Here is a 40,753-nt window from a genome sequence, read left to right on the forward strand (position 1 = left end):
GATGGTGCATTCGGCGCCGGAGCCGGAGCATCTGCGCCAGTTCCACAACCACGTCGTCATGCAGGCCGGCGCCTATCAGAACTCGACCTGGGTGGTCGCCGTCGCCAAGGCCGGCATCGAGGAGGACTGCTCGCTGATCGGCGGCTCCTGCATCATAGCGCCGACCGGCGAGATGGTGGCACTGGCCCGCGGCGTCGACGACGAGCTGATCGTCGCCGATTGCGACCTGGCGCTCTGCAAATACGGCAAGGACACGATCTTCAACTTCGACAAGCATCGGCGGATCGAGCATTACGGCCTGATCTCGAGCCAGACCGGTGTTATCGAGCCGCCGATGTAGCGACCGGCGCTATGGCCTGTGCAGCATCGGCGACCGCCGGGTGAAGCTGCGCCGACCGCGCTTCAGCCCGAACAGCGGCTGCGCCAGCTCGGCCACCGCCATGGCCGGATCGCGGCAATCGAGCACGACGAGATCGGCCGGGTTGCCGACGGCGATGCCGTAATCGTCGAGGTTCATCAGTTTCGCCGGCAGGCGGGTCACCATGTCGAGGCAATCCGCGAGCTCCGCCGGCCGGCCGGCCTGCGCGATATTGGCGTAGAGATTCGCCATGCGGATCAGCGAGCAATCGCCGAACGGGGTGAACGGGTTCATCACGTTGTTGGTCGAGAGCGAGCAGGTGACGCCGTGCGCCAGCAGCTTGTGCGCCGGCGTGACGCCGCGCGGCACGTCGTGATCGTGGCCGCGGCCCATCAGGAAGAGATCGGTCGAGGGCAGCACGGTGACCGCAACCCCGGCATCGGCGAGGCGGCGCGCCTTGGCGGCCAGCGCCTCGGCCGGCAGCGACGACAGCTTGGTGACATGGCCGACGGCGACGCGGCCGCCCCATTTCTGCGCCTCGGCCTGGCGGCAGACCTCGTCGAGGTCCATGCGGGCGGGATCGAGGTCGAAATCGAGGTGGAAGTCGATGTCGAGGTCGAAGCGCCGCGCGATGGCGAAGATGCGGGCGATCTGCTCGTTCGGATCGGTATCCGTATAGGGACAGCCCCCGATCACGTCGGCACCCGCCGCGCAGGCCTCGACCAGCAACTCCTCAGTGCCGGGATCGTTGGTCAGGCCCTCCTGCGGGAAGACGCAGAGCTCGAGATCCACCGCCCAGGCATAGTCGCGCTTGAGGCGCTGCAGCGCGCCGAAGCTGCGCAACCCGATGCGGGGATCAATCTCCACATGGGTGCGGATGCGGGTCGTGCCCTGCAGGATCGCCTTTTCCAGCACGCCGCTCGCCCGGGCATAGACATCCGCCTCGGTGAAGCCGCGCTTCGCCGCCGCCACCTCGGCGATCGCCTCGGCAAGCGTTCCCTCCGTTCGGCAGCGGTCGAGGATGCAAGCCTTGTCCAGGTGGATATGCGTCTCGACGAAGCCCGGCACGACCAGCCGGCCGTCAAGCCGCTCCTCCGGTGCGGTCGCGGCGATGTTCGGTGCGACGGCCGCGATCCGTCCGCCCCGGATGCCGATATCGACGGGCGCGGCATCGCCGCCCGCGATGCGGGCCTGGCGCAGGATCAGATCGAAGGACGTGGTTCCGGTCACCACCCGGCTAAAGCAACTTGCGTGCCGCCAGGTTCTTCATCAGCGCCGCCGTGCCGATGATCCAGGGCTCGACCTTGTCGCAGGTATTGACCCGGTTGGTCAGCGCACCGAGCCGGGGCGAGGCGATGGTGACGATGTCGCCGACCTGGTGGGTGAAGCCGCGGCCCGGCGCGCCGCGATCCTTGGTCGGCGCGAACATGGTGCCGGTATAGAGCATGGCGCCGTCGGGATATTGATGCGTGGCGCAGACGAGCTGGCCGGCGAGATCGGTGATGTCGCGGCTGATCCGGCCGAGCGAGCTCTTGCCCTCGAGCACGAACTGGTCGAGCCCCTCCACCCGCATCAGCACCTCGACCTGGCGCAGGTCGTCGAGCGTGAACTTGTCGTCGATCAGGCGGATGAACGGGCCGATGGCGCTGGAGGCCGCGTTGTCCTTGGCCTTGCCGAGCAGCAGCGCGCTCCGCCCCTCCACATCGCGCAGGTTGACGTCGTTGCCGAGCGTCGCGCCGACGATGCGCCCCTCGGCATTGATCGCCAGCACGACCTCGGGCTCCGGATTGTTCCAGGACGAGGCCGGGTGGATGCCGATCTCGGCGCCGATGCCGACCGAGGACATCGGCTGCGCCTTGGTGAAGATCTCGGCATCCGGCCCGATGCCGACTTCGAGATATTGCGACCAGGCGCCGCGTTCGATCAGCACCTGCTTCAGCCGTGCCGCCTCCGGCGAGCCCGGCTTCAGCGTCGCGAGATCGCCGCCGATGCTGGCCAGGATCGAGGCGCGCACGCTGTCGGCCTGGCTCGCATCGCCCCGCACCTGCTCCTCGATCACCCGCTCCAGCATGCTGGTGACGAAGGTGACGCCGGCCGCCTTCACCGCCTGCAGGTCACAGGGCGCCAGGAACCAGGGCTGCTTCGGGTCGCAGGTGTCGTGCGCGCTGTTGGCCAGGATCGCGGCCACCTCGCCCACCGGCTCGCCGTCGAAGCGGCGCAGCGCCGCAACTGGATCGGGCAGGTTGAGCAGGTCGGCCATGGTGGGCGCGAGGCCGGTGATGTCGAACACGCCGCCGGGACGCACGGCAACGACGGAGGGGCCGATATCGGGGCGCCAGACACGGCCGAGCAAGATCGCGGCGGCGGCATCGATCGGCAGGATGGCACGGATCGAGAGGTCCATGGCCGCAATCTACACGGCCGGAGGACGTTTCGCCTACTGCTCCGCCTCTATTCCGCAGCTTCCGCCAGCGACTTGCGGGCGATGGTGCGGAGCACGTTGGCGACCACGTTCGGACCGACATCGCCCGACGCGGTCATGATCGATTCCGGGTGGAACTGCACCGCCGCCACCGGCTCACTCGCATGCTCGATCGCCATGATCACACCATCGTCCGATCGCGCCGTCACGCGGAAGGCCGCCGGGAGCTTTTCCGGCACGGCATAGAGCGAGTGATAGCGGCCGGCGGTGAAGCGCGCCGGCAGGTCGGTGAAGAGGCGTGTCTCGCCCTCCACCACCTCGATGCCGCTCGGCTTGCCGTGGCGCGGGATGTCGAGCTGGCCGAGCGTACCGCCATAGTGCTCGACCAGGCCCTGCAGCCCGAGGCAGACGCCGAAGATCGGCAGGTTGCGGGCACGGATCTTGGCGATCATCGCCGGGATGGCGAAATCGGTCGGGTTGCCCGGCCCGGGCGACAGCACGACCATCGACCAGTCCTGCTCCAGTGCGGCTTCCGCGTGGTTGTGGCGGATGGTCACGACTTCCGCGCCCTGGCGGCGGAAGCAATCGCCCAGCATGTGGACGAAGCTGTCCTCGTAGTCGATCAGCAGGAGGCGCATGCCGCGCCCGGCCGGCGGCGGCGGCGCGATGCCGGCCGGCGCACGGCCCGACATCGCCTCCTCGGCGCGTTTCAGGGTCTCCAGCAGCGCCGCGATCTTGACGCGGCATTCCTGCTCTTCGGCATCCGGGTCGGAATCGACCAGCAGGGTCGCACCGGCGCGCATCTCGGCGATGCCGTGCGCGAGGCGGATGGTGCGCAAGGTCAGGCCGGTATCACATTCGCCGTCGAAGGTGAGCCGGCCGACCGCGCCGCCATACCAGCGCCGCGTGGTCTTCTCGCGCTGCTCGATGAAGCGCGCGGCCCAGGGCTTCGGCGCACCGGTTACCGTCACCGCCCAGCAATGCGAGAGGAAGGCGTCGATCGAATCTCGCTCCGGCTTCAGCCGGCCCTCGACATGGTCCACCGTGTGGATCAGGTGGCTGTACATCTCGATCTGGCGGCGGCCGATCACCTTCACCGTGCCGGGATCGCAGATGCGCGCCTTGTCGTTGCGGTCGACATCCGTGCACATGGTCAGCTCGCACTCGTCCTTGACCGAGTTGAGCAGCTCCTTGATGCGGTCGGCATCCTCCAGCGCGTCGCGGCCGCGGCGGATGGTGCCGCTGATCGGGCAGGTTTCGACCCGGCGGCCGGTGACCCGCACGAACATCTCGGGCGAGGCACCGATCAGGTGTTCGCCGCCCAGATTGACCAGGAAGCCGAACGGGCTCGGGTTGACGGCGGAGAGCGTGCGGTAGAGCTCGCAGGGCCGCGCCGCCGTCTTGCGATAGGACGAGAAGGACGGCACCACCTCGAACAGCTCGCCCTTGGCGAAGAACGGCATCGCCTCGCGCACGATGGCGGCATAGCCGCCGGGCGGCAGGTCGGCCTCCACCGCCGGCGTCGCCTGCGCGTTCGGGGTGATGGTCGCCGTGCGGCGATCCAACGCCACGGTGGAGCCGGAGGCCGTCTCGAACTCGTAGTCGAAGCGCTGCAGGCGGTCGCTGCCCTTCTCGATCACATAGATGCGGTCGGGCAGGTGCAGCACCACGTCGCGCTGGTCGGAGGGACGCTCCTTGGCCAGCGGGATCGGCTCGAACTGGTGCAGCACGTCATAGCCGAAGGCGCCGTACAGGCCGAGATGGCGGTCCTCGTCGGAGCGGAACAGGTCAAGCACCGAACGGACGACGCTGAACACCGAAGGCTGGCGGCTCCGCTCCTCCTCGGTGAAGCTCTCACTCGACGGAATCACTTGGCCGGTCAGGCATTCGTCGTCCTGGGATTCGACCGCGAGATGCGCATTGCCGCGCAGCGCCGCCGCGACGGCGCCGATCAGCACCTTGCCGCGGCCGTTGAGCGCCAGCACTTCGAAGCGGTAGCCGCGGGCCGAGATCTCGAGCGGCGGATCGACATAGGCGACGGTCCAGCGGGCGTAGCGGCCGGGATAGTCGACGGCGCAGCGGAAGATCGCGCCACGGCGGCCATCCAGGGAATCCGTCAGCGTCAGCAGGCTCGCCTGATCGGTCAGCTCGTAGGCGTGCCGGGTGACGCGGATTCCGCCTTCGGTGAGATATCGGCTAACGGCGGTCATGGAAGATCTCGGTCAGTCGGAGGGGACGGTGCCGCACGGCTCAACGCGCGGCAAGGGTCACGCGCGGCTCAGTTGCCGCGGCGCCATCGCCAAGTCCACCAGAGTGCGACCGGTTTCATAGCCCGGCAGTATGCGGGGGCCGGCGGTGCTGTCAACCTCGGGCCCGGGTAACCATGAGGCTCAGCCGGTAACACCCGGATCCTGCTCGGAATAATCGGGCCGGGCGCGGCGGAAGGCATCCAGCGGAACGCCGCGGGCGATGCGGACCCGCTCGCCGGCGGAGTTGCGGTGCAGCGTGTAAAGCTTCACGCCGCCCGCTTGGCCGACCAGCCGAGCCTGAGGCGGCCGATCGCCATGCTGACCGCGGCCTGGCTCGGCTCCACCACCGGTAGCCCGATTTCGGCCTCCAGCCGGTCGCGATAGCGCGCCATGCCGGCGCAGCCCATCACCAGCACGTCGGCGCCGCGCTCGTCGCGCAGCCGCTTGCCCACATCGACCATGCGACCGAAGGTGCGGCCCTCATCGGCAAGCTCGACCACGCCGAGATCAATCGCCATGTCGCCGGCCAGCCGGTCGTTCAGGCCCATGGCGCCGACATAGCGCAGGTGCCGCTTCACCGAGGCCGACTTGATGGCGATGACGCCGAAGCGCTCGCCCAAGGTCAGCGCCGTCAGGATGCCGCATTCGGCGATGCCGAGGACGGGCTTGCGCGTCACCTCGCGGCAGAGCTGCATGCCGGGATCGCTGAAGCAGGCGATGACGAAGCAGCCGGTATCGTTGTCGCGCGCCTCGACCATCCGGGCCAGCGGCTGCACCACGCTCTCGACATGCGCCTGGGTTTCGACGCCGGGCGGCCCCTCCTTCAGGGTCACGCATTCGATCTCCGGCCCGCCGGAAAAGCGCAAGGGCGCCATCGCCGCGTCGATGCCGCGGGTCACCGCCTCGGTCGAATTCGGGTTGATGACCAGGATGCGGTCGGTCATGCGCGCTCACTCCATTGCCGGCGCCAGCTTGGGCAGCTCGCGACATCGTTGCAAGCGGCAGTGGATACCCGCGCAAATCGCTTGGATGCCGCCCGCGTTTGAACCACACTAGCAGTAGTGGAGAAATCGGAGTCCTGAAGCCGATGCCGACCGACGTCACCGCGTTCTTCGACCCGGCGACCAGCACCCTCACCTATCTTGTCGCCGATCCGGCCACCGGCGCCAGCGCAGTGATCGATTCCGTGCGCGACTTCGACCAGAAGTCCGGCCGCACCGGCACCGCTTCCGCCGACAAGGTCGTCGCCGCCATTCGCGACCGCGGCCTGCACCTCGAGTGGATCCTGGAGACGCATGTGCATGCCGACCACCTGTCGGCGGCGCCCTATCTGAAGCAGCAGCTTGGCGGCCGCACCGGCATCGGCGCGCGGGTCACCGAGGTGCAGTCGGTGTTCCGCGAGCTGTTCGAGATGGGCGCGATCTGTGCCGCGGATGGCCGCGAGTTCGACCATCTGTTCGCCGACGGCGAAACGTTCCGGATCGGCGGCCTCGACGGCCGGGTCATTGCATCGCCGGGCCACACGCCGGCCTGCGTCGCCTATCTGATCGGCGATGCGCTGTTCGTCGGCGACACCCTGTTCATGCCGGATTACGGCACCGCGCGCTGCGACTTCCCGGGCGGCGACGCACGCCAGCTCTATCGCTCGATCCGCCGCCTGCTGAACCTGCCGCCGGCGACGCGCGTCTTCACCGGCCACGACTACCAGCCGAACGGCCGCCCGCTCGCCTTCGAGGCCAGCGTGGCCGAGCAGCGGGCGAAGAATATCCATATCCGCGACGGCATCGGCGAGGACGAGTTCGCCGGCATGCGCGAGACGCGCGACCGCACGCTATCGCTGCCCAACCTGATCCTGCCCTCGGTGCAGGTGAATATCCGCGCCGGCGAACTGCCGCCGGCGGAGCCTGGCGGCCACCGCTATCTCAAGATCCCGCTGGACGCGATGTAACGGCTGACGCGACGCGCTCACTCGGAGCGCAGCAGCTTCCACGCGCCATTGGACCCGCGACAGGCCGACGCCAGAGCCTCCAGCGCCTTGCCGGCCACGGTCGCGCTGGCGAGATATTCGCGGCAGTAGAGGCCGTTCGGATTCTGGAAGGTACGGACCGGGACGATCGCATAGGCGAGGTTTTTCACCTCGTTCTTCCAGCGGACGCTGTGGCGATCCGGCGCATATTCAAGCGTACGGCCGATGCAGTGATGATCCACCTCGTCCATCATGCGGCCGATGCGCGGACCCACCAGCGGCCCCGATGCCGCACCCGCCACCGCATAGGGCGCCTTGCTCGGACCGGCGGCGGCAACCGCCTCGCCGCCCAGGCCGCCGCCGGCAAGACCGACCACGCCGCCGAAGGCGTCGCTGGCAAGGCGAAGCCGGTCGCACACGCCGCGTTCGATACCGTACGGCACCAGGAAAATGTCGCTTGGGCCGGCATCGGCGCGGCTCGCCCGCTCGGCACGCGGATCGATCAACGGCTCGCTGCGCATAACGGACGAGGGTTCCACTCCCCCATCGGCCGGCACCGGCGCCGGTGTCAGCATGGCGGAATCGGCGCTCGCCGGTGTCAACCGGACCGTCGCGAGCACGGCCAGTGCGACCAGCCCTAATAGGGCCGGCAGATGAGGTTGCGTGACAGAAAGCACTGGCATCGGTTTATCCGTGGCGTTTCCCGGCGCGCCTCCCGCGCGTTCCGAAATGTCGCCCGGCCGGGCCACGGGGAGGAGCTATCGTGGCCCGGCCGGGGCCGTCGCTACGCCGGGAAGGGCGCAGCCGTCCGACAAATCCCGAGTATCATCATGCCCCCTTCGTCCCACCTTGCCCGTTGCCTCAGCCACAACGCCGCCACGCTCTCGCCAGCCAGTCTCCGGCCATCCGCCGGGATGCGCCGACTCGCATCTTCTTGCCGCAGCGAGGCCTTCTCTCGTATAGCCACGCAACGGTCGCGTCGAGATCGTCGGCACCGGGCTTTCGCCGCGCCGAATGTGAGGGCCCTCCAGGAACTTGGCCAAGCCTTCATCGACGCCCATTACACCGCATTGGTTTGGAGAATTGTCAGCAGAACCGCAAGAGACACCACAGTGATATTCTGAATTCTCATGAATCATCACCTGTATATCACAGAAATATCACAACAATTATTAGCTTAAGTTTCCAGAATTAAGAAATGATTCAGAGCAAAAACAGCGAAAGACAGATAATCGCCATTGACCTGCGCGACACGCTGTTCTCAAGGAGCGGAGCTTGGTAAGAAATGATGACGGATCGCGCACGGGACGGATTGCATGTATTGCCTGACCCCGCACCAGCGGCTCCGCGCCGCAATTGCGCTGATGACTCTGTTGCTCGCCGCCGCCTGCAGCGAGATCCGATTTGATGACCAGTCCGACGACCGGACGCTTGTCGTGCCGCTGGCCGATCCGCCGCCCGACCCCGCCAGTTCCTCGCCGCTTGCCGAATTGTCGGTAACGCCGCCGCCCGGTCCGCTGGTCAAGCCGCCGCCGCCGCCCGGACCGGCAGCGCCCCAGATGGCCGCGGTCGACCCGGCCCCGCCGCCGGCATTGCCGCCGCCCCGGGCTCTGGCCGGGCTCTCCATGTCGGAGACCGAATCGGAACTGGGCCGGCCGGCGGCGGAAGCCGATCGGGCGCCGGCCAAGGTCTGGCAATATCGGGCCGGCGAATGCTCGGTCGATGTTTATTTCTATCTCGACATGGCCCGGAACGGCTTCTACGCGTTACATCACGAGGCCCGACGCGGGGCCATTTTGGACGAAACCTGCATTCGCACCATTCAGGAGGCCGGCCGTGTCCGATAACTTGGAAACCGCCCTTCCGGTCATCGTGGTCGACGACGATCCGCTTCTGGTTCGCACGCTGGCCGGCAATCTCGAAGATGCCGGCATCCGCACCCGCACCTTCACCGAGGGCAGCGCCGCCGTGGACTGGTTCAATCACGGCGGCCGGGCCGCCGCGGTGATGCTGGACTGGCACATGCCGGCACTGGACGGCATGGCCGTGCTGCGCCGGCTGCGCACCGCGGGGATCGAATCTCCAATCCTGTTCCTGACCGGCCATAGCCAGCCGATCTATGAAGAGGCCGCCCTGGGTGGCGGCGCGGTCGACTTCATCGACAAGTCGAAGAGCTTCTCCATCATCCTGCAGCGCCTGCGCCTGGCCTTGGGCCGCGGCGGTGCCGCGGCAATCACTGTGATGTCGGAGCCGGCCCCGGTCGGCGACCAGGCCTTGACGCTCGACGTCGCCAGTGCCCGCGCCTTCTGGTGCGGCCGCCAGGTCGACCTGACGATCGGCGAGTTCCGTGTCGTACGCTTGCTGGCCGAGCGCGCCGGACGGGACGTCTCCTATCGCGAGATCTATGATTCGGTGCGCGGCGAAGGGTTCCTTGCCGGCAGCGGCGAGGAAGGCTACCGCGCCAACGTGCGGGCGATGGTGAAGCGCATTCGGCAGAAATTCCGCGGGGTGGATGAGAAGTTTGACGCACTCGCCAACTATCCCGGCTTCGGCTACCGCTGGCTGGAGAATGCCGACGGCTGAGCCGTCGGTCCGGCTGGCGCGGCTCAGGGCGGCCTTCGCATGGCGGCGCTCGCTGCTGGTACGACTCATCGTGCTGGCGGCGATCTTCATCGCCGTGCCGGTCGCGCTGTACCGCGAGTTCGAGAGCGCCGATGCTGCCCGGCGTGAGCTGCTGCTCGCCTCGATCCGCGCCCAGGGCACGGCGCTGGCGCAGGCGCTGAAGCCGACCCTCGCGCGCGCCGACTTCATTCCCTATTTCCGCCTGAACGAAGAACTCGCCGCCATGCGCACCGGCGATACGGCGCTGAAGCTGCTGTTCCGCCCTGCGAGCCCCGGCGACCGCGGTTTCTTCTACGTCGCCGCCGCGCCGGCGGTCGAGGTCGAGGCTCTGGAAGAGGAGCGCTGGCGGCTCGCCGATGCCGGCGTGCTCGACCGGTTGACGCAATCCTGCGACGGCGACATGCCGGTCGCGATCCGGATCGACCGGCCCCAGGGCGGCATCGATCTGCTGACCTCGATCGTGCCGGTGAAGACCAGCGGCGGCTGCTGGGTGCTGGTCGTCGCGAGCGACCTGAAGGACGAGGCAATTGGCGCGCTGGGCCGGCCCTACTGGCGCTCGCCCGAAGTGGTGCTGGCCGGGCTGATCTACCTTGCGCTGGCCGCTTTCGTCCTGGTGCTGCTGTTTGATCTGTGGCGCGGCCTGGCGGGCTTCGGCCGGCTGGCCCGCGAAGTACGGGCCGGTGCCGAGGAAGGCCGGTTCGCCGATCGCAACGCGATCCCCGAATTGGCCCCGGTGGCGGACGAACTCGACCGGCTGGTGGAATCGCTGAAAGGCGCGGCGGACAGCATGCGCCACGCGGCGGAAGAGAACGTGCACGCTTTCAAGACGCCGCTCGCGACCATCCGCCAGGCGCTGGAACCGCTGCGCCGGCGGATCGATCCGAGCGATGCGCGCGCCTACCAGGCGGCGGAGGCGATCGAGATGGCGCTGCAGCGGCTGGACGGGATGATCGTCGCGGCGCGCGACCTGGATCGTGCCACCGCCGACACGCTCGACCCGCCGCGCGAACCGGTGGCGCTCGACCGGCTGCTGACCGGTATTGCCGAGGGCTTCCGCCGTTCGCTGCCGGCCGACGGCCCGCATCTGACCGCCGAGATCGCGCGGGGCATCACGGTCCAGGGCAGCGAGGAGATCATCGAAACGGCGGTCGAAAACCTGGTCGAGAACGCGATCAGCTTCTCGCCGCCGCGAGGCGAGATCCGCTTGCGGCTGGTCGCCCGGCGGGGACGCGCGCTGCTCGAGGTCGAGGACCAGGGGCCCGGCGTGCCGCCGGACCGGTTGGAGCGCATCTTCGAGCGCTACTACTCCGACCGGCCGAAGATCGATGCCGAGCCGCATTTCGGCCTCGGCCTGTGGCTGGTGCGCCGCAATGTCGAGGCGCTCGGCGGTCGCGTCACCGCGGAGAACCGCCGCGGCGGCGGCTTCAAGGTGACGATCGACCTGCCGATTGCCTGACTGTCCTTGCCTCAGTAGCCGTAGGCGGTCGTCCGCACGACCACGTGGTTGTGCACGCTACGCACGCCGGGCAGCCCCTCGGCGGCGACCTGCAACGCCTTGCGCTGCTCGTCCGAGCTGACGCAGCCGCCAAGCTCGACGACGCCGCCATCGACGCTGACATTCAGCAATGCCGTGTCCACCCAGGGTTCATGCGCCAGCACGCCGTCGAGACGGCGCCGGATCTCCACGTCCGACAGCGCATGGACCGGCTGTGCTGCGGCCTGCAGATAGGCCTTGACCAGATCGGCGCGGCTGACGATTCCAACCAGCCGGCCGTCGCGCACGATCGGCACGCGCTTGACCCGATGACGGTCCATCAGCGCCGCGATCTGCCCGAGCTCGGTATCCTCGCCGGCGCTGATCACGCGCTTGGTCATCACATCGCCGACCTTGCGCGCATGGCTCTGCACGTAGTCGCGCGCCAGCTCCTCGGCACCGGCGAGCGCCTCGAGCCACCACGAGCGCCGCCGCTCGGTGCCGGTCTCCGCCCGGTGGATCAGGTCGCCCTCGCTGACGATGCCCGTCACCCGGCCCTCCGCGTCCACCACCGGCAGGCCGCTCACGCGGTGATCGACCATCATGCGGGCCGCTTCGCGCACCGGGGTGGTCGCGCTGACGGCGACGACATCCCGAACCATCACATCCTTTGCCTTCATGGCCGGCTCCTGGGCATTGCCCGGCACGATCCGCCGGGATGCCGGCACTCTCGCGCCGCCCCGGCCGGCCGGCATTGACGCCGATCAATCAGCGCCGGATGCGCTTCAGGACGACCGTGAGCAGCCAGATCGGCAGGACGACGACGGCACCGAGCGCCACGTATTTCCAGGCCCATTCGGCGGCATCGACCCCGACCTGCCAGATATTGCGCACCGTGCGCCAGAAATTGGTCAGCAGGTCCTTTGGCGTGATGTCGAAAAAGGTCAACAGCAGGCCGACCACGAGGCAGATCACGGCCAGCTTGATGATGGTCGGCAGAAGGCGGGCAGGCATGCGCGGTCCGGCTTGGTCCATGACCTAGAATAGCCTGTCGCGGCCGGATCGGAATACGGCCCGGAGATTGCAAGACTGAACGCCGCGACCCGCCATGGAATCAGTCCGCTACCGCAACGTGAAACTCGACGCCGTGCCGCTTGCCGTAATCGACCTCGTGGGTCAGCGCCGGCAGGCTGCCGTCCCGCGCCTGGCGCTCGATCTCGGCCTGGGTCGCCGCCCCGGTCAGCAGCACGACGTCGACATGCGGCGCGCCGATCGGGAACCGGCGCAGCGCGTGCCAGGTGCCGCGCCACAGCACGACGCCCTGCCCGCCATCCATACGGAAGGCACGCAGGCTCTCCGGCCGCGGCGCCGCATCGCCCTCCGTGCCCTCGGTGGGTGGGGCCACGACCATGGCGCAGGCAATGCCGCCGAGCGGCAGGAAGGCCTGGGTGACGGCCAGATGCCGCTCCAGGCTGGTGAACACCATCGGCTGACGCAAATAGCGGCAGACCGTCATCTCCATTGGGCCGTCGACCTCGAACGGCGCCTTCCAGGTCTGCATGGTGTCGAAGCTCACCGCAGGCGGCGCATCCAGCGCGCCGACCACGGCGCCGAACGGCGCGAAGGCGGCCTCGGTCAAGGGTTCCAGGGGTATCTCGACGACGCGCATCGCGCGATGATAGCGCCGGGTTGAGGAAAGCAGGAGGGGATCATGGAAATCGAGTGGCGCAAGCTCAGGGCCGATCAGCTGCGCGACAAGGCGCGCCAGGGGGCCATGGTGATCTGCCCGTTCGGCTCGGTCGAGCAGCACGGGCCGCACCTGCCGGTCGAGGTCGACAGCCAGCTGGGCGAGGCGGTGGCGCTGCGCACCGCGCGGCTGGTGGCGCAGAAGGAGCCGGTCCTGGTGCTGCCGATGTTCTGGGCCGGCATCGCCGAGCACCACATGTCGTTCGGCGGCACTGTCACGCTCGATTTCGCCACCTATCTCGCGGTGGCGCGCTGCCTCTGCGAGAGCATCGTGCGGCACGGCTTCAAGCGCATCGTCCTGCTCAACGGCCATGGCGGCAACGACAACGCACTCCGCGTCATCGCCGACGAGCTGACGCCGAAACTGAAAGTGCCGATCCTGCAGATGACCTACTGGTACGCCGCGGCTACGGCCGTGGCAAAGAACCTCGATACCCAGAAGGAGCTGCTGCATGCCTGCGAGGCGGAGACTTCGATGATGATGGCGCTGCGGCCCGATCTCGTGGCGCGCGACCGCATCGCGCTGGCCCGCGCCAACACCACGCCGCAGGTGAAGGATCTGGTCGGCCCCGGCATCTACAGCTGGCGGGCGCTCGGCGCCTCCTCCGCCTCCGGCGTGTGGGGCAATCCGGAGGCCGCCTCGCCCGAGAAGGGCGAGCGGCTGCTCAACGCCATCGCCGAGGAGATCGCCGGCAAGCTGACCAACAAGGAGCTGTGGTCGCTGCCGATCCTGGCCGACAAGGTGGAGCCCTGAGCCATGGCGATTCCGAACAGCCCCTCGATCGACGGCCAACGCCTGATCGCCGATCTCAAGCGGATCGCCGAGTTCGGCCGCTACAAGACCGGCGTGCACCGGCCCTGCCTGTCGCCGCAGGACATGCAATCGCGGCATTGGCTGATGGAGCGCATGAAGGACGCCGGCCTCGAGCCGGTCATCGACGGCATCGGCAACGTGATCGGCCGCTCCAGCGCGCCGGGCCCGAAGCTCCTGCTCGGCTCCCATACCGACACCCAGCCTCAGGGCGGCTGGCTCGACGGCGTGATGGGCGTGATCTACGGCCTGGAAGTCGCGCGGGCGCTGAAGGAGGCCGGCGTGCCGTTCGGCGTCGACGTCGCCTCCTGGGCCGACGAGGAAGGCCATTTCGGCGCCTTCACCGGCAGCCGCTCCTTCGTCGGCGAGCTGAGCGATGCCGAGATCGCCGCGGCGAAGCACCGCGAGGACGGCACGCCGCTGACCGAGGCGCTGCAGCAGGCCGGCCTCGCCGGCAAGCCCCGCCTCGCCATCGAGCCGGAGCGCTACCGGGGCTATGTCGAAGCGCATATCGAGCAGGGTGGCTATCTGGAGCAGGAGAAGAAACGGATCGGCGTGGTCACGGCGATCGTCGGCATCTTCCAGTACCGCATCAGCTTCGCGGGCCAGCAGAACCACGCCGGCACCACGCCGATGCACCTGCGCAAGGATGCGGCGCAGGCGCTGTTCCGCTTGTGCACGGCGATCAACGACGCCTTCCCTGCTGTCGCCGGGCCGCGCTCGGTCTGGACCGTCGGCCGTGTGCAGATTCACCCCGGCGCGCCGGCCATCGTGCCCGGCGCGGCCGAGATGATCCTGCAGTTCCGCGACGAGCAGCGCGAGGTGATGGAGCGGATGGAGGCGGCGCTGATGCATCTCGTCGCCGCGGCGCAGGCCGACGGCCCGTGCGGCATCGAGATCGAGACGCTGTCGCGCACCTTCCCGACCGTGATGGACGGCGCCTTCCAGGACGCGATCGAGGCGGCCGCGCGCCTGCGCGCGCCGGATACCTGGATGCGCATGCCCTCGGCGGCCGGACACGATGCCCAGATCATCGCCCACAAATTGCCGGCGGCGATGCTGTTCGTGCCGTCGATCGGCGGTATCAGCCACCATTACAGCGAGGACACGTCGGAGGCCGATATCTTGCTCGGCTGCCAGGTGCTGGCCGATGCGGTGGCGGCGATCCTGAAGGGCTAGATCATGATCCCGACCACCGCCGCCGACATGCAGGTGGCGAGCGTGCCGGACACGATCGTCTTCAGGCCGAGCGACACGATCTCCGGCCGGCGCTCCGGCACCATCGCGGTCAGGCCGCCGATCATGATGCCGAGGCTGGCGAAGTTGGCGAAGCCGCAGAGCCCGTACAGCATGATCAGGCGCGAGCGCGGGCTGAGCGCCTCCGGCGGCAGCCTGGACAGCTCCAGATAGGCGATGAACTCGTTCAGCACCGTCTTGGTGCCCATCAGGGCGCCGGCGGTGGTGGCCTCCGCCCAGGGTATGCCCATCAGCCAGCAGATCGGCGCCATGACCAGGCCGAGGATGCGCTGCAAGGTGATCGGCGCGCCGGCGACATCCGGCAGCAGGCCGAGGATCGCATTGGCGAGCCAGACCAGCGCCACCAGCACGATCAGCATGGCGATGATGTTGAGGAACAGTTCGAGGCCGGCGAGGGTGCCCTTGGTGACCGCGTCCATGGCGCTGAACGACGGCGGCTCCGGCGATTGCAGCTCGGCGCCGGTCGGCGGCGCCTCGTCCGGCACCATCAGCAGCGCGACCACGATCGCCGCCGGCGCGGTCAGCACCGAGCAGAGCAGGATGTGGCCGATGGCATCGGGAATCGTCGCCGCCATGAAATTGGCATAGATCACCATCACGGTGCCGGCGACGCCCGCCATGCCGCCGGTCATGATGACGAACAGCTCGCTGCGGCTCACCTGCTTGAGATACGGCCGGATGAAGACCGGCGCCTCGACCATGCCGACGAAGATGTTGGCGGCGGTGGAGAGGCCGACCGCGCCGCCGACCCCCATGGTGCGCTCCAGCGCCCAGGCGGCGCCTTTTACGATCAGCGGCAGAATGCGCCAGTAGAACAGCAGGCTGGACAGGGCGCTGATCACCAGCACCAGCGGCAGGGCCTGGAAGGCCAGCACGAAGCTCGCGCCCGGGAAGCTCTCCTGGAACGGCAGCGGCCCGCCGCCGAGATAGCCGAACACGAAGCCGGTGCCGGCCCGCGTTGCCTCCGACAGCCCGTTGACGGCGCGGTTGAGCGAGGCAAGTCCCGCCTGCAGCACCGGCACGTTGAGGAACAGAGCCGCCAGCGCGAGCTGCAGCCCAAGGCCGACGCCGACGGCCCGCCAATGAACGCGGCTGCGCCGCTCGCTCATTGCCCAGGCGAGCGCCGTCAGGACGAGGAGCCCGAACAGACTTTGCAGCACGTTCTGCCCCCTTCCCCCTCCTGCCTCGCGGAAGGGGTAGCACGTTTCATGCCGCTTTGTTCGCCTTCGCCCCCTCGATCGCGCGCCAGATGGCGGCCGGGGTCGCCGGCATGTCGATATGCTTGATGCCATAGGCACGGTACAGCGCATCGACGATGGCGTTGATCACCGCCGGCGGCGCGCCGATCGCGCCGGCCTCGCCCGCACCCTTGATGCCGAGCGGATTGGTCGGGCAGGGCTGGTTCCGCATGTCGAACTCGATCAGCGGCACGTCGTCGGCGCGCGGCAGGGTGTAGTCCATGAACGAGCCGGACAGAAGCTGGCCGCTCTCGGCATCGTAGACGGTGCGCTCCGTCATCGCCTGGCCGACGCCCTGGCCGATGCCGCCATGCACCTGGCCCATCAGCAAGAGCGGGTTGATCGCCTTGCCGAAATCGTCGACCACCGTGTAGCGGGCGATCTCGGTGACACCGGTATCGGGATCGATCTCCAGCTCGCAGATATGGCAGCCGTTCGGGAAGGTCTGCTGCTCCGGCGTGCGAGTGTACTCGTCATCGAGCGTCGCCGCCTCCCCCGCCGGCGCGAACTTGGCGTCCTTCGCCTTCTTCGCCACCTCGAAGAGGCCGAGGCTGCGATCGGTGCCGGCGACGCGGAAGCTTCCATCGGCATATTCGATATCGGCGACCGCCGCCTCCAGCGCCGCCGCCGCGACCTTCCGGCCCTTGTCGATGATCTTGTCGGCGGCGCCGACCACCGCCGCGCCGCCGACCGGCGCCGCACGCGAGCCGCCGGTCAGGCCCGCCGGCACCAGGTCGCTGTCGCCCTGGATGATGCGGATCTTGTCGCCGTCGATGCCGAGCTTGGCCGAGAAGATCTGGGTGTAGAGCGTCTCGTGGCCCTGGCCATTGGTCTGGTTGCCGATGATGACGTTGACCGTGTCGTCGTCGTTGAACTTGACCACCGCCGTCTCCGGATTGCCGCCGGAACAACGCTCGACATAGGTGGCGAGCCCGCGGCCGCGCAGCTTCCCCTTGCGCTTGCTTTCGGCTTCGCGCCCGCCGAAGCCGGCCCAATCCGCCTTTTGCATGCAGGTCCGCATCAGGTTGGCGAAGTCGCCGGAATCGTAGATATCGTCGAGCGCTGTCTTGTAGGGAATCGCCTCCGGCGGGATCAGGTTGCGCGCGCGGATCTCGTCCGGCGTCAGACCGACTTCGCGCGCCACATGGTCGACCAGTCGCTCGACCAGGTATGACGCCTCCGGCCGCCCGGCGCCGCGATAGGCGTCGGTCGGCACCGTGTTGGTCATCACACCGTAGACGTTCACGTAGATCGCCGGCGTGGTGTAGAGGCCGTTCAGCATGGTGCTGCCGGCCAAGGTCGGGATGAACGGCGCGAAGTTGGAAAGATAGCCGCCGAGCGCTGCGTAGGTGGTGACGCGGAGGCCCAGGAACTTGCTGTCCTTGTCGAGCGCCATCTCGGCGATCGAGACATGGTCGCGGCCCTGCAGGTCGCTGACGAAGCCTTCCTGCCGGTCGGCGGTCCAGGCGACGGGACGCTTGATCTTGCGGCTCGCCCAGGTCACCAGGCACTGCTCCGGATAGAGAAAGATCTTCATGCCGAAGCCGCCGCCGACATCGCCGCTGACCACCCGCAGCTTCGGCCCGCCGATCTTCAGGATCATGTCGGCGATCTGCGGATGCACGATGTGCACGCCCTGGGTCGGCGTGTAGAGCGTTGAGCGGTCGGTCTTCGCATCGTAGTCGGCGATGGCGGCGCGCGGCTCCATCGAATTGACCACGATGCGGTTGTTGACGATCTCGAGCTTGACCGTCTTCGCCGCCTTGGCGAAGGCGGCGTCTACGCCGGCCTTGTCGCCGAGCTCCCAGTCGAAACAGATGTTGCTCTTGATGTTGTCCCAAATCAGCGGTGCGCCCGGCTTGATCGCGTCCATCGAGTTGACCACGGCCTTGAGCGGCTCGTAGTCGATCTCGATCAACTCCGCGGCATCCTTGGCCTGCTCCAGCGTCTCGGCGACGATCAGCGCTACCGGATCGCCGACATGGCGCACCTTGCCGTTGGCCAGGATCGGCCTCGCGGTGTCGCCCCGGTCGCTGCCGTCGCGGTTCTGCAGCGGCACCATGCAGGGCATGTCACCGAGACCGTCGGCCTTCACATCGGCATAGGTCAGGACGGTCAGCACGCCCGGCGCCTTGCTCGCCGCGCCGATGTCGATCTTGCGGATCACGGCATGCGCATGCGGGGAGCGCAGCACGTAAGCGCGCGTTGGCCTGGCGGAGAGCTTGACGTCGTCGGCATAGCGGCCGCCGCCGGTGAGCAGGCGCGGATCCTCGACGCGGGCATAGGGCTGGCCAAGCGCGAACTTCATCTGGCTTTCTCCCGGGTTCGACACATCGACGTTACCGCCCGGGCAGGCCGCGCGACAAGCACCGCCACGGCTCTATGATGGGAGATCATGCGGAGGTTTCGATGACGGTGGTGCTGACGGAAACCGACGAGACCGAGGTCGCCGCGACCGGCGGGCTGTGGCTGACGGCAGCCGAGGCGGAGCGGGCCACGGGCTGGACCCTCAAGCCGGAAGGCATGTGCCGCGGCGAGGTCTGCGTGCCCCTTCCTGCCGGCATGGCGAAGGGCGGACGGATTGATCTCGCCGCCTTCTGGCGCCATATGGGCCACCCCGTGGTGTCGGACGATGCCGGCGAGACATGGGTGCTCGGTACCGGCGCGGCGACGCGGAGCGAGATGCTGGCCGGCCTCGAAGCACCTGACTTCACCTTGCCCGACCTCGATGGCAAGCCGCACCGGCTCTCCGATCTCCGTGGCCGTAAAGTCTTTCTCACCACTTGGGCCAGTTGGTGAGGCTGCCGTTTCGACCTGCCCGTGTGGCAGGTGCTCTACCAGGACCTTGAGCAGCTGGGCTTCATGGTGGTGGCGGTCGCCGAGGAGAGCCGCGGGCCTGACAGCGCGCGGCCGTGGATCGAGCAGGCCAAGCCGGATTATTGGTCGCTGATCGATCCGGATCACTTGGTGGCGCGGCTCTACGGCATGACCAACGTGCCGCAAAGCGTCTGGATCGACGAGCAGGGCCGCGTCGTGCGCCCCGCCGAAACGGCGGGCTCGACCGATCACTTCCGCCGCATGGACCTGAAGACCCGCACTATGGCGCCGGAGGACCAGGCGGCCCGGCAGGCGGCGCGTGACGCCTATTTCGCCGCCGTGCGCGAATGGGCGCGGACCGGCGAGCATGCGCTGCCCGCCGACGCCGCGCGCGCGAAGCAGCCGAAGGTCACGCCTGAGATCGCAGCGGCGCATGCGCATTTCCGCCTCGGCACCTGGCTCCGCGCGCATGGCAGGCAGGCAGAAGGCGACCGGCATCTGAAAGAGGCGAGCCGCCTGCATCCGGATTCCTGGAACATCTGGCGCCAGGCGGCCGATCTCGACGAGGTCGGCAAGGCGAGCGGGCCGGAATTCTGGGCGCGGGTGCAGGCGCTCGGCGACCGGCCCTACTATCCGCCGCCCGACCTGCCCGGCTTTCCCCGTTAGGCGACCTGCTCGTTCGCGTTGAGCCGGATCAGCCAGGCGCAAGCCGCGTCCAGGCCGGCCCGCGCCGCCCGGCAATACGACATGGCACGCAGGTAGCCGTGGATCAGCCCGGCGCCGCGCTCCAAGGTGACCGGCACACCGGCAGCGCTGAGCGCCTCGGCATAGGCAAGGCCGTCGTCGCGCAGCGGATCATGCTCCGCCACGGCAATGAAGGCCGGCGGCAGGCCGGCATGGTCCGGCGCCAGGAGCGGCGCGACCAGGGGCGTGCGAAGTTGGGCGGGATCCGGGCAATAGGCGGCCATCGTCGCGGCCATGTTCGCCGTCTTGATGATCGGCCCGTCGGCATTCTCCCGGAACGAGGGTCGGCTGTGCGACACGTCGACCGCGGGATAGAACAGCACCTGGCCCTTCAACCGCACGGGCGAGCCGCGGAACAGCAGGGTCAGCGCCGCGGCAAGGTTGCCGCCGGCGCTGTCGCCGCCGACGCTGATCGCATCCGCGCGGATGCCGAGCCGCGCCGCCTCGGCATGCGCCCAGGCCACCACCGCCTCGCATTGGCGGAGCGCGATCGGGAATGGATGCTCCGGCGCCAGCGCGTAGTCGACGCTGATGACGGTGTGCCGGGTCTGCCGCGCGATCTCGACCGTCGCATCCTCATGCGTCTCGGGGCTGCCCTGCATCCAGGCGCCGCCATGCAGGTAGATCAGGCAAGGCGCGACCCCGGCGCCTTTGTAGCGATGGATGCGAACCCGCACCGGCATGTCGCGCCAGGGCACGTGCTCGGTCGCGTCGTCGATCTCGGGCGGCATCGGCGGGCGCAGCTCGGCCGCCAGCTTCTCGATCAGCGCGCGGCGCTGCGGCGGCGTCGCGTTCGGCGGCAGAACCGACCATGCCTTGTCCCACATGGCGAGGAAGGGCAGCAATTCCGGATCGATCATGCGGCGGGTTCTCCCTGTCTCAATGGCTCGCCGCTTCGTTCGGCGACTTCGTGCTCGAGGAGATCGAGCAATCGCTCGATCCAACTGCGCGGAATACCCCTGGTGATGAAGACGAGCCGCGACCGGCGGTCGGCCGAAGGCCAGCGGTCGAGCCAGGCGGGCGGATGGAAAACGTGCTGCACGCCGTGGATCACTGCCGGGCGCTCCGGGCTCTCGACGATGTTGAGGATACCCTTCACCCGCAGCAGATCGGCGCCGGCATGCTCCGCCAGCGTCTCCAGGAACAGCGCCAGCGCCACGGCGTGGATCGGCGCCTCGCGGTACACGCAGAAGCTGACGATGTCTTCGTGATGGTCATGCGCAGCGTGGCCATGCCCATGCGCCTCCGCCGCCAGCCAGCGGGCGACATCGGGTGCCTTCGAGCCGGCATCGTAGAGACCGCTGTCGAGGATCAATTCCGGCGCCGCGGCGCCGTGGACCACCGGCACGAGTGGCGCGGCAGGATTGAGCCGGCACAGTTCCGCCTTCAGCTCGGCCGGCTCCCCTTCCACGAGGTCGCCCTTGGTGAGCACCAGGCGGTCCGCCATGGCGACCTGCTTCACCGCCGCCGGATGCCGCGCCAGCGTGTCGAAGGCATGAAAAGCGTCGACGGTGGTCACGACGCCCGCCAGGGCGAGGCGATCGGACAGCACAGGATCGGTCATCAGCGCATGCAGGATCGGCGCCGGGTCGGCCAGGCCGGTCGTCTCGATCACCACGCGCTCGAACGGCGCGATGCTGCCTGCGTCGCGCCGGGACAGCAGCTCGCCCAGGGTCCGCACCAAGTCGCCGCGCACTGTGCAGCAGAGGCAGCCCGTCGTCAGCTCGACGAAGCTCTCGTCGCTGGTCTCGATCAGGTCGTGGTCGAGGCCGATCTCGCCGAACTCGTTGATGATGACGGCGGTGCGTGCGAGGGCCGGATGGCGCAGCAGGTGCGCGAGCAGCGTGGTCTTGCCGCTGCCGAGGAAACCGGTCAGCACCGATACCGGGATCATGGCGGAAGGACGCCCCGCGGCGCCAGCCGCAGCCGAACGCCGCCATGCTCGGGGTCGAGCGCATTGCGCACGGTCCGAAGCAGGGCCGCAACCGAAGCCACGCCGCGACTCTTCTCCGCCGTCCGCACCAGCCAGGGGAACAGGACATCGCCCGGTGCCGCGACGATGTGCAGCCGGCGACCGGCTGCAGCGACCTCGATCTCCTGCGCGTCTAGGCGCACTTCACCTTCAAGGTGCCAGACAGCCAGCGTCTCGCGCAGCAGCGCCCCGAGCTCTTCCATCGAGGCGGCGGCCATCGCCGGCGGCTACAAGGCCGGCCCGGCGATGATCTCCGGCGCCACCTTGCGCTTGAGATAGCGTCCGTCGGCCGGCGAGCCGAGGAACTTGCCGTCCTCCACCACGACCTTGCCGCGCAGGATGGTCATCGCCGGCCAGGCATGGATCTCGTGGCCTTCCCAGGGGCTGTAATCGGTCTCGTGCAGATCCTCCTTCATGAGCTTGCGCGCAGGCCCCCGCGCCAGGATGGCGATATCGGCATCGCTGCCCGGCGCGATGGCGCCCTTCTTCGGATAGAGCCCCATGATTCTGGCTGCGTTGGTCGAGACCAGATCTGCATATTTGCTGAGCGAGTAGCCGCGCTTCGCCACCATCTCGGTGAACATCACGCCGAGCCTCGGCTCCGCGCCGGCATTGCCGCCGGTCACGTCGTCGATCCGGCTGCCCACCGTCTTCACCTTCAAGGTGCAGCATATCTCGTCGGTCGCGACCGTGTTGATCGCGCCCGTCAGCGTGCCGTCCCACAGCGCCTTCTGGTCGGCCGGCGTCTTCAGCGAGGGATAGGTGTGATAGATCTGGCCGTTCGGCCTTTTGTAATCCTCGGCGTTGTAAAGCATGTACTGATGCAGGGTCTCGCCGTAGATCGGCAGGCCCTTGGCGCGTGCCTCGGCAATGGCGGCGACGCCGGTGCCGGCGCTGACATGCATCATGTAGAGCGCGGTGCCGGGCACGCTTTCAGCGAGCCGCAGCACGCGGCGGAACGACAGATCCTCGGACAGCTGGTTATGCACCTCCGCCATGTTGTGGAAGATGGTGCGGTCCTCGCGGATCAGCTTGTCGTACATGTGCATGACGATGTCGTTGTCCTCGGCATGGATGACACCGAGCCCGCCCTGCTTCGCCAGCACCTTGAACACTTCCCAGATATCGCCGAAATCGACCATGCGGCCGCGGCGCGACGGCGTGATGTCGGTCGTGAAGATCTTGACCGTGGGATAGCCCGCCTGGATCGCCTCGGCGAGCTCGCCCAGCAGTCCCGGCGGCAGGTCGCCGCGCAGCATGATGTGGTAGGACCAGTCGCAGCAGCAATTGCCGACCCAGTCCTTGTCGCGCGCCTCGATCGTCTTCTGCACGTTGGTGTCGTGCGTCCAGGCGGCGAAGTCGATCATCGTGGTGGTGCCGCCATGCAGCGCGGCGCGGCTGACCTGCGCCGGCCCGTCGGTCAGCATCGCCGTGCCGTCGGGCAGCGGCAGGTGCCACAGGCAATGCACATGCGGGTCGATGCCGCCCGGCATCACGATGCGGCCCTTGGCATCGATCACCCGCCTGGCGCTGCCGGCCGCGAAAGTGCCCGGCGCCGCCACCGCCGCGATCGTCTCGCCCGCGATCGCCACGTCGCAGATTGCCGTGCCTTGGGGCGTCACCACTTCGCCGCCCGCGATGATCAGATCGAACATGCCGCGCTCCCGTGCAACCCGCCGCATCTTGGCGCCGTAAGCGACACTGCAGCAATAGGCCCGACTCGGCTTAGCATCCCCGCCATGGCCAGCCCCGAGCGAACCGCGCTACCCGAAACCGCCCTATACGCGCCGGTGAAGGCCTTCCTCGCCGCCCAGGGCTATGAGGTGAAGGGCGAAATCAAGGGCTGTGATCTAGTCGCCGTGCGTGGCCTGGAACCGCCGGTGGTGGTGGAGCTGAAGCGCAGCTTCGGTCTTGGCCTGGTGCTGCAGGGTATCGACCGGCTGGCGATGACGGACGCGGTCTATCTCGCGGTCGGTGCCTGGCCGAACCGGCCCGGCGAGGTGAAGAAGCTGTGCCGCCGGATCGGCCTCGGCCTGATGGTCGTGGCGCAGGGCCGGGTCGAAGTGCTGCTCGATCCCCTGCCCTATCAGCCGCGCAAGAGCCGCCGCCGCATCGGCCGCCTGCTGGGCGAGCATGCCCGCCGGGTCGGCGATCCCAACAATGGCGGCTCGACCCGCCAGCCGATCATGACCGCCTATCGGCAGGAGGCTCTGCGCTGTGCGGCCCTGCTGGCGGCGCAGGGACCGCTCCAGGTAAAGACGCTGCGCGCGGCCGGCGATGCGCCCAATGCGGCCGGGATCCTGCAACGCAATGTCTACGGCTGGTTCGAGCGCGTCGAGCGCGGCACCTACGCGCTGACCCCGCAGGGCCATCGGGGTCTGGCCCGCTTCGGCTGGTCGAGCGAAGGCGTCGCCGCACCGGACCGGTAGAGCTGCCGCCGAAGCGGAACCACAAGGTCGCGTCGCCGTTTCCAACCGAAACGGGGTCACCAATGGCAGCCAGGCAGAATTCCCGTCGATGGTCGGGCCGGGTCACGCGCGAGAGCGATGCCCTCGACCTGGAGAAGGACATCTTCAAGGCACGCAGCGCGGAGAAGATCGCGCAATCGCTGATGCGGTCCGCAGAGCGGAGCCGGCGGCGCAAATCCGACCCCTACCGCTCCGCCATGTCGATGCTGACCTTCTACATCAACCGCGCCGGCAAGAACCTGTCGCCGAGCCGGCGCAAGGTGCTGAACAACGCGAAGAACAAGCTGCGCGTGGCTTTCGGGCGCGAGCCGGCCTGAGCGCGCCATCTCGCCGCGGCGGAACGATTGCGCGCAACATCCGTTGTCCCGTGAGGCGAATAGTCAGGAAGGCTCCCCGATGGCGGGCGTTGGACGTGCTGTGCTGATGACACTGGCGATCGCTTGCGTGGCGGGCTGCGGGCCGGCCGAGGGCCAGCGGGCCGGCGACGCGGGGCTCCCCGGCCGCCGGGACGCGCCGGCGACCTCCCCGCTTGCCGCCAACGAATATCTGCGTCGGGCCGCCGCCATCGATCAGTTCGAAATCCAATCCGGCCGAATGGCCCTGCAGAAGTCGGATCGCGAGGACATCCGGGCGCTGGGCCGCCTGCTGATCGACGACCACATCCGCGCCACCGCGAGGCTGCGCGAGGCCACCGACATGACCGCCGAGGCAGCGCCGGCGCCGCTGGACAGCGCACAGCAGGCCAGGCTGCGGGAGCTGCAGACAACTCAAACGCCGGAATTCAACCGTCTCTTCCTCGACATCCAGCGCGCGGCGCACGAACAGGCGCTGGCCTTGCATCGCGGCTATGCGAGTGGCGGGGATGACGTTGCGCTCAGGATCGCGGCGGGGGAGTTCGCCGCCCTGGTGCAGAAGCATCTCGAAGAGCTGGAGCGGATCCGTGGCACGCGCAGCGCACCGCCGCCACGGGGATGAGATCGCCGCCCCGGCGCGGCCCTCGTCCCGGCAGGTTGACGCGCTGGCTGCAAAGGCAAAGGGATGCACGCGGTGCCCGCTCTATCGCAATGCCACACAGACGGTGTTCGGCGAGGGGCCCACGGGCGCCACGCTGATGCTGGTCGGCGAGCAGCCGGGCGACCAGGAAGACCGCGCCGGCCGTCCCTTCGTGGGTCCGGCTGGAAAGCTGCTTGACCGTGCCCTCGTCGCGGCGGGCATCGATCGCTTAGACGTGTACGTCACCAATGTGGTGAAGCACTTCAAGCATGAGCGTCGCGGCAAGCGCCGCCTGCACAAGCGGCCCAATCGCGAAGAGATCGACATCTGCCGGTGGTGGCTCGACCTGGAACTGCAGACGGTCCGGCCGCGCCTCGTCATCGCCTTGGGCGTGACGGCGGCGAGCGCGCTGGCCGGACGCGCCATCGTGCTCTCCCGAGTGCGTCGCAAGACGATGGATTTCACCGGGCTGAAAGGCATGGCGATTCAGCACCCTTCGGCGCTGCTTCGCATCCCCGATTCGGAAGCCAGACACCGGGCCTTCGACACGTTCGTCGCCGATCTCCAATACGCCGCCGCATCCGTCAGCTGACGCCGCGGTCGAGCGTATAGAGGTGCTGCGGCGCCGCGACGCCGCGGAGCGCATATCGCCCGGCGGAAACCAGCCGCGCCCGATCGGCGGCGCGCGCCGCCGCCGCGAAGGCGGACGACATCAGGATGTCGGCTTCGGCAGAGCGGCACATGGCGGCAATCCGGCTGACTTCGTTGACCGCCGGCCCGACCACGGTGAAATCGAGCCGGTCGCGGCTGCCGACATTGCCGTAGAACACGGCGCCGATATGCAGACCTAGATAAACCTCGGTAATCGGCATGTTTTCCGCCGCGCGGCGTGCATTCAGCGCATCGATGCGCTGCCGCGCCAGCGCCTCGGCGGCAAGCGCCGCATGGCAAGCCTCGCCGGGATCGGCAGCGGCAAAGATGGCGAGCGTGCCGTCGCCGATCAGCTTCAGAACGTCGCCGCCATGTTCGTGGACGGACGAGATGATCGCCTCCGCGTAGTCGTTCAGCAGCGGGATGACCTGTTCCGGCGGCGCCGCGTCCGTGATGCGGGTGAAGCCGCGCAGGTCGCTGTACCAGAGCACGGCCTCGATACGGTCGGCGACGCCGCGGGCGATGCGGCCGCTCAGCACGCGCCGGCCGGCATCGCGGCCGAGATAGGTCTCGACCAGGGTCTCGGCGATCCGGCCGAGCGACGTGCACTTGATGGCGAGGGCGAGGGCCGGCACCAATTCGGCAAGCACGGCGATGTGCCGCTCGTCGAATCCGTCCTGATGCTCGGTCGTCCACGACGAATAGACGCAATCCATTTCGCCGATCGCGCCCTCCGACGCGAAACGCTGGATCATCGCCACGTAGTCGGTCTGCCGCTCGGCACGGAACTCCCCCAGGACCGGAAAGTCGTCCACGCGGTCGCGCAGCAGGTGCCGTCGGAGCATCGCGTCGCCGGTCTGCAGCAGATGATAGAACGGGCTGCGCCGCCAGCTGTCCGCCATCGCGGCATCGTCCTCGGTCCGGCCGTATTCGTGCACCAGCCGGGCTTCGAGCTGGTCGTGCCGCCAGCGGAATACGCGGCCCTCATAAACCGGGTGCAGGGTGTCGATGATCACCGCGGCGCGGGACAGCGGCAGGCCGGCCACGGCGAGGCGATCGCAGAATCCCTTGAGCAGATCCGGCTCGCCGGCGCCGGCGAGCCCCGCCTCGATCACCCAGCTCCGAACGGCGGCAATTCCTGCAAGATCCATGGCGGCCGCATTTGAGCGCCCGCCACCGCGGACCACAAGTGCGATCGCGGCGACCTATCCCCGCAGGTGGCAGGCCACCCAATGGCCGTCGGTCGCCTGCTTCAGCTCCGGCCGCTCGGTGCTGCAGAGCGGCAGCTGGCGGATCGGACAGCGGGTGTGGAAATGGCAGCCCGAGGGCGGCCGGATCGGGCTCGGCACGTCGCCCTGCAGCATGATGCGCTGGCGCTTCACCTCCGGGTCGGGGATCGGCACCGCGGAGAGTAGCGCCTCCGTATAGGGGTGTAGCGGATTGGTGTAGAGGTCGCGCGACGAGGCGATCTCGACGATGCGGCCGAGATACATCACGGCGACGCGGTTGGAGATGTGCTCCACCACCGAGAGATCGTGGGCGATGAAGATGTAGGTCAGGCTGAACTTGGCCTGCAGGTCCTCCAGCAGGTTGATCACCTGTGCCTGGATCGACACGTCGAGCGCCGAGACCGGCTCGTCGCAGACGATCAGCTTGGGCGAGACGGCGAGCGCGCGGGCGATGCCGATGCGCTGGCGCTGGCCGCCGGAGAATTCGTGCGGGAAGCGGCGCATGTGATCGGCGTGCAGCCCGACCGTCTCCAGCAGCTCGACGATGCGGTCTTCGAACTCGCGCCGCGACTTGGTCAGCTTATGGATGGTCAGCGCCTCGCCGATGATGGCGCCGACCGTCATGCGCGGGTTCAGCGAGGCGTACGGGTCCTGGAAGATGATCTGCATGTCGCGCGCGAGCGCGCGCAGCTCGTTCGAGCCCAGGCCGGTGACATTCTTGCCTTCGAACCACACCTCGCCGGCGGTCGGCTCGATCAGGCGCAGGATGCAGCGGCCGGTGGTCGACTTGCCGCAACCGGATTCGCCGACGAGGCCCATCGTCTCACCGGCGGCAAGGTCGAAGCTGACGCCGTCGACGGCATGCACCTTGTCGACCTCGCGCGCCAGCAGGCCGCCCCTGACCGAGAAGTTCTTGACCAGATTGTTGACGCGCAGCAGCGGCTCGTTCATCGGTCGGTTCCTCAGGCGAGCACGCAGGCGACTTTGTGGCCGGGCGCGACTTCGCGCAGCTCCGGCGTCGCCTCGCTGCAGATTCCCTTGGCGAACCGGCAGCGGGCGGCGAAGCGGCAGCCCGGCGCCGGGTCGATCAGGCGCGGCACCACGCCGCCGATCGCTTCCAGCCGGGTCTTCTTCACCGCCGCCAGATCGATGCGGGGGATCGAGCGGATCAAGCCCTGGGTATAGGGGTGCCGCGGATTGCGGAACAGCTCGCGCACCGGCGCCTCCTCCACCACCTTGCCGGCATACATCACCACGACGCGCTGGCAGGTCTCCGCCACCACGCCCATGGCATGGGTGATCAGCATCACCGCCATGCCGAGCTTCGACTTCATCTCGGCCAGCAGCTCCAGGATCTGGGCCTGGATGGTGACGTCGAGCGCGGTCGTCGGCTCGTCGGCGATCAGCAGCTTGGGATTGCAGCTGAGCGCCATGGCGATCATGACGCGCTGGCGCATGCCGCCGGAGAACTGGTGCGGATAGTCGTTCACCCGCCGCTCCGGGTTGGGGATATGCACCAGGCGCAGCATCTCGATGGTGCGGTCCAGCGTCTGCTTCTTGTTCAGCCCCTCGTGCTGGCGGATCACTTCGCCAATCTGATCGCCCACGGTGTAGACCGGGTTCAGCGACGTCATCGGCTCCTGGAAGACGATGGCGATCTCCTTGGCGCGGATCGAGCGCATCTCGTCCGACGTCAACGGCACGATGTCGCGGCCGCGCCACAGGATCTGGCCGGCGACGATCCTGCCCGGCGGCATCGGGATCAGCTTGAGCGTCGACATGGCGGTAATGGTCTTGCCGCAGCCGCTCTCGCCGACCACGCCGAGCGTCTCGCCGGCATCGAGCGCGATGTCGACACCGTCGACCGCATGGACCCAGCCATCATCGGTCTTGAAATGCGTCTTCAGGCCCCTGATGTCGAGCAGGCGCTCCCCCGTCCCCGTTGCGCTCATAGGACCTTCCGGGGATCGAGGGCGTCGCGCAATCCGTCGCCGATGAAGTTGATGGTCAGCACGGCCAGAAAGATCGCCGCGCCCGGAATCAGGGCCCAGTGCGGCGCGAAATCGAGATAGTCCTTGGCGTCGAACAAGAGCCGGCCCCAGGTCGGGATATCGGGCGGAAAGCCGAGGCCGAGGAAGGACAGCGTCGATTCGGCGATGATGGCGGCGGCGACGTCGATCGTGCCGGCGACGATCACCGGCCCCAGCGAGTTCGGCAGGATGTGGCGCACCACCTGGCGCGAGGTCGAGGCGCCGAGCGCCCGCGCCGCCTCTACGAACTCCTTCTCCCGAAGCGAGAAGAACTGCGCACGCACCAGGCGGGCCACCGGCATCCAGCGGAAGCCGGCGATGACGACGACGATCAGGATGAAGACGCCCATTTCGGGACCGACCAGCTCCTTCAGCGAATCGCGGAACAGGTAGATGATCAGCAGCAGCAGCGGCAGCTGCGGCAGGGCCAGGAACAGGTCGGTCAGCCACATCAGGCCCGCATCGACGCTGCCGCGCGAAATGCCGGCGATCGCGCCGATGACCACGCCGACGAAGATGGCGGCCGCCATGGCAGCCAGGCCCACCGCGAGCGAGATGCGCCCGCCATAGAGCATGCGGGCGAGCAGGTCCTGGCCGAGATCGTCGGTGCCGAGCGGATGGGCGAGCGAGGGGCCGGCGAGCCGGGCGGTGAAGTCGATCTCGTTGATCGGCACCTGCCAGACCAACGGCCCGACCGCGACCGCCAGGATCATGAAGCCCAGGATGAAGACGCTGGCCACGGCCAGCCGGTGCCGGCGGAAGCGGCGCCAGGCCTCCAGGCCGGGCGAGATCCGCTTGGCCCGGACAACGGTCGCCGCGCCGGCGCTAACGGTAGGAGATGCGAGGGTCGAGCCAGCCATAGAGCACGTCGGCTATCAGGTTGAACAGGATGACGAGAATGGCGAAGACGAAGGTGACGCCCATGATCACCGGCGTGTCGTTGGCCAGGATGGCGCTGATCAGGAGCGAGCCGATGCCCGGAACGCGGAAGATCTGCTCGGTAACGATGGCGCCGCCGAACACGGCCGGCATCTGCAGCGCGACCAGCGTCACCACCGGGATCAGCGAGTTGCGCACCACATGCTTGACGATAACCACGCGCTCGCGCAGCCCCTTCGAGCGCGCCGTCGTCACGTAGTCGAGCCGGATCACGTCGAGCGTGGCCGAGCGCACATAGCGCGTCATCGAGGCGCCCTGGAACAGGCCGAGCACGAGGACAGGCATGATCGCCTGCTTGATGTGCTCCCACAGCCAGGGCCAGCCGCTGCCCGGCACGTCGGCGCGGTACACGAAGGGGAGCCAGTCGAGATAGATGCTGAACACCAGGATCAGCAGCAGGCCGGTGAAGAAAGTCGGCAGCGAGAAGCCGATGAAGGCCAGCGTGTTGGCGATCTGGTCGAAGATCGAATAGGGCCGGGTCGCGGCGATCACGCCGACCGGCAGCGCCACCAGCAGGGCCAGAAGCTGCGAGGAGCCGATCACGATCAGCGTCGTCGGCACGCGCCCGAGGATCAGCTCGTCGACATCGACACGGCTGGCGAAGGAGAAGCCCCAATCCCCCTGCAGCATGGCGGTGAGCCAGCGGAAGTACCGGGTCCAGACCGGATCATCGAGGCCGAACTTGACGCGCAGAGCCTCGCGCACTTCCGGCGGAATGGCCGGATTGGTCGCCAGCTCCTCGAAGGGATCGCCTGGCGCCAGGGCCAGGATCGTGAACAGGACGACGCTGATCCCGAGCAGGCTCGGGAGCGCGATCAGCAATCGCCTCAGCAGATATTGGCTCACGGTGTGACGACCCGGAATGGCTGCCCCGGCTGCCGGCCTGCAAGATCAGGACCGGCAGCCGGGGCAATGCCTCTTACGCTTCGCGGTACCAGTCCCTCAGGCTCCAGAAGTCGTTGTCCCAGCCGCTGAGCGGCGCCTGGAGCTTCAGCGATGCCGCGGCCACGCGCGGCCGGTAGACCACCGGGATCACGACCTGATTGTTCACCACGAGGTCGTTCATCTTGATGAAGAGCGCCGCCCGCTTGACCGGGTCGAGCTCGCCCTGGGCCGCCTGGAAGGCCTTGTCATACTCATCGCTCTTCCACCGCGTGATGTTGCGGCCCTGCCACTTGTTCTCCTTGGTCGCGACCTCCCACGACGTAAACTGGTTCATGAACAGCTCCGGATCGGGCTGCGTCATGGTCGTGGTGTACATCTGAATGTCGCAATAGAACTTCGTGTAGGTGTCCGGGTTCGCCACGTCCGAAGAGAAGAAGACCGAGGCCGTCACCGACTTCAGCTCGATCTCGATGCCGGCCTTCTGCGCCGCCTGCTTCACGATCGCCTGATTCTTCTGGCGCGGCTGGTTGATCGAGGTCTGATAGACCAGCTTCAGCTTCTTGCCGTCCTTGGCGCGGACGCCATCGGAGCCCTTCTTCCAGCCGGCCGCCTCGAGGACCTGGTTCGCCTTCTCGACGTTGAACTCGAACTTGGTGTTCTTCGACGTGAAGCGCGGCGGGTTGTTGAGGAAGTTCGCCGTTGCGATGCCGGTGCGGCCGTAGATGTGGTCCTGCACCGACTTCCGGTCGACCAGCAGCGCCAGCGCCTGACGCACGGCGGGATCGCTGAGCAGCGGATGCTTGGTCTTGGCGCTCGACCGCTCGCCGTCGACCTCGGTCCAGGGATCGGTGCTGTTCAGCTGGATGTGTTCGATATTGGCGCCGGGCGTGATGATCGCCTTGCCCTTCCCGCCCTTCTCCAGCCGCAGCAGGATCTCGTCCTCGACCTGCATGTTCCAGGCGTAATCGTATTCGCCGGTCTGGATCACGGCACGCGCCGCCGAAATGGCGTCGCCGCCGCCCTTCATCTCGATGGTGTCGAAATAGGGGCGGTTCGGCATGTGGTAGTCCGGATTGAGCTCGCCGCGGACCATGTCGCCCGGCTTGAAATCGACGAACTTGTACGGGCCGGTGCCCACCGGCTTCAGGTTGTTCGGCGCGTCGCGCGACTTGTCGCCCTTGTACTCGGCGAACAGGTGCTTGGGGATCAGCATGCCGCGGGTGCCAACGAAGGCATCGGCCCAGAACGGCGTCGGCTTCTCGAACATGACCCGGACCGAGAGATCGTCGACCTTCTCGACCTTGACATCCTTGTAGCTGGCGATGGTGACCGAGGCGGTCGCCGGATCGCGGGCGTATTCCCAGTTGAAGATCAGGTCGTCGGCGGTGACGGGCTTACCGTCGTGCCACTTCACACCCTTCTTCAGCTTCCAGACCACCGACTTGCCGTCCTTGGCCAGCGTGCCGTTCTCCACGTTGGGGATCTCGGCGGCGAGCATCGGCACCAGGTTGCCTTCGGCGTCCCAGCCGGCCATCGGCTCGTAGAAGATGCGGCTGCCTTCCTGATCCTTGGTGCCGACCGCGAAATGCGGATTCAGCAGGGTGGCGCCCTGCCACCACAGAACCTTCAGCGCGCCGCCGCCGCCCCGCTTGGTCGGCTTGTAGGCGAACTTGGTCTGCGCCTGCGCCGACACGCCGCCGAGCGCCAGGATTTGCGTCGCCATCGGCGCGGTCAGACCGACCGCCGCGACGCGGCGCACGAAGGCGCGGCGGGACATTGCCCCATCCTTCACCCGGGCGATGAGATTCTTGAGCTCACGATGATCCATTGCCTGTCTCCCCATAGGCCTGTCGGGCACCGGCACTGCAGCCTCCGTGCCAAGCGCCCTGCTCCCAGTTGCCGCATGTTAGCCCAGGCTTGTCGGGAGAATCACGTGCCTTTTTGTTGGGCATCGGCCGGCTCTTTCGCCTCCCCTAAAGACCCTCCGCAGCCCGAAGGCCGCCGGAACCCGCGCTTCGCCTCGCCGACCTCACCCCCTACGACTGAAGCCCTCGCGAGCGGCTCGCGCCGAAGTGAACCCGCCGGTCAGCTGGCTCTGGTCGGCATCCGCAAAACTGGCGACGTGGTGCAGCGCGTTGGCAGTAGCGTTTATCGCTTCCTTCATTAGCCGCACGGTCACCGCGGGCATCGGCTCCACCCTGCGGGCCATGGCGAGCGCGGCTTCGACGGTCTGACCATCCTCCGCGATCTCGTCGACCAGGCCCCAATCGCAGGCGGTCGCCGCATCCATCTTCTCGCACATCAGCGTGATGCGCTTCGCCTTGGCCGGCCCGACCAGCGTGATGAGGCGGGGCAGCGCGCCCCATTGCAGGTTCAGGCCGATCTTCACCTCCGGCACGTAGAGATAGGCGGAGCGGCCGAGCACCCGCCAGTCGCAGGCGAGCGCGATGGCGATGCCGGCCCCGACGGCGAGACGCTCCATCGCCGCGATGGTGATCTGCGGCATCTCCTCCCAGGCCTTGCACAACCGGACGCCGCCATAAAAGCGCTGTCTGCGCTCGAGATCCGTTCTGTCGTCAAGCTTCCAGGAAGCGCTGTCCTTGAGATCGGCACCGGCGGAGAAGGCGCTCGCGGCCCCCGCCAGCACCACGTAGTGCACCTCGAGATCGTCGTGGAAGCTGCGCGCCACCTCCGTCAACTCGGTCACGAGCTGACGGTTGAACGCGTTCAGGCTGCCCCGCCGATCGAAGCGGACCACTGCGAAAGGCGGACTGCGCTCTATCGTCACATATTCCCACGCCATCGTTTCCCATCCCTTGTCGATTGTCATTGTCCTGCGGCCAGCCTGCCAGCCGTTCCGGGCGCTGGCGAGGCGACACCACCGCGCAGCCGGCAACGCCGCTTTCCGCCGCAATCTCGCCGCGAAATGCGGTAATATGGTGCATTCCTCCAAGACACGCTCACATTCGCCGCGATGACATTGCCAGCCGCCGCCCCCTTTCCCCCGCGCCGCAGCCGCGCCGAGCTGATCGCCGACGATTCCGTCCATGTGATAGGCCTGATTGCCGGCACCTCTGCTGCCCTGGCCTTGCTGATAATCGTCACCATGCGGGGCCGTCCGATCGAGATCACGGCCACGGCCGTCTATGCGGCGGGGCTACTTGCGATGCTGGGCTGTTCCGCCGCCTACAACATGGCGCGCAACAGCCGCTGGCGCGGCTGGCTGCGGCGCTTCGACCACGCCGCGATCTTCGCCATGATCGCGGGCACCTACACGCCCTTCACCCTGCTCAGGCTCGACACCGCCTGGGCGACCGGGCTGATGACGACGGTATGGTCGGTCGCCGGCATCGGCATTCTCGGCAAGCTCGTCAAGCCGGCCTGGCTCGAACGGCTGTCGATCCCGCTCTATCTGGCGCTCGGCTGGACGGTGGTGGTTGCCATCGAGCCGCTGCGGGCCGCGCTCGGCCCGGTCACGCTCGCGCTGCTCGCCGGCGGCGGAATTCTCTACACCGTCGGCGTGGCGTTCCATGTCTGGGAGCGGCTGCCGTTCCAGAACGCGCTGTGGCACGGGTTCGTGCTGGCCGCCGCCGGCACGCACTACGCCGCGGTGATCACCGGGGTGATCCTGTCGCCGGCCGCGTGAGACGGCGGTTTCCCGACACCTACCGGTCCAGGCCGCACAGAAATTCCAGCAGCAGCGTCGCTACAGCTTCGGGCTGCTCCTGCTGCACCCAGTGCCCGGCGCCCGGCACGAGATGGCAGCCGCGCAAATCGGTGCAGGCGGCCGCCTGCATGCGCTCGAACGCGCCCGGCGCCTGGTAGATGCCCCAGTCGCTGGCCCCGGCGATGTAGAGCGAGGGAACATCGATGGCTCGCCCGGCGAAGAGCTGCAGCTCGGCGATGAACCGCTCACCGGTCATGCAGCGGTACCATTGCAGCCCGCCCTGGAAGCCCGTTCGGCCGAACTCCGTGCTGTAGACGGCGAGCTCGTCCTCCGTCAGCCAGCGGCAGGCGGCGATCTCCGTCGGCGACGGCATCTCGGATGCGACGGTCGCCGCCATGCCCAGGTCGAGATCCATGACGTAGTAGGTCGGCAGCCGGGCCAGCTCCTCGGCGCTCCAGCCGGCCAGCCGAAAGGGCTTGTTCTCCGCCCGGTCCGCACTCTTCACGTGGTAGTAGGCACGCAAGAAGGCGTGGATGCCCTGCGGGCACCGGCACATATCGGCATCGGCCTCGCGGCCCGAATAATACCACTGGTAATGCTTGCGCGGCCGCTGCAGCGCGGCCAGAGCCTGGTGAATTGAAGCGGCGGCCTTGCCGCCGCTCTGCGGCAGCGGCGGCGGGCCGCCGAACGGTGCGCTCATCAGCGCCGCGGCCCGGAACACATCGGGCCGCACCAGCGCGCACCACGCCGCGACCGGAGAGCCGAAATCGTGGCCGATCACCGCCGTCACGCTGCGATAGCCCAGGGCGGCGACGAGGCCGAAGGCATCACGGGCCAGGTTCAGCATGCGGTACGAGGCGAGATCGCCATCGTAATCGCCGTCCCAGCCGGTGGTGCGGCCATAGCCGCGCTGGTCGGGCGCGACAACGTGGTAGCCGGCCGCGGCGAGCGGCAGCATCACCTTGCGCCAGCTAAAGGCAAGCTCCGGGAAGCCATGCAGCAGCAGCAGGCAGGGCCGGCCCGGCGTCTCGAACCCTGCCTCGAGGATGTGCATATCCAGTCCGTTGATGTCCGGCAGGAATCGCGCGCGGATGCCATCCGGCAGAGTTGCAGTGGCCAATGGAGCAATCGGCGGCATTCGCGAATGATCCCCCTGTGAACGGCCCGGCTGGAACAAAACCGCACCGGATGGCTTAGCACAGCATATCCATCGCCAAGTCGGAGAGGAGGCAGCATGTTCGGCCGCCGCATTGCCGTGGGAACCCTGCTGGGCTTCGAGATCCGGTTCGACTTGACCTGGCTGATCCTGGTCGCCCTGATCGTCTGGACCTTGAGCGTGGGCTATTTCCCCGGCGCACTGCAGGACCTCTCGACGTGGACCTATATCTGGATGGGCCTGCTCGGCGCGTTCGGCCTGTTCGCCTCCATCATCCTGCACGAGCTCGCCCATTCCGTGGTCGGCCGGCGTCTCGGCATGGACCTGAAGGGCATCACCCTGTTCGCTTTCGGCGGCGCCGCGGAAATGGCGGAGGAGCCGCGCACACCACGGACCGAGTTCCTGATGACGATTGCCGGGCCAGCAACCAGCGCCGTTCTGGCCGCACTTCTATACCTTGCCAGTATGGGCCTATGGGCAGCGGGCGCGCCGCTACCGGCCGTCGCGGTGACCAGCTATCTCGCGGCCGCCAACCTCATCATTGCCATCTTCAACCTGATCCCGGCCTTCCCGCTCGACGGCGGGCGCATCCTGCGCGCCGGGCTGTGGGCCTGGCGCGGCGACCTGACCTGGGCAACCAGGATCGCAACTGCTGTCGGCGGCGGCCTCGGCCTGCTCCTCATCGTGCTCGGCGTTATCAACGCCTTCTATGGCAACCTCATCGGCGGCATGTGGTGGTTCCTGATCGGCCTGTTCATCCGCGCCGCCGCCAGCGCCTCCTACCAGCGCGTGCTCACCCAGGGCCTGCTGGAAGGCGTTCCGGTGCACCGGCTGATGCGATCGGACCCCGTCAGCGTGTCGCCGCAGCTGCCGATATCGCAGCTGATAGAGGACTATCTGCTCGGTCGCGGCCTGGACGAGATCCCGGTCGTCGCCGACGATCGTCTCATCGGCAGCGTCGGTGTCGGCCAGGTGAAGAGCATCGCGCCTGCGGATCGCGAAAGCCGCATCGTCGGCGAGATCGCGGTGCCGGCGGGCGAGATCAGCGTGAGCCCCGACGCGCCCGCGGCGGAAGCGCTCGAGCAGATGCAGCGCGCCGGGCGCGACAGGCTGCTCGTCGTTCAGCACGGCGAGCTGATCGGCCTGATTGCCCTGCGCGACCTGCTGGGCTATCTGAGCGCCCGCTCTGCGCTGCGACCCGAACGCGCGACGAAGGCGCCCAGCCAGGAGCTCGGCAGTCCCGCCTGAGAGCGCTACAGCGCCCGCGCCCGCTCTCGCAGCGTGTATTTCTGCACCTTGCCGGTGGCCGTGGTCGGCAGCGGGCCGATCACCACGGTGCGCGGCACGCAGTAGCGCGGCAGGTTGGCGCGGGCATGCTGGATCAGCTCCGCCTCGCTCGCCTCTTCGCCGGGGCGCAGCTGCACGAAGGCGCAGACCGTCTCGCCCCATTTCTCGTCCGGCCGGGCGACGCAGGCGGCGAGCGCCACCGCGGGATGCTTCGACAGCGCGATTTCGACTTCGATGGACGAGATGTTTTCCCCGCCGGAGATGATGATGTCCTTGGCCCGGTCCTTGATCTCGATATAGCCGTCGGGATGCTCGACCGCGAGATCGCCGGTATGCATCCAGCCGCCGCGGAAGGCCTCGCGCGTCGCCTTCGGGTTCTTCAGGTAGCCGAGCATCACCGTGTTGCCCTGGATCAGCACCTCGCCGATCGTGCGGCCGTCGCGCTTGACCGGCTTGCAAGTCTTCGGGTCGCCGACCCGCTGCGCCGCCACCACCGGATAGCGCACGCCCTGATGGGCGTGCCGCGCCGCCGCCTCGTCCGGGGCCAGGCTCGCCCAATCGTCCTGCGCCTCGCATAGGGTCGATGGCCCCTGCAGTTCGGTCATGCCATAGATATGCGTGACCTGGAAGCCGAGCTCGGTCATGGCGCGGATCACCTTGGCCGGCGGCGAGGCGCCGCCGGTCTGGATCGCGACCTTGTGCGGCCAGCTGCGCTTCTGCTCCGCCGGCGCGTTGATCAGCATGCCGAGCACGGTCGGCGCGCCGCACATATGCGTGACGCCCTCCTCCGCGATCAGCTTGAAGATCAGCGCCGGATCGACCCGGCGCAGGCAGACATGCGTGCCGCCCATCGCCGTCACCGACCAGGGAAAGCACCAGCCGTTGCAGTGGAACAGCGGCAGGGTCCAGAGATAGACCGGCCTCGGCGGCAGCGGCCAGGCCATGATGTTGCCGACCGATTCCAGGAAGCAGCCGCGATGGTGATAGACCACGCCCTTCGGGTTGCCGGTCGTGCCCGAAGTGTAGTTGAGCGCGATCGGCCGGTCCTCGCGGTCGAGCGGCGCGGGCTCGAATTCCGGATCGCCCTTGGCAATGAAGCTCTCGTATTCGAGCTTGCCGAGCCGCTCGCCCGGTCCGTCATAAAGGGGATCGTCGACGTCGATCACGACGGGACGCTGCTTCAGCGACGCCAGCGCCGGCCCGACCTGGCTGGCGAACTCGCGGTCGGTAATCAGCACCCTGGCCTCGCCGTGGCCGAGGATGTAGCCGACGGTGCGCGCATCCAGCCGCGTGTTGATGGTGTTGAGCACCGCGCCCAGCATCGGCACGGCGAAATGCGCCTCCAGCATCGCCGGCACGTTGGGCAGCATGGCGGCGACCACGTCGCCGCGCTTTACGCCCAACCCCTTCAGCGCCGAGGCCAGCCGCCGCGTGCGGGCCAGGAACTCGGCATAGCTGAAGCGCGTTGAGCCATGAACCACGGCGGTACGCCGCGGATGGATCGCGGCCGTACGCCACAGGAAATCCAGCGGCGATAGCGGCGCATGGTTGGGCTTGCCGAAGCCGAGATCCGCAAAAAGGCCGCCGGCCTGCCGGGTCGGGGGGCGTACCGCGCGCCGCGGCGTCCGTTGCTTGCCGCGGAGCGTCGCCCGCTTGCCTGTGGTCGCTCTGGCCATATGTCCGCCTCCCCTCCGGCCGCTTGTCGCCTGGCCTTGACGGGCAGACTAGGCATGGCGGCCAGGGGCAGCAACCGCGCGGAAAGCGCGATGCAACGGATCGCCTCGGCCATTCGTTCTAAGACTATGGCTAACGGATCCTCAATCTCCGTGGCCTAGAGAAGAGGCACATTCATTCGAGCCCTGTTGGATCATGACTGATTCCGCCACCCTCGAACTCATCCGCGCCGCCGCATCGGCGCCCGCGGCCACCCCGCTGATCGCGCGGCTGCAGACCATGCTGCTGGACCTGCTGCCCCTGCACGAGCAGGCGCAATCGGCGAGCGCCGGCACGACCGCATCCGAAGACAGCGCCTACGAGCCGAGCCGGGAAGAGATCAACGCCTTCCGCGACGCGGTCGACACGGCGCAGCGCTACGGTTACGGCCAAGACGACATCCGCTGCATCGCCGAGGGGCTAAAGGCGGTCCGCAAGCTGCAGGCATAGCCTGGCGCGGCAGCTCGGGCATCTGAGGCGCGCATGCGCAGCGCTCGAACAGCCCAAAGCCGGCCTCAAGCAAACAGCCGGTTCAGCAGTTCATCGCGCGAGATTTCAAGATGGGACGCCACCTCGGCCAGAATAGCGGCGAGGGTGCCCACCCTTAGGCTTTGATGTGCGGGAATAGTCACGTGATGCTGTTCAAGCACGGCGTTCGTCAGCCGGATATGGCTACCGGTCTGGCGCGTGACACGATATCCGACCCGAGAAAGCGCGTGCGCCAAGTCAGTGCCACTGACGTCGCGCGGGAGCTTCATGCTGTCAGGACTTCGTCTCGTACGAAATGCAGCCGGATCAGCTGTGGCCCGTCCGTGTCAAAATGACACCCAACAGCCTCGCGTACGGCCGCCCGTAGCTCTGCGAGACTGTCGGCCTCCGTAAAAATCGCGGCGCCGACGGCACGGGCAGTAAACCCGCCCTCAGGAGCCTCCTCGACGACAAATATGATCTCACGCATCGCTGCGTCCTTACCGAAGCAGGATGGTGCCCAGGGGCGGAATCGAACCACCGACACGGGGATTTTCAGTCCCCTGCTCTACCAACTGAGCTACCTGGGCAGGCGCCGGGTCAGGCGAGGGCGGCCTTATACGAAAGGCATCCTGCCCTGTCCAGCCATCGCGGCAGGACCGGAACAGGGGGTTCCGGCGCCCTATTTCCGCACAGCCACCATGAACAGCCGGCGGAACGGGAAGAAGTTGGTGCCATCCGCGCGCTTCGGATAGGCCGCCGCCATCCGGGCCCGATACTCGGCCAGGAACTGGCCCAGTTCCGGCTCCGCCAGCGCGTCGATGACCGGTCGCAGGCTGGTCGACCGGGTCCATTGGACCACCGGGTCGTCGCCCTGCACCACCTGCCCGTAGATGGTCTCCCAGATGTCGATGCTGGCGGCCTGCGGCGCCAGCAGGTCGTAATAGACTTCGGGCGCCGCCACCGGGCTCGGGCGCAGCACCGGCCCGAGCTTGGCCGCCCAGGGACCGTTCGCGGCGATGGCGTTCATCTCGGCATGCGACGGCGCCGCGTGATTGCGCGGCATCTGCACGGCCAGGATGCCGCCCGGCCGCACCGCCTGGAGCAGGCGCGGGAACAGCGCCTCGTGGCCGTCGAGCCATTGCAGCGCCGCGTTGGAATAGAGGATGTCGACCGGCCGCGCCGGCGCAAAGGCACCGATATCGCCTTCGCGCCAGGTCACGGTCGACGGCGTCTCCGCCGCCTTGGCCAGCATCGCAGCCGAAGAATCGATGCCGATCACCTCGGCATGCGGGAACTTGCGTGCAATCAGGCGGGTGACGTTGCCGGGGCCGCAGCCGAGATCGACCACCGTGCCGGCGCCTTCGAGCTCGACCCGCGCCAGCAGGTCGAGCGCCGGCCGCAGCCTCAGATCGGCGAAGCGGAGATATTGTCCCGGGTCCCAGCTCATGCCGGAACCCGGCGGCAGTTCAGCGCGCGGTCGGCTGGGGCTCGGTGGTGGCGACCAGCGGCGCGACCGTCACCGGCTTGACCGGCGCGGGCGGCGGCGCGGCGGCGGTCGGGGCCGGCTCCTCGGCCTGCGCCGGCGGCG

Annotated in this window: 42 protein-coding genes and 1 tRNA gene (1 of these 43 only partly in view); 15 read left to right on the forward strand and 28 right to left on the reverse strand. The window is 68.1% G+C overall.

The features are described from left to right. Positions 1-340, forward strand: the end of a protein-coding gene (locus tag DT074_RS11635) for an N-carbamoyl-D-amino-acid hydrolase (protein WP_119420018.1). 623 nt of this gene lie to the left of the window's left edge; only the last 340 of its 963 coding nucleotides appear in the window; its start codon lies beyond the left edge, outside the window; it ends in the stop codon at positions 338-340. A gap of 9 nt (positions 341-349) precedes the next feature. On the opposite strand, the gene DT074_RS11640 is transcribed toward DT074_RS11635, so the two are convergent. The 5 genes from DT074_RS11640 to DT074_RS11655 all read right to left on the reverse strand — a co-directional run bounded on the left by DT074_RS11640 (position 350) and on the right by DT074_RS11655 (position 5,973). Next, positions 350-1,588: an amidohydrolase family protein gene (locus DT074_RS11640; RefSeq protein WP_119420063.1), complete on the reverse strand. Its 1,239-nt coding sequence runs from the start codon at positions 1,586-1,588 to the stop codon at positions 350-352. 7 nt (positions 1,589-1,595) lie between these two features. Then, complete coding sequence (locus tag DT074_RS11645) at positions 1,596-2,762, reverse strand: fumarylacetoacetate hydrolase family protein (protein ID WP_119420019.1); 1,167 nt, start codon at positions 2,760-2,762, stop codon at positions 1,596-1,598. A gap of 47 nt (positions 2,763-2,809) precedes the next feature. Then, positions 2,810-4,990, reverse strand: coding sequence for an anthranilate synthase component I (locus DT074_RS11650; protein ID WP_119420020.1), 2,181 nt, complete (start codon positions 4,988-4,990; stop codon positions 2,810-2,812). A gap of 180 nt (positions 4,991-5,170) precedes the next feature. Then, positions 5,171-5,299, reverse strand: a complete 129-nt coding sequence (locus DT074_RS28495; RefSeq protein WP_368744617.1) for a hypothetical protein — start codon at positions 5,297-5,299, stop codon at positions 5,171-5,173. Next, positions 5,296-5,973 (reverse strand): aspartate/glutamate racemase family protein, encoded by a 678-nt coding sequence (locus tag DT074_RS11655; RefSeq protein WP_119420021.1) that lies wholly within the window; start codon positions 5,971-5,973, stop codon positions 5,296-5,298. The genes DT074_RS28495 and DT074_RS11655 overlap by 4 nt, the downstream gene beginning before the upstream one ends. Positions 5,974-6,116: 143 nt before the next feature. Between DT074_RS11655 and DT074_RS11660 the strand changes: the two genes are divergently transcribed. Further along, positions 6,117-6,977 carry an MBL fold metallo-hydrolase gene (locus tag DT074_RS11660; protein ID WP_119420022.1) on the forward strand — a complete coding sequence of 287 codons (861 nt, stop codon included), beginning with the start codon at positions 6,117-6,119 and terminating at the stop codon, positions 6,975-6,977. A gap of 17 nt (positions 6,978-6,994) precedes the next feature. Here the strand turns inward: DT074_RS11660 and DT074_RS11665 are convergent, their stop codons facing one another. Continuing rightward, positions 6,995-7,744, reverse strand: coding sequence for an RT0821/Lpp0805 family surface protein (locus DT074_RS11665; protein WP_162914834.1), 750 nt, complete (start codon positions 7,742-7,744; stop codon positions 6,995-6,997). A 624-nt stretch (positions 7,745-8,368) separates the two neighbouring features. Here DT074_RS11665 and DT074_RS28500 point away from each other — a divergent pair. From DT074_RS28500 to DT074_RS11675, 3 genes are read left to right on the forward strand one after another with little or no spacing between them, the layout of a single operon-like run. Further along, on the forward strand, positions 8,369-8,842 hold the full coding sequence (locus DT074_RS28500) for a hypothetical protein (protein WP_368744618.1): 474 nt from the start codon (positions 8,369-8,371) through the stop codon (positions 8,840-8,842). Further along, positions 8,832-9,578 carry a response regulator transcription factor gene (locus DT074_RS11670; RefSeq protein ID WP_368744619.1) on the forward strand — a complete coding sequence of 249 codons (747 nt, stop codon included), beginning with the start codon at positions 8,832-8,834 and terminating at the stop codon, positions 9,576-9,578. Before DT074_RS28500 ends, DT074_RS11670 begins: the two co-directional genes overlap by 11 nt. Continuing rightward, a complete protein-coding gene (locus DT074_RS11675) occupies positions 9,565-11,073 on the forward strand; it encodes a sensor histidine kinase (RefSeq protein ID WP_162914835.1) in 1,509 nt (502 codons plus the stop codon). The genes DT074_RS11670 and DT074_RS11675 overlap by 14 nt, the downstream gene beginning before the upstream one ends. A gap of 11 nt (positions 11,074-11,084) precedes the next feature. Here DT074_RS11675 and DT074_RS11680 read toward each other — a convergent pair whose 3' ends face one another. From DT074_RS11680 to DT074_RS11690, 3 genes are all read right to left on the reverse strand, one after another. Continuing rightward, on the reverse strand, positions 11,085-11,771 hold the full coding sequence (locus DT074_RS11680) for a CBS domain-containing protein (protein WP_162914836.1): 687 nt from the start codon (positions 11,769-11,771) through the stop codon (positions 11,085-11,087). 88 nt (positions 11,772-11,859) lie between these two features. Next, complete coding sequence (locus tag DT074_RS11685; RefSeq protein ID WP_162914837.1) at positions 11,860-12,105, reverse strand: DUF6460 domain-containing protein; 246 nt, start codon at positions 12,103-12,105, stop codon at positions 11,860-11,862. A gap of 100 nt (positions 12,106-12,205) precedes the next feature. Beyond that, on the reverse strand, positions 12,206-12,760 hold the full coding sequence (locus tag DT074_RS11690) for an ureidoglycolate lyase (RefSeq protein ID WP_119420028.1): 555 nt from the start codon (positions 12,758-12,760) through the stop codon (positions 12,206-12,208). A 42-nt stretch (positions 12,761-12,802) separates the two neighbouring features. Here DT074_RS11690 and DT074_RS11695 point away from each other — a divergent pair, with 42 nt between their 5' ends. Both DT074_RS11695 and DT074_RS11700 read left to right on the forward strand, forming a co-directional pair. Beyond that, entirely contained in the window at positions 12,803-13,591 is a 789-nt protein-coding gene (locus tag DT074_RS11695) for a creatininase family protein (protein WP_119420029.1), read from the forward strand. Between the two features lie 3 nt (positions 13,592-13,594). Continuing rightward, positions 13,595-14,827, forward strand: coding sequence for a Zn-dependent hydrolase (locus DT074_RS11700; protein ID WP_119420030.1), 1,233 nt, complete (start codon positions 13,595-13,597; stop codon positions 14,825-14,827). Here the strand turns inward: DT074_RS11700 and DT074_RS11705 are convergent. Both DT074_RS11705 and DT074_RS11710 read right to left on the reverse strand, forming a co-directional pair. Beyond that, positions 14,824-16,065 (reverse strand): NupC/NupG family nucleoside CNT transporter, encoded by a 1,242-nt coding sequence (locus DT074_RS11705; RefSeq protein ID WP_368744620.1) that lies wholly within the window; start codon positions 16,063-16,065, stop codon positions 14,824-14,826. The two genes, DT074_RS11700 and DT074_RS11705, sit on opposite strands and share 4 nt — an antisense overlap. A gap of 46 nt (positions 16,066-16,111) precedes the next feature. Then, positions 16,112-18,451 carry a xanthine dehydrogenase family protein molybdopterin-binding subunit gene (locus DT074_RS11710; RefSeq protein ID WP_119420032.1) on the reverse strand — a complete coding sequence of 780 codons (2,340 nt, stop codon included), beginning with the start codon at positions 18,449-18,451 and terminating at the stop codon, positions 16,112-16,114. Between the two features lie 101 nt (positions 18,452-18,552). Here DT074_RS11710 and DT074_RS28505 point away from each other — a divergent pair, with 101 nt between their 5' ends. Then, positions 18,553-19,626, forward strand: coding sequence for a ResA-like WAxxUGC motif-containing protein (locus DT074_RS28505; RefSeq protein ID WP_368744621.1), 1,074 nt, complete (start codon positions 18,553-18,555; stop codon positions 19,624-19,626). On the opposite strand, the gene DT074_RS11725 is transcribed toward DT074_RS28505, so the two are convergent. From DT074_RS11725 to DT074_RS11740, 4 genes are read right to left on the reverse strand one after another with little or no spacing between them, the layout of a single operon-like run. Next, positions 19,623-20,564: an alpha/beta hydrolase gene (locus DT074_RS11725; RefSeq protein ID WP_119420035.1), complete on the reverse strand. Its 942-nt coding sequence runs from the start codon at positions 20,562-20,564 to the stop codon at positions 19,623-19,625. The two genes, DT074_RS28505 and DT074_RS11725, sit on opposite strands and share 4 nt — an antisense overlap. Beyond that, the gene (locus DT074_RS11730) at positions 20,561-21,598 is read right to left on the reverse strand and encodes a CobW family GTP-binding protein (RefSeq protein ID WP_119420036.1); all 1,038 of its coding nucleotides are present in this window, start codon (positions 21,596-21,598) and stop codon (positions 20,561-20,563) included. The genes DT074_RS11725 and DT074_RS11730 overlap by 4 nt, the downstream gene beginning before the upstream one ends. Next, on the reverse strand, positions 21,595-21,894 hold the full coding sequence (locus tag DT074_RS11735) for a hypothetical protein (RefSeq protein WP_119420037.1): 300 nt from the start codon (positions 21,892-21,894) through the stop codon (positions 21,595-21,597). The genes DT074_RS11730 and DT074_RS11735 overlap by 4 nt, the downstream gene beginning before the upstream one ends. Positions 21,895-21,903: 9 nt before the next feature. Further along, on the reverse strand, positions 21,904-23,331 hold the full coding sequence (locus DT074_RS11740; protein WP_162914840.1) for an amidohydrolase family protein: 1,428 nt from the start codon (positions 23,329-23,331) through the stop codon (positions 21,904-21,906). An 84-nt stretch (positions 23,332-23,415) separates the two neighbouring features. Here DT074_RS11740 and DT074_RS11745 point away from each other — a divergent pair, with 84 nt between their 5' ends. The 4 genes from DT074_RS11745 to DT074_RS11760 all read left to right on the forward strand — a co-directional run bounded on the left by DT074_RS11745 (position 23,416) and on the right by DT074_RS11760 (position 25,729). After that, positions 23,416-24,105, forward strand: a complete 690-nt coding sequence (locus tag DT074_RS11745; RefSeq protein ID WP_119420039.1) for a DUF2161 domain-containing phosphodiesterase — start codon at positions 23,416-23,418, stop codon at positions 24,103-24,105. Between the two features lie 62 nt (positions 24,106-24,167). After that, positions 24,168-24,461 carry a DUF3175 domain-containing protein gene (locus DT074_RS11750; RefSeq protein ID WP_119420040.1) on the forward strand — a complete coding sequence of 98 codons (294 nt, stop codon included), beginning with the start codon at positions 24,168-24,170 and terminating at the stop codon, positions 24,459-24,461. Between the two features lie 106 nt (positions 24,462-24,567). Beyond that, a complete protein-coding gene (locus DT074_RS11755) occupies positions 24,568-25,119 on the forward strand; it encodes a DUF4142 domain-containing protein (protein WP_162914841.1) in 552 nt (183 codons plus the stop codon). Further along, positions 25,085-25,729: a UdgX family uracil-DNA binding protein gene (locus DT074_RS11760; RefSeq protein WP_368744622.1), complete on the forward strand. Its 645-nt coding sequence runs from the start codon at positions 25,085-25,087 to the stop codon at positions 25,727-25,729. Before DT074_RS11755 ends, DT074_RS11760 begins: the two co-directional genes overlap by 35 nt. Here the strand turns inward: DT074_RS11760 and DT074_RS11765 are convergent. From DT074_RS11765 to DT074_RS11795, 7 genes are all read right to left on the reverse strand, one after another. Continuing rightward, positions 25,722-26,939: an adenylate/guanylate cyclase domain-containing protein gene (locus tag DT074_RS11765; RefSeq protein ID WP_119420042.1), complete on the reverse strand. Its 1,218-nt coding sequence runs from the start codon at positions 26,937-26,939 to the stop codon at positions 25,722-25,724. The genes DT074_RS11760 and DT074_RS11765 overlap by 8 nt on opposite strands. A 54-nt stretch (positions 26,940-26,993) precedes the next feature. Further along, positions 26,994-27,968 (reverse strand): ABC transporter ATP-binding protein, encoded by a 975-nt coding sequence (locus DT074_RS11770; protein ID WP_119420043.1) that lies wholly within the window; start codon positions 27,966-27,968, stop codon positions 26,994-26,996. A gap of 11 nt (positions 27,969-27,979) precedes the next feature. Beyond that, positions 27,980-28,969 (reverse strand): ABC transporter ATP-binding protein, encoded by a 990-nt coding sequence (locus tag DT074_RS11775; RefSeq protein WP_119420044.1) that lies wholly within the window; start codon positions 28,967-28,969, stop codon positions 27,980-27,982. Then, on the reverse strand, positions 28,966-29,907 hold the full coding sequence (locus DT074_RS11780; RefSeq protein ID WP_119420045.1) for an ABC transporter permease: 942 nt from the start codon (positions 29,905-29,907) through the stop codon (positions 28,966-28,968). Before DT074_RS11780 ends, DT074_RS11775 begins: the two co-directional genes overlap by 4 nt. Next, on the reverse strand, positions 29,873-30,832 hold the full coding sequence (locus DT074_RS11785) for an ABC transporter permease (protein ID WP_119420046.1): 960 nt from the start codon (positions 30,830-30,832) through the stop codon (positions 29,873-29,875). Before DT074_RS11785 ends, DT074_RS11780 begins: the two co-directional genes overlap by 35 nt. 73 nt (positions 30,833-30,905) lie before the next feature. Then, positions 30,906-32,699 carry a peptide ABC transporter substrate-binding protein gene (locus DT074_RS11790; protein ID WP_119420047.1) on the reverse strand — a complete coding sequence of 598 codons (1,794 nt, stop codon included), beginning with the start codon at positions 32,697-32,699 and terminating at the stop codon, positions 30,906-30,908. Between the two features lie 201 nt (positions 32,700-32,900). After that, positions 32,901-33,674: an enoyl-CoA hydratase/isomerase family protein gene (locus DT074_RS11795; RefSeq protein WP_119420048.1), complete on the reverse strand. Its 774-nt coding sequence runs from the start codon at positions 33,672-33,674 to the stop codon at positions 32,901-32,903. A 171-nt stretch (positions 33,675-33,845) separates the two neighbouring features. On the opposite strand from DT074_RS11795, the gene trhA reads away from it, so the two are divergent. Continuing rightward, positions 33,846-34,517 (forward strand): PAQR family membrane homeostasis protein TrhA, encoded by a 672-nt coding sequence (trhA, locus tag DT074_RS11800; protein WP_119420049.1) that lies wholly within the window; start codon positions 33,846-33,848, stop codon positions 34,515-34,517. 19 nt (positions 34,518-34,536) lie between these two features. Here the strand turns inward: trhA and DT074_RS11805 are convergent, their stop codons facing one another. After that, complete coding sequence (locus DT074_RS11805) at positions 34,537-35,676, reverse strand: alpha/beta hydrolase (protein WP_119420050.1); 1,140 nt, start codon at positions 35,674-35,676, stop codon at positions 34,537-34,539. A gap of 96 nt (positions 35,677-35,772) precedes the next feature. Here DT074_RS11805 and DT074_RS11810 point away from each other — a divergent pair, with 96 nt between their 5' ends. Beyond that, positions 35,773-36,942: a site-2 protease family protein gene (locus tag DT074_RS11810; RefSeq protein WP_119420051.1), complete on the forward strand. Its 1,170-nt coding sequence runs from the start codon at positions 35,773-35,775 to the stop codon at positions 36,940-36,942. A gap of 5 nt (positions 36,943-36,947) precedes the next feature. On the opposite strand, the gene DT074_RS11815 is transcribed toward DT074_RS11810, so the two are convergent. After that, positions 36,948-38,657 (reverse strand): AMP-binding protein, encoded by a 1,710-nt coding sequence (locus DT074_RS11815; RefSeq protein WP_119420052.1) that lies wholly within the window; start codon positions 38,655-38,657, stop codon positions 36,948-36,950. A gap of 193 nt (positions 38,658-38,850) precedes the next feature. Here DT074_RS11815 and DT074_RS11820 point away from each other — a divergent pair, with 193 nt between their 5' ends. Beyond that, on the forward strand, positions 38,851-39,144 hold the full coding sequence (locus tag DT074_RS11820) for a hypothetical protein (protein WP_119420053.1): 294 nt from the start codon (positions 38,851-38,853) through the stop codon (positions 39,142-39,144). A 65-nt stretch (positions 39,145-39,209) separates the two neighbouring features. Here the strand turns inward: DT074_RS11820 and DT074_RS11825 are convergent, their stop codons facing one another. The 4 genes from DT074_RS11825 to DT074_RS11840 all read right to left on the reverse strand — a co-directional run bounded on the left by DT074_RS11825 (position 39,210) and on the right by DT074_RS11840 (position 40,612). Next, positions 39,210-39,452: a type II toxin-antitoxin system HicA family toxin gene (locus tag DT074_RS11825; protein ID WP_119420054.1), complete on the reverse strand. Its 243-nt coding sequence runs from the start codon at positions 39,450-39,452 to the stop codon at positions 39,210-39,212. Beyond that, positions 39,449-39,652 (reverse strand): 2-oxoisovalerate dehydrogenase, encoded by a 204-nt coding sequence (locus tag DT074_RS28695; protein WP_119420055.1) that lies wholly within the window; start codon positions 39,650-39,652, stop codon positions 39,449-39,451. Before DT074_RS28695 ends, DT074_RS11825 begins: the two co-directional genes overlap by 4 nt. 24 nt (positions 39,653-39,676) lie before the next feature. Continuing rightward, positions 39,677-39,752 (reverse strand) — tRNA-Phe (locus DT074_RS11835). Between the two features lie 92 nt (positions 39,753-39,844). Beyond that, positions 39,845-40,612, reverse strand: coding sequence for a methyltransferase domain-containing protein (locus DT074_RS11840; RefSeq protein WP_119420056.1), 768 nt, complete (start codon positions 40,610-40,612; stop codon positions 39,845-39,847). Between the last annotated feature and the right edge of the window lie 141 nt (positions 40,613-40,753).

This window comes from Desertibaculum subflavum (assembly GCA_003576705.1).
In the GTDB taxonomy this organism is placed as follows: domain Bacteria; phylum Pseudomonadota; class Alphaproteobacteria; order Ferrovibrionales; family Ferrovibrionaceae; genus Desertibaculum; species Desertibaculum subflavum.

Bases quoted from the DNA above. Each gene is read 5' to 3' on its own strand.
- DT074_RS11815 (WP_119420052.1), bottom strand. From the start codon at position 38,657: ATGGCCAGAGCGACCACAGGCAAGCGGGCGACGCTCCGCGGCAAGCAA.
- DT074_RS11765 (WP_119420042.1), bottom strand. From the start codon at position 26,939: ATGGATCTTGCAGGAATTGCCGCCGTTCGGAGCTGGGTGATCGAGGCG.
- DT074_RS11695 (WP_119420029.1), top strand. From the start codon at position 12,803: ATGGAAATCGAGTGGCGCAAGCTCAGGGCCGATCAGCTGCGCGACAAG.
- DT074_RS11650 (WP_119420020.1), bottom strand. From the start codon at position 4,990: ATGACCGCCGTTAGCCGATATCTCACCGAAGGCGGAATCCGCGTCACC.
- DT074_RS11770 (WP_119420043.1), bottom strand. From the start codon at position 27,968: ATGAACGAGCCGCTGCTGCGCGTCAACAATCTGGTCAAGAACTTCTCG.
- DT074_RS11820 (WP_119420053.1), top strand. From the start codon at position 38,851: ATGACTGATTCCGCCACCCTCGAACTCATCCGCGCCGCCGCATCGGCG.
- DT074_RS11810 (WP_119420051.1), top strand. From the start codon at position 35,773: ATGTTCGGCCGCCGCATTGCCGTGGGAACCCTGCTGGGCTTCGAGATC.
- trhA (WP_119420049.1), top strand. From the start codon at position 33,846: ATGACATTGCCAGCCGCCGCCCCCTTTCCCCCGCGCCGCAGCCGCGCC.
- DT074_RS11700 (WP_119420030.1), top strand. From the start codon at position 13,595: ATGGCGATTCCGAACAGCCCCTCGATCGACGGCCAACGCCTGATCGCC.
- DT074_RS11745 (WP_119420039.1), top strand. From the start codon at position 23,416: ATGGCCAGCCCCGAGCGAACCGCGCTACCCGAAACCGCCCTATACGCG.
- DT074_RS11735 (WP_119420037.1), bottom strand. From the start codon at position 21,894: ATGGCCGCCGCCTCGATGGAAGAGCTCGGGGCGCTGCTGCGCGAGACG.
- DT074_RS11675 (WP_162914835.1), top strand. From the start codon at position 9,565: ATGCCGACGGCTGAGCCGTCGGTCCGGCTGGCGCGGCTCAGGGCGGCC.
- DT074_RS11690 (WP_119420028.1), bottom strand. From the start codon at position 12,760: ATGCGCGTCGTCGAGATACCCCTGGAACCCTTGACCGAGGCCGCCTTC.
- DT074_RS11840 (WP_119420056.1), bottom strand. From the start codon at position 40,612: ATGAGCTGGGACCCGGGACAATATCTCCGCTTCGCCGATCTGAGGCTG.
- DT074_RS11645 (WP_119420019.1), bottom strand. From the start codon at position 2,762: ATGGACCTCTCGATCCGTGCCATCCTGCCGATCGATGCCGCCGCCGCG.
- DT074_RS11730 (WP_119420036.1), bottom strand. From the start codon at position 21,598: ATGATCCCGGTATCGGTGCTGACCGGTTTCCTCGGCAGCGGCAAGACC.
- DT074_RS11680 (WP_162914836.1), bottom strand. From the start codon at position 11,771: ATGAAGGCAAAGGATGTGATGGTTCGGGATGTCGTCGCCGTCAGCGCG.
- DT074_RS11655 (WP_119420021.1), bottom strand. From the start codon at position 5,973: ATGACCGACCGCATCCTGGTCATCAACCCGAATTCGACCGAGGCGGTG.
- DT074_RS11685 (WP_162914837.1), bottom strand. From the start codon at position 12,105: ATGCCTGCCCGCCTTCTGCCGACCATCATCAAGCTGGCCGTGATCTGC.
- DT074_RS11725 (WP_119420035.1), bottom strand. From the start codon at position 20,564: ATGATCGATCCGGAATTGCTGCCCTTCCTCGCCATGTGGGACAAGGCA.
- DT074_RS11795 (WP_119420048.1), bottom strand. From the start codon at position 33,674: ATGGCGTGGGAATATGTGACGATAGAGCGCAGTCCGCCTTTCGCAGTG.
- DT074_RS11660 (WP_119420022.1), top strand. From the start codon at position 6,117: ATGCCGACCGACGTCACCGCGTTCTTCGACCCGGCGACCAGCACCCTC.
- DT074_RS11780 (WP_119420045.1), bottom strand. From the start codon at position 29,907: ATGGCTGGCTCGACCCTCGCATCTCCTACCGTTAGCGCCGGCGCGGCG.
- DT074_RS11755 (WP_162914841.1), top strand. From the start codon at position 24,568: ATGACACTGGCGATCGCTTGCGTGGCGGGCTGCGGGCCGGCCGAGGGC.
- DT074_RS11775 (WP_119420044.1), bottom strand. From the start codon at position 28,969: ATGAGCGCAACGGGGACGGGGGAGCGCCTGCTCGACATCAGGGGCCTG.
- DT074_RS11740 (WP_162914840.1), bottom strand. From the start codon at position 23,331: ATGTTCGATCTGATCATCGCGGGCGGCGAAGTGGTGACGCCCCAAGGC.
- DT074_RS11805 (WP_119420050.1), bottom strand. From the start codon at position 35,676: ATGCCGCCGATTGCTCCATTGGCCACTGCAACTCTGCCGGATGGCATC.
- DT074_RS11710 (WP_119420032.1), bottom strand. From the start codon at position 18,451: ATGAAGTTCGCGCTTGGCCAGCCCTATGCCCGCGTCGAGGATCCGCGC.
- DT074_RS11825 (WP_119420054.1), bottom strand. From the start codon at position 39,452: ATGAAGCTCCCGCGCGACGTCAGTGGCACTGACTTGGCGCACGCGCTT.
- DT074_RS11750 (WP_119420040.1), top strand. From the start codon at position 24,168: ATGGCAGCCAGGCAGAATTCCCGTCGATGGTCGGGCCGGGTCACGCGC.
- DT074_RS28695 (WP_119420055.1), bottom strand. From the start codon at position 39,652: ATGCGTGAGATCATATTTGTCGTCGAGGAGGCTCCTGAGGGCGGGTTT.
- DT074_RS11790 (WP_119420047.1), bottom strand. From the start codon at position 32,699: ATGGATCATCGTGAGCTCAAGAATCTCATCGCCCGGGTGAAGGATGGG.